Here is a 57671-nt window from a genome sequence, read left to right as displayed (position 1 = left end):
ATACGTATGCTTTTTTGGCCTTCTCATCATATCAGGTGAGAAGGCCTTTTGTTATTCTTCCATAGCGACTGTAGAAAATAAGGAGGAGTAATAATGAACGTCACTACTGATGTACAACAAATAACAGAGGAGACGAAAGCGAAAAGATATAAAACATTATTTGGTTCTGCGCTAGGATATGCAGCAGAAGGTTTAGATATGTTGCTATTATCTTTCGTACTTGTCTATATTTTAAAAGAGTTTCACTTAAGTCCTGTTGAAGGTGGAAACTTAACATTAGCTACCACAATAGGGATGTTAATTGGTTCTTATTTATTTGGATTTATTGCTGATTTATTTGGACGTATTCGTACAATGGCCTTCACAATCTTACTGTTTTCACTAGCAACCGCACTCATTTATTTCGCAACAGACTACTGGCAATTATTAATTCTTCGCTTTTTAGTTGGAATGGGAGTTGGTGGTGAATTCGGAATCGGAATGGCCATTGTAACAGAAACATGGTCTAAAGAAATGCGCGCTAAAGCGACATCTGTTGTTGCACTTGGATGGCAATTTGGTGTACTGGTTGCTTCACTCCTTCCAGCATTTATTGTCCCGCATTTTGGATGGAGAGCCGTTTTCTTATTTGGATTAATTCCAGCTTTACTAGCCGTCTATGTCCGTAAAAGTTTAAGTGAACCGAAAATATGGGAGCAAAAACAACGCTACAAAAAAGAACTATTGCAAAAAGAAGCTGCAGGTAAATTAACACCTACTGAAGCAGAACAACTAAAACATATAAAAAAATTCCCACTTCGAAAGTTATTTGCCAATAAAAAAGTAACAATCACAACAATCGGTCTTATTATTATGTCATTTATCCAGAACTTCGGATATTACGGAATCTTCACATGGATGCCAACTATTTTAGCAAATAAATATAACTATACATTAGCAAAAGCAAGTGGCTGGATGTTCATTTCTACCATCGGTATGCTAATTGGAATTGCAACCTTTGGTATTCTAGCTGATAAAATTGGTCGTCGTAAAACTTTTGCAATTTATTATATTGGCGGTACAGTATACTGTCTCATTTACTTCTTCTTATTCACAGATTCAACATTATTATTATGGGGAAGTGCATTGCTTGGATTCTTTGCAAATGGAATGATGGGAGGATTTGGGGCAATTTTAGCTGAAAACTATCCTGCTGAAGCTCGCTCTACCGCAGAAAACTTTATTTTCGGTACAGGGCGTGGATTAGCTGGATTTGGGCCTGTTATTATCGGCTTACTCGCTACAGGTGGCAACCTACTTGGAGCATTGTCCCTGATTTTTATCATCTACCCAATCGGGTTAATTACAATGCTACTATGTGTACCAGAAACAAAGGGAAAAGTATTAGATTAAACGTAAAAGAGGAAGCATCTCATTTAAGATGCTTCCTCTTTTACGTTTTTATTTATTTTGATTTACTAGCCTTCTGAAATAAGAATGCAGTTTTATCTTCTTCTTTTACAATACCTTGTTTTAATGCTAATTCTCCCGCAACTTTAGGCGCTAACCATAGCATCGGGAATAACAAAATTGATACCGGAACTGCCGTCACTACGATAAACGATTGTAGCGCATTAATACTTCCTTCACCCATATATAAAAGAATTGCTGCAACTGCTCCCATAATAAGCGACCAAAAAATTCGCAAACTAATTCTAGGATCTCCGTCTCCAGTCACTGCCATTGAAATGGAATACGCCATTGAATCTCCTGTTGTCACTACAAATAAAATTGTTAATAAAAGAAATGCTGGTCCAATAATATTAGAAAGTGGCAATTGTCCTGTAATTGCAATCATAGCTGCCGGCATACCAGATTCACTTAATGCGTCCGAGATAGAACCAGGATTCATTAACTCATAAAACACACCTGATCCACCTAATATAGTAAACCAAAACGTTGTAATAATAGGTGCGATAATTCCAATTGCAACGATGATTTCTCGAATCGTTCTCCCTCTTGAAATTCGACTCACTAAAATTGCCATCATTGGTCCGTATCCAATAAACCATCCCCAGAAAAAGATTGTCCAAGATCCTAACCAACTTGTATCACCACGGTATGTGCTCATCGGTATAAACTCACTTACATAAAATCCAAACGAAGAAACAAACGAATCAATAATAAATCCACCTGGCCCAAATAGTAATATGAATGCCATTAACAAAATTGCTAATCTAACATTTAAATTACTTATAATTTGAATCCCTTTATCAATACCTGTTACTGCCGATATGGTAGACACGGCCACTACGCAAACAATAATTGCCAATTGAGTAGTGAATACATCAGAAATTCCAAATAATTCTTGTAACCCATAACTTGCTTGTAAACCTAAAAATCCAATTGGGCCAATTGTACCTGCAGCTACTGCAATAATTGCAGCTGCATCAATTATCGTTCCAAGCAGGCTCTTTCTTAATTTTTCCCCAAAAATAGGATATAAAAGCGTTCGAGGTTTTAGCGGCATACCTTTATGATAATGTCCATACATCATAACTACCGCACTAATTGTACCTAAAATCGTCCATGCTAAAAATCCCCAATGCATATAACTTTGTGCTAAAGCAGGCATAACTGCTTCTTTCGTTCCAGCAGATATACCATCATGTATTGGTGGCACCGTCATCAAATGGTACATTGGCTCTGCTGCTGCCCAAAAAACGCCACCTCCGGCAAGTAATGTAGACATAATAATAGCAAGCCATTTTGCCGTACTAATCTCAGGTTTTTCTAATCCCCCAAGTTTAACTCTCCCATATTTGGAGAACGCCATACACATCGCAACAATAAATGTACCTAATAATAAAACTTGCCAGAAGGCACCAAAATATTTAATTGAAAAAGCGAAACTGTTATTAATCGCACTCTCTACATAATCCTTGTTCAAAAAAACTGCAATTACAAATAATAAAAGTGAACCACCGCTAATAATAAATACAGGCCAATCAGTTTTTCGACTCTTCATCCTCATTTACACTTCCTCCTTCCTCAGCAATCTAAAAAAACAACTCTATTATGTTTTATTGTTTAAACCCAAAACACAATAATTATATATGCATAACATTTTATCGACTTCCCACATACTTATGTCGTCCCTAAAAATATGCCAAATCCCTTATTAAAAAGAAAAAAATCTCTTTCTCTTACATAAAAAAGCAAAACAAAAGACCTTATATTTCTATAAGGTCTTCGAAACAGAAATTTGATTATAACATAAGGAACTCCTTGGTTCAAAAATCCTCTTCCAAAAATAACCGAGAGTAAAGGCTTCCATTTGCTACATAACAGTAATTAAAAAAAATATATTTTGCAGAAAAAAACTGCACTAAATATTATTTATGAAAGAAATTTGGCTTCAAAATTTCATTCGGATACGGTTTATGATAAATATGAGTGGTAGCTGGAGATAATGGTGGAATAAGCCACACCCAATTACCTGTTACAACACGACCACAAGCAGCTTCTTGCTTCTCAAATTGCTGAAATTGTTGTGCAGCAGTATGATGATCAACAATACTAACTCCTTGTTTTTTAAAAGAGTGTAGTACGGCAATATTCAACTCAATTAGCGCCTTATCCTTCCATAACGTACCGTTTCTCGATGTATCTAAATCCATCATCTCCGCAACAGCCGGAAGTAAATTATAACGATCATGATCCGCTAAGTTGCGCGCCCCAATTTCTGTTCCCATATACCATCCATTGAACGGAGCGGCTGTATAAGAAATACCGCCAATTTCTAAGCGCATATCTGAAATCATTGGAACCCCATACCATTTTGCTCCAAGTGATGAAATAGGGTATTCTGGGTGTTCAATTGGCACTTCTTTTACTTCTTTCCTCGGAATTTCTTTATATGTAGGCGCCTTCCCGTTTATAGAAAATACAAGTGGCAATACATCGAAATTCGTACCTTCTCCTTGCCAGCCAAGCTCCTGACAAAAGTCCGTAAATGTAGCGGAATGCGAGTCACCGATCACTCCCATTTCTGTTTTATATCCTGCATATCGAATCAATTGGTGATTATAAATTCGTATATTATTTTCCTCACCTTGATATTGCTTAAAAATCGTAATGGTTGGTTTAACTTTTCCATCGTTCGTTGCATATTTAATATGATGAATTAATGCATTATATACACCCTCTTCATCATTTACTTCGCGCGCATCTAATATGTGCATCTTACTCCAAAATAGTCTTCCAATACATCTATTACTGTTACGCCATGCCATTCGTGAACCATGAACAAGTTCTTCAAATGTATGCTCATATGTCCCTGTCTTCTCTATCTCAATTTGAATTTCTTTTATACGTTCTTCTATCAATTGTTCTTTATGAAGCTCCTTATAACAAATCGTAATAAAATTACTTGCTTCCTCTATTAATTGTTTCGTTTTACTCATAAACAATCTCCTTCTATTTCAACAAAACCTTGCTACTTTACAGTATAAGCAAAAAGGATAGGAGTCACAAATGAAATTGAGAGTGTTACTTTTATTGTAATATTTTTCAGAAAATTAACAGACTTACTATTGACTTATATGGAAAATGGGTGTATTTTTGACTCAGGTAAAGTATTTTTACCTAGGCCAACTTTTTTAAATAGAAAGGAGGTAATGTTATGTCTTCATTTCAATTGCCAAAGCTTTCATATGACTATGATGAACTAGAGCCACATATCGATAGCAATACACTTTCCATTCATCATGGAAAGCACCATGCGACATACGTAAACAATTTAAATGCTACTTTAGAAAATTATACTGAATTACATAATAAATCTTTAGAAGAATTGCTATGTAATTTAGATGCTTTACCGAAGGAAATTGTTACAGCTGTAAGAAATAACGGTGGTGGTCACTATTGTCATAGTCTTTTTTGGGAAGTGATGAGCCCACGAGGTGGCGGTGAGCCTAATGGAGACGTTGCAAAAGTAATTGATTATTATTTCAATACCTTTGACAACTTAAAAGATCAACTTTCCAAAGCAGCTATTAGTCGTTTTGGAAGTGGCTATGGATGGCTTGTTCTTGATGGTGAGGAACTCTCTGTTATGAGTACACCAAATCAAGATACGCCTTTGCAAGAAGGGAAAATCCCCTTACTCGTAATTGATGTATGGGAACATGCTTATTATTTAAAGTATCAAAATCGGCGCCCAGAGTTTGTTACCAATTGGTGGCATACAGTAAACTGGGACCAAGTAAACGAGAAGTATTTACAAGCAATTCAATCACAAAAACATTAGTCGTATGTATAAGGTAAATTTGGTAATGTAAAATCAGTATTGTCGAAATCCTCCAGAATCCCCCGGATTGCCACCGGGGGATTTATGATTACTTCATTGTATTTATATAATGTTTTAAAACATTTTTTATTTCTAGTTTCAGCTCTCGGAACAAAAATCCAAATTTACGAGCCTTTCCATTATGTAACGTACAGTTAGTTACCTCATTATAAGGAGCTATATTTTCTCCAGCTTCCTGGATGAGTGCTTTTATTCCCGTCTTCTCTTCTATGAAATGAATAATTTCTTCCGTAGAAACTACCCCGTTACTACAGGCGTTAATTGGTCCTTTCACATTTTCCATTCCGCACCAAGCTAGAAACTCTCCTGCCTCTTTTTCATGTATAAATGACAAAGTTCCATCTACATGATCCACAACGATAGGTTTTTGGTTCACAACACATTCAACGTAAAATTGTAACCTTTTCGTATAGTCATTTTCTCCAATAACAACTGGAAAACGCACTGCAACGACTGGGAATGTTGCATATTGAAATAAAACCGCTTCGGCTAATCGCTTTCCTTCACTATAATTAAAATCATTTCTATTTCCATATGTAATTGCATATTCGTATGGATTAAAGTCCTCTTCTAACAAACTTAATGCAGGTTCATAGACAGCCATTGAAGATGTCATAATATACTTCTTCGTTTTTCCTTTCAAAAATTCACATACCATTTTCGCTGCATTTGAACTATAGCATAAATTATCGTATACAATATCATAACTTTTTCCTTCTAGACGCTCTTCTAGTAGCTTTCTATCTTCTCTATCGACAATTATTCTTTTTACTGCGCTACCAAAAGAATCTTCAGTAACTCCCCTTGTGGCAATTGTTACATCGTGTCCAGCTTGCAAAAGGTACTCTACTAAATGTTTACCAAAAAACCTTGTTCCTCCTAACACCAACACTTTCTTCAATTTCATCATCCCCATTTTCATGATTTATGAGATACCACCTCTTTTATTATAAAACGCTAATATATATAAAAGCATGAAATCAGTTTAACGATTCCATGCTTTTATGCAGATCATATATTAACGTACTCGATATTTATAAATACAATAACAGAAGTACAAAATAGAAATTACTGATACATAAACCCATAGTTCATATACGAATCCCTCTCCCCATACTCCCATAAAATAAAATAGTGAAGGTAAAGTCAATGTTACCCATGATTGTACGAAGGCAATCCTTCCAAGATATTGATTGATGTTCTTCTTTTGTGTATTTAATACAAAGAATAAATACCAAAGTAATGCCCACATAAACCACGTTAATGCATTAACAACATCATGGAATTGAACAAATGAAACAACCATATAGAATAAAGCAATAATTGCTACCCAAATACAAAACCATCCTAGACCACTACTATCCATTCCTTTTATAAAAGTAACACCTACATATAAATAAGTTAATCCAAATAAGAAAGTAGCCGCATATGAATACACTGTCCAATTGCTTTGGTCAGAAATCATGATCAAATAAAACGGAATAATAATTTGTAGTGCACCCACAAATAAATTAAAAACACCCGCACTTTTCATCTCTGCTTTCCCTAATATAACAAGACTATTTAAAAATAAAGCTGCCCCTGAAAGTAATAATCCTATATAACCCATATATATTCGTGTGAAAATCTTTACCTTTCACACTTTTAACCTCCCCACACTATAAAGTGATACTGATATTATTTTTCTTCCCATTTAAAACTACATACATAATTTTTCATCTGAATAAGTCAGACCTCCTACCTCAAAAAAGAGGAAACTTAAAACGCTTTCAATAATAAATAATCCTATCAAAATATGAAATAGGATTCCTTGATTATAAACGGACTCTAGCAATGATACAAGTGTTGGAATACTTTTCAATAATACGCTTTCAATTTCTATAAAAAATTAATAAAATAATAAAATAATACATTCCTCTATCTCATTCTACTATCTTCTAGCATAAGATATTGTAAAATCATATCATTTAAAACAGCAAACGTTCTTTTCTAGATTCGCTAATAAACTTAATAAAAAATGACCTCTTGCTTTTATGCAAAGGTCATTTTTTTATTCATCATTAAACTTCTAAATAGCCATTTTTATTATTTGATTGCCATTTCCAAGAATCTGCACACATCTCTTCTAATCCGCGTGTTGCCTCCCAGCCTAATTCACGCTTCGCTTTAGATGCATCAGCAAAACACACTGCCACGTCACCTGGGCGACGCTCTGTAATTTTATAAGGAACTTTCTTGCCCGAAACTTTTTCAAACGCTTTAACCATCTCTAGTACACTATAGCCCATGCCTGTGCCTAGGTTATAAGCATCTACTCCTGTTGTATTCAGTACTTTCTCAAGCGCCTTTACGTGACCATTTGCTAAGTCCACAACATGAATGTAATCACGGACTCCCGTTCCATCTTTCGTTGGATAGTCATTTCCGAATACACTTAATTCTTTTAACTTACCTACTGCTACTTGTGTTACATATGGCATTAAGTTATTTGGAATTCCATTTGGATCTTCTCCAATACGCCCACTCTCGTGTGCACCAAATGGATTGAAATAACGAAGTAACGCGATACTCCATTCTGCATCTGCAAATGCTACATCACGCATAATTTGCTCAATCATTAATTTCGTTTGACCATATGGATTTGTTGCACTTAATGGAAACTCCTCCGTAATCGGTGACGTTTCCGGGATACCATATACAGTTGCAGATGAACTAAAGATCATCTTCTTAACATTATGTTTCTGCATTACTTCACATAGCACTAACGTGCTTGTAATGTTGTTATGATAATATGTTAATGGAATCGCTACTGACTCCCCTACAGCTTTAAATCCTGCAAAGTGAATAACTGCGTCAATTGCATTTTCTTCAAAAATTGCGTCAAGCACTTCATGATTTAAAACATCTTCTTTATAAAACTTAAATTGTTTTCCTGTTATTTCTTTCACTCGATTTATAGATTCTACCGAGCTATTCGAAAGGTTATCCACTACTATAACTTCGTAACCGCTATTTAGTAATTCTACGCATGTATGACTACCAATATATCCTGCTCCACCTGTTACAAGTATTGCCATAATTATAGTCCTCCATATTTCATTCATTATAAACTTCTCAAAGTATATCACATATTTCTTATCCTATGTTTAACATGCGAACACAGAAACTTACATTTTATCCCATAATGATTTTATAACATATACGATTCTAATCAGGTAATAAAAAAACGCCACATAATTTTTATTATGTGGCGTTTTTTTATTAAATTACGTAACAATATACACTTAGAAAATGCGCAAGACTACCTAATAATACAAAAACATGAAAAATTTCATGATGCCCCATATGTTTAAACTCTAACCATTTTGGCTTTGTTCCATAAATAAATCCACCAATTGTATAAAGAATGCCTCCAAGTACTAGAAGCACGATACCTCCTGCACTTAAGTTAGCAGCTAACGGTGCAAAGAACAGAACAATTAACCAGCCCATTGTAATATAAATTGCTGTTGATAACCATCTCGGGCAACTAAACCAAAACATTTTAAAAACAATACCACAAATGGCCGTTGCATAAACTAAACAAAATAATAATAAACCGTTTGCGGAATGTAATGTAATTAAACAAAATGGTGCATATGTACCTGCAATTAATATAAAAATCATAGAGTGATCAAGCTTTCGAAAGAAATAAATAACTCGTTCACTGGCTACCACACTATGATATACAGCTGATGCTGTATACAGAACCATCATTCCGATGCCAAACAAAATAACAGCTGTAATTGCCGCAAAAGATGGCATCTTAATAGAAACTTTTACAAGCATAGCTAATAATGCAATAAATGATAATACAGCTCCCCCCAAGTGGGTAAAAGCATTAACCGGTTCCCTTATATAAGCATTCATATAAACACCCCTCATATAATTACATGTAGTTTCGATAACTACATGTAATTATATATGCATTATTATTAGAGGTCAACATTTACAATTCATTTGTTTCGTAATACCATATTTAGAGATAAATTTAACTTTATGCTCCACTAAGTTATAAAAGTGAGGGGTTCTACGTGAAAAATATAAATAAATTGCTTGAAACATTACATTTAGAAAAAAATATTACGCTTGAGGATATTCCAAATGTCGACTTGTATGTAGACCAGGTTGTCCAACTATTTGAAAATACTTATGCGGATACAACAAGAAACGATGATGAAAAAGTATTAACAAAAACAATGATTAACAATTATGCAAAAGGGAAACTGTTTATTCCAATCAAAAATAAAAAATACTCAAAAGAGCATATGATTTTAATTAGCCTAATTTATCAATTAAAAGGGGCCCTTTCCATTAATGACATAAAAAGCTCCTTAGAAAATATAAATGAATCCTTATTAGGCGATGATTCCTTCGAATTAAATACGCTATATAAAGATTATCTTACCCTTACCGAAAACAACGTTGAAAACTTTACACAAGACGTAAATAACCGTGTTTCAGAAGTAAGTGAGATTTCTTCCTTAGAAAATCCGAACCTAGAGAAATTTTTATTACTAACATCATTTGTGTCGATGAGTAATATGTACAGACGCTTAGCTGAGAAGTTGATTGATGATTTAAAAGAGTCCTAATAACTATCCGAATGATTGTAGTATTTTAGAAATTATATTTTCTAAGTATCCTCTCATGTTTATTTTTCTATTGGAATTTTACTCTTTCAAACTAAAAAAGTACATTTTGCATACTGGCAAAATGTACTTCTCTCTAAAATTATAATTTTTACTGTTTCTTTATTAGTAATTCAAAGCGATCACAATACTCTTTTACTAATAATTTACACATAGCATAGAAAATAAAAACATTAATAGTAACGATAAACATTCCCATATTCGTATTAGAGCCTGCATACAGAACCATTACTAGATTTAAAAAGATTGTTAACGTTAATCCTAAAGCTATTCCTGTCCACTTCATTTCATATAGCAATAAAAAGATGACAAATACTAATGCTGGGAAAGCATATCTCTCATGCATTTGCGTAGGTAACATAAAGAATGCAAAACTTATAAAAGTCGCTGCTTTTAATAGAACTGCCGTATTCATATGGCGATGGAAAAAGACATATAAACAAGTTAATGCCGCTGCAATAGACAAGAGTATTAATCCAACTGTTTTCAATGTAATATGTGGTAAAACTTGAATAGTATCTACCGTATTAGGATCCGTACCAATCGCGTAATACCAAATATTCATAGCAAATACAGTTACCGTTGGGAAAGTACCCACCGCATTTAAATATGCTTGTGTCAACATAGTAATAAATGTTCCATGTGCTGCGAAATAAAGGCCGAATATTAATAACGGGATACAGAACCCTATTATAAATTTAATTAATTGCTTACCTTCTCTTTTTTCAAAAATGATTTTTAGGAAATACATAGCAAATACAGGCGCAATTACGATTGATTGAAATTTAGCTAGTAACGCTATAGCGTAAATAGCACCAGACCAAGTTGGCTTATACATTAGCAATAAAATAGAACTAACCATCAATATACTATGTAACATGTCTACTTGACCCCAAATAGTCCCATCCACTATAACTGCTGGACTAAATGCAAAAAATGTCACTAATGCTGCTCTCACAATCGAATTTTCTATCCTTTTAGAAGCTATAGCAAAAATAATTATAGCCACTACTTCAAATGCAATTGATGGGACTCGAATTAAAACACCAGCAGCATCCACGGATATATTAAAAAATGACAATATCACTCCATAAATACCTAAAAGAGCTAAGAAAAACGGAGGGTAGTTTACTAAATCCCCATGTGCATACACATCACCTAATCCATATTTACCTACCGTGTTCATCCAATCCACGAAAAATAGTTGATCTCGTTCATATCCTTCTAAATGAAATGCTAAATATATTCGTAATAAAAGAGATGCAACAACTACTACCATCAAATAAAAATGAAGCCATTTAAAACTCCACCTATCTTGAGTAAAATTCATTTCATAAACACCGTCCTTATTTTTTATAGCTTACAACAATTAAAATAAAATTGATTTACTTATATAAAAATATACTCCTAAATGAATTACCAATTTTCCTATTAAACGGTAGAAAAAACCAATTAAAAATACTAACATACAAAAAAACAATCGTCAATCACGTATTGATTAAAGTCCATTCACATTATCCACTCTATAAGTAAGCCCCAAAAAAATATCCACCTTTAAAGTGGATATTTTCATTTATTTAATTGCCTCATGAACTTTTAATTGTTTACCTTTTATCGTTGTATTTCTCATAACCTTTAAAACCAGTGGTCCTTTTCCATTTAATATTTCAACGTAAGAAACGTTATCTTGTATCGTAATAATGCCTATATCTTCTGCTGTAACACCTTTAATTTTAGCAATTGTCCCGACGAAATCTACCGCTCTAATTTTCTTTTTCTTCCCGCCATTAAAGTACAGCTTCATAATGCCTTTGTTTATGTCCGCATTTTTATCTTTCTTTATAATTGGTTTAGCATATATCTTTTCTTCAAATGCAGCTTTCTCTTTCATAACTTCTTCTTTTGAAGGTCCAATTGCCTTTGGAATTTCAAAACCAATATACTCCTCAATCTCTTCTAAAAATCTATTTTCATATGGTGTTATAAATGTAATAGCTTTTCCACTATTTCCAGCTCGTCCCGTTCTTCCAGTACGATGTACATAGCTTTCTTTTTCAAGTGGAATATCATAATTAATAACATGTGTAATATTATCAATATCAATTCCTCTCGCAGCCACGTCTGTTGCTACTAAATAACGGAATTTCCCTTTTCTAAAATCATCCATGACTTCAAAACGATCTTCTTGTACCATACCACCATGTATTTTGTCGCAAGGATAGTTAGCTCGTTTTAACTGTCTATATACATGATCTACATTTTCTTGTGTACGGCAGAAAATAATACAACTATCAGGATTCTCAATCGTTGTTACATCTTTAAGTAGTGAAAGCTTCTCGTCTTCTATTACCTCAAAAAGAGTATGTTCAATTTTATCCGTTGTAATCCCAGCTGCTTTAATTTCGATATGAGTTGGTGAATTCATATATGTACGAGACAATTTTTCAACATCTTCTGGAAGTGTTGCTGAGAATAGCATTGTCATTCTTTTTATAGGTAATTCATCAATAATTGCCTCTACTTGATCGATAAAGCCCATATTTAGCATCTCATCTGCTTCATCAATAACTAAATACTTCAAACACTCTAAAGAAAGGGTACCCTTTTCAATATGATCCAACACACGACCAGGGGTCCCAACTACAATATGTGTCTTTTGCTTTAATTCTAATTTTTGACGTGCAAATGGAGATTTCCCATAAACTGCCGCAGCCTTAATCCTTTTGAATCGACCTATATTTGTAATATCTTCTTTTACCTGTACCGCAAGCTCTCTCGTTGGTGTTAAAACTAATGCTTGTGGTTTATTCTCTTCCCACTCCACCATTTCGCAAAGCGGAATACCAAATGAAGCTGTTTTTCCACTTCCAGTCTGGGACTTCACAACAAGATCCTTCTTTTGTAATGCGACTGGAATAACCTCACCTTGTACTTCTGTTGGATGATCATATCCTAACCCAGTAAGCGCCCTTACAATTTCCTTACTTAATTTATAATCAGAAAAACTTTTTTTACTCATATATTAACCTCATTTTATTCTGTATTATTTTCTTTTTTATCTTTTGTATACGTTACTATCACCCTACTTATTATACTTGAAACCTCACATAAAAAGGTGGATCATATCAGATTCATCTTTTTATATAGAAATAAACCTTATCATTTCATATATTGTTCAACTAATTGATAACATCTTTTGCTCGTATTGTTAGCATTAACCCTTTCATAGTACCCTCACCCTACCAAAAAATAAAAAGAATACATACAACCTTGTATAATTATCTCAATTTTTCAACCTTTTTTCATAAACGAACAATACAATTGAAAAAACGTTTTAAATTCGTTTTTAACGTTTTTTTTCAGATATAAAATCTACTTTTTAAAAAAATGTTAAGAAATCCTTTGACTTCTTAATAAAAATAATGTAAATTATCCTATGGACGAACATTTTTGATTAATAAAAATAAAATATTCGTATTTTAGGGGTGTAAATGATGGAAAACGTATTCGACTATGAAGATATTCAATTAATTCCTGCAAAATGTATTGTAAATAGCCGCTCTGAATGTGATACAACTGTCACTTTAGGAAAACATAAATTTAAATTACCTGTCGTGCCTGCAAATATGCAAACGATTATTGATGAAAGAATCGCAACTTATTTAGCTGAAAACAATTACTTCTATATCATGCATCGTTTCCAACCAGAGAAACGAATCTCATTCATTAGAGATATGCAATCACGTGGATTAATCGCTTCTATCAGCGTTGGTGTAAAAGAGGACGAATATGAATTCGTACAACAATTAGCTGCTGAGCAACTTACACCTGAATATATCACGATTGATATCGCACACGGTCATTCTAATGCTGTGATTAACATGATTCAACATATTAAAAAACATTTACCAGAGAGCTTCGTTATCGCTGGAAACGTTGGAACTCCCGAAGCGGTAAGAGAATTAGAAAATGCTGGTGCCGATGCAACAAAAGTTGGTATTGGACCTGGTAAAGTTTGTATTACTAAAATTAAAACAGGCTTCGGAACTGGTGGTTGGCAGCTAGCTGCACTTCGTTGGTGTGCAAAAGCTGCAAGTAAGCCAATTATCGCTGATGGTGGTATTCGTACACACGGCGACGTAGCTAAATCTATTCGATTTGGGGCAACTATGGTCATGATCGGTTCTCTATTCGCTGGTCACGAAGAGTCTCCAGGGGAAACAATTGAAAGAGATGGCAAACTTTATAAAGAATACTTCGGTTCTGCTTCTGAATTCCAAAAGGGTGAGAAGAAAAACGTTGAAGGTAAGAAAATGTTCGTTGAGCATAAAGGTTCTTTAGAAGATACGTTAATCGAAATGGAACAAGATCTTCAATCTTCTATCTCTTACGCTGGTGGAACAAAACTAGATGCTATTCGTACTGTAGATTATGTTGTCGTGAAAAACTCAATTTTTAATGGTGACAAAGTATATTAATTCTTAAAATTAAAAAGAAGGAGAAGCATAGAATTGCTTCTCCTTCTTTTTCATATATAAAAATGTTAAATATTTTTATTTTACTGAATTTTCTAGTATCATATTTTTAGATGCTTTTAATAAGGAGGATATAAGACATGAAAACTATAATTGAGAATCGTCTTGTTCGTGCGGAAGTACCTAACGAACTAAAATGGGATTTGTCTGATTTGTATAAGTCCAATGATGAGTGGCATACCGCATTAAACATATTAGAAAATGATATACAGAAACTTGATGCATTTAAAGGACGTTTACATACTAACTCCACAACTTTATTAAATTGCCTACTTTTAGAAGAAGAGCTTTTAATGAAGTTAACAAAACTGTACTCATATGCAAATTTAAAAGAATCTACTGATCGTACAAATCCAGTTATTCAAGCGAACTCTTCCAAAATTTCTGCTTTATGGACGAAAGTACATACTGCACTATCCTTTATTCATAATGAAATCCTCTCATTCGACGAAGGAACAATTGAAAAATATTTAACTGAAGAAACAAAACTCGAACCTTTCCGTAAGTCGTTACTAGAAATACTCAAAAAAAGGCAGCACACACTCTCTCCTGAAACAGAAGAAGCACTTGCTGCACTTGGCGAAGTTCATAGTTCTCCATACAAAATTTACGGCATGACTAAATTGGCAGATATGGATTTCACTTCTATACAAGACGAACAAGGAAACGAACTCCCTGTTTCTTTCGCATTATTTGAAAGCAAATATGAATTTTCTCCAAGCGCATACATACGTAGAAAAGCATACTCATCATTTGTTTCCACCTTGAAACGATATAAAAATACAGTTGCGACAACATATGCTACCGAAGTAAAAAAACAAGTAACACTTTCTCGTTTACGTAAATATGAATCCGTTACCCATATGCTATTAGAACCACAAAAGGTTCCACTTGAAATGTATAACAACCAACTTGATATTATTTATAAAGAATTAGCACCTCATATGCGCCGTTTTGCAGATTTAAAAAAGAAAGCATTAGGACTCGATCAAATGCTTTTCTGCGACTTACATGCACCTTTAGATCCCGAATTTAATCCGACGATTACTTATGAAGAAGCAGCCACGCTCATTCAAGATTCTTTAAAAGTATTAGGCGATGAATATAGTTCCATAATCGAAAAAGGATTCAAAGAAAGATGGGTAGATCTTGCAGATAACGTAGGCAAATCAACAGGGGCATTTTGCTCAAGTCCATACGGCTCTCATCCCTATATTTTAATTACATGGCAAAATACGATGCGTGGATGCTTCACATTAGCACATGAATTTGGACATGCTGGTCATTTCTATTTAGCAAATAAAAACCAACGTATCATGAACGTACGCCCATCTATGTACTTTGTTGAAGCACCATCAACTATGAATGAATTACTATTAGCTCAGCATTTACTAGCGACTACTGACGATAAGAGGATGCACAGATGGGTCATTCTACAACTACTCGGCACATATTATCACAACTTTGTTACCCATTTACTTGAGGGTGAATACCAACGTAGAGTATATGCTCTAGCAGAAGGAGGACAGGCCCTTACAGCTACAACTTTAACTGAAATTAAAACAAATGTCCTTTCGACATTCTGGGGAGATTCTGTAGAAATCGATGAAGGTGCGGGCTTAACTTGGATGCGTCAGCCTCATTATTATATGGGTCTATATTCTTACACATATTCCGCAGGCCTCACTGCATCTACTGCAGTAGCTCAAATGATTAAAGATGAAGGACAACCTGCTATTGATCGCTGGTTAGATGTGCTTCGCGCTGGTGGTACAATGAAACCACTTGAACTAATGAAACATGCCGGAATAGATATGTCAAAACCAGATGCAATCCGTCAAGCTGTTTCTTACGTTGGTTCATTAATTGATGAATTAGAGCATTCTTATCAAGAATAAAAAATAAGCCCTCGCTTTATGAGGGCTTATTTCATATTTACTTCCCAAACCTTTTACGATATCCACATTTCCTACAAAGCTCTTCAACCGCAACTCTTTTGGAAAATCCATCGACAATGTTTGTTGCTCTTTCACCTTCTATAATGTTAGAAAATGAATCATTATTAATATTTCCAAGGTTAATAATCCCTTCACCATCTAAACAACAAGGAATAACCGTCCCATTCGCTAAAATCCCTGCTTGATTACGAAGTCCATGACAGAATCCTTTCCCATCATCCTCTTCTTCATGTAATGCTGGCCACTGGAATTCATAGTCTTGATTAATAAAGACACGTTCTGCAATTTTTATACCTTTTCCTGGTGTAAGCTTCTCTTCAATCTGATAAGATAGATCAAATTCATTTTCAATTATGGATAATAACTCCCTATTTTTCTGAATTTCAGCATTTGTTTTATTATCCTGAGTTAAATTCCATAACCTTAACGATACAATTAAATCTGATTGACTTGTCGCTTCCCTAATGAAGGAAAGTATACTCCTTACATAGCCCTCTTTATCTTGCGAACCTGGGTGTCCATCAAAACTATGCAGTGAAAAATTCATTTGTCTTAACGCGGGCTTATTTAACAGCCTATGCCTTCTCTTATTAATTAACGTTCCGTTCGTTGTAATATTAACTTTAAACCCTTTTTCATGACTTAAGTCTAATAGTTGATCTATTTTCGGATGGAGCAACGGCTCACCCTTCACGTGCAAATAAATGTAGTCTGTGTGAGGTTTAATTTGGTCTAATCTTTTAGCAAAATCCTCTACAGAAATGAATTGCTTCTGCCTTTCCGTCGGCGGACAAAAGCTACACGCAAGATTACATACACTCGTAATCTCCAAGTAAAACTTCTTAAACTTCTTCACCTTTAATTCCTCACTTCTCTAACTACTTATACTTTTTCCTCTTCATATTACAGCATATTTTTATGGAAATAGAAACATACTTATTTTAGGAAATCTACATACCATCTAATAATATTTAAAAGACCATCGGTAATTTTTGTCCAATGGTCTTTTTATCCTTTTTATATGCAAAGAATAAATTTATTTATGATACGGTTCATCATAACTATTCTAAATAAGCTTATTTTTTATTATTTTCATAATTAAATTTAACAAAAAAGGTAGTGCCTTCCGATCCTGTTTGAATTTCTATTTTTGCATTATGGCGGGCAGCAATGGCATAACATACACCTAATCCCAATCCAGTTCCATTATGTTTGGTCGTGTAAAATGGCGTACCCAGTTTCTCTAATACTTCAGGCCTGATACCTTTTCCTTGATCCTGCACTGCAAGCACCACACAATTTTGACCTTCCTTGTAGGTGCTAATGGTTAGAACTTTCCCTGTACTCATCGCTTCTAAGCCATTACGATATAGATTCATTAATAATTGCCGTATCTCATTACGATTTAAAAGTAATTTCGGAATGTCATTTGTATCGAATTGAATATATTTATTTTGATTATACGTATCAATCTTTATTAAAGGAATAATATCGCGGATAAGTGAATTTAAATCTAACATCTGCAAATCCAATTTCCTTGTATTACCCATTGAGAGAAATTCAGTAATAATAGAATTGGCACGGTTAAGTTCTTCAATCATTAAATGAAAGTACTTATTATGTTTCTCATAGGTATTCTCTTCTTTTAATAACTGCAAAAATCCTAGTACCGTTGTCATTGGATTTCTAATTTCATGGCTGATACCTGCTGCCATTTGCCCTATTAAATCAATGTTAGATAATCTTTTCAATTCCTGTTCATATTTCTTTTTTTCCGTTATGTTTTTAAAAATACAACAAATACCATCATCATACGGGTATGCAATAACTTCGTGCCAATATTCATCTGCAGTAGAAAGAAATTCGAAATGAACTGTAGTTCGTTCTGACATCGCACGATGAAATTCCTTATACATAACTGTGTCGATATCACTCGGGAAAACATCCCATATATTCTTTCCTAATACATCTTTTGCTGTTTTTCTTTGCGGAAAATATTGGTGCTTATTTACGTACGTAAATTCCCATTTATTATTTAAAGTAAAGAATCCATCCGTAATACATTCAATCACACTTGTAACTTTTTCATTAGCAGCAGCTAGCTCCCCCGTTCGCTCTTCCACTATACTTTCTAGTTTATCCATATATAACAAATTTGAAAACGTAGGGGCTGTGGCATCAACGATAGATTTTGCTAGTTGAATTTGAGAATTATCGTAATTGTGAGCTTTTCCTTCTTTCCCAACGACGATTACCCCTAATACTTCTCCCATTGAAATCAATGGGATCATCAATAAATCCTTACTATCTATATTTTTTGTTTGAATAACTTCTTGGATCTTGGCTTCATAGCTTTTCTCTGTCCAATCAGCTTCTGTCCAATCACAGCCCTTACTTAATTTCGTTGTTTTAATCGTTGTTTTGTCTAGCGGATCTAGAAGATGGGCAGTCATATTTTTACTCTCTAAAATCTGTTCTAAGTAAAAAAAGCATTTATCAAAACTCTCCTGTATCGAGGAACACATTGATAAATCACGGGTAACATTTAATAACAGCTGCTTCTCAGCAATAAGGTCTTCCTTTTGTGTTAAATTATTTGCGTTTTGAATTGCGACCGCGGCCATATTTACATAAGCTTCAACACTTTGAATTTCTGAATCTGTTAAGTTCATCGGAATCCCATAATCAAATAAAAAAACCAGACCAAATAACTCTTGCCTAAATGAGATAGGCAGAGCTAATAAGGACTTAATTTTAAACGCATCAACTGGTCTCGGATCTGGTCGATGATCCTTTGAGGTATCAGGAATATAGATGGTTTTTTTCGTTTCAATAACTTCTTTTGCCAGTAAGTCTATTTCAGGATCCACTACCTGAGTATCGAGTGTTACGCCATTTATGGTCTCTGGTTTTCCTGCAAACCCTCTAAATGTTCCATCTTCCTGGGGTAAATAAATTCCAACAGCATCGCACCTAACAATCTCCTCTGATATCGCCATTGTCACACGCTGCAATACTTCACGTAGTTCTAATTTCGTATTTATTATTTTTGTTATATTCGCGAGCCTAGAATATCTCGTCTGATCACTTACCATTCACATAGCCTCCAGTTATAGGCATAATAAAATAAATATGATAATATCAGCGTCTTACCTTTGTTTTACATAGAATATTTTACTTATGATACGGTTCCCCACGATTAATCCGAAACGCTCTATACACTTGCTCAAGCAACACTAATCGCATTAATTGGTGTGGTAACGTCATCTTTGAAAAAGAAAGTGATTCGTTTGAACGCTTCATTACTTCTGAACTTAGTCCGAGTGATCCACCAATTACAAATGCGACTTTACTCTTTCCATATGTAGCAAGGCGATCTAGACTGACCGCAAATTCTTCTGATGACTTTTGCTTTCCTTCTATAGCTAATGCAATCACATGCGTGTCATCAGAAATCTTATCCAGTATACGTATACCTTCTTTTTCCTTTACAATTAACATTTCTGCTTCACTTAAATTTTCTGGTGCCTTTTCATCTGGCAATTCAATTACTTCTACTTTTGCGTATGCTGATAATCGTTTTAAGTATTCTGCTATACCTTGTTTCAAATATTTTTCTTTTAATTTCCCAATTGAAATAATCGAGATATTCACACGTATCCTCCACCTTACAAACATGTTATCCACAAAACTTATCCACATATCCACAAACACTACCCACATATTGTGTGAGAATCTGTGTTCGATACAACATATGTCGCCTCATTTTGACAAAATTCACATGTTTTTTTCTCTTTTTCTGAGTTATCCACACTGTTGATAACCGGTGCAACTTCACACTCATCCACAATAATATCTAACGCTAATTCAACATGTTCTAAACAACAAGGTAAATTCATTTTCTTCACCTCACTTTTCTACAATAGAAAACAGGAGGTAGGCCCTCCTGTTTTTAATACTTTTGAATGCCTAATTTCACTGTTGTTGTTACTCTTTTTGTACCACGATAAAACGTAAGAGTCATTTTATCATTAATTTCCTTATCATATAAGGCCGTGCGGAATCCAATAATATCGCGAATCGGTTTTCCATCTACTGCCACAATAACATCATGTTCTCTTAAACCAGCATCCGCGCCTGGCGAAGGACTTTTCACATCCAAAATACAAACTCCTTCTGTTACAGTACCTGGTAAATGTAATGTTTTTGACCAATAATAGTTTGGAATTTCATTTAATGACCTAAGTTCAATCCCAACATACGGTCTTCTTACTTTTCCATACTTCTCAAGTTCATTCATAATCGGAACAGCCCTAGTCACTGGAATAGCCAGTCCGATTCCTTCTACTTCTTTTGCAGCAATTTTCATTGAATTAATACCAATTAATTGTCCTGCTGCATTTACAAGCGCACCGCCACTATTCCCTGGGTTAATCGCCGCATCTGTTTGTAACACTTCTACTTGCCAATCATAATGTCCATCTTGATCTAAATCTACAGGGACAATACGTTCATTAGCTGAAATAATACCTTGCGTAACAGTTCCAGAGAATTGCAGTCCAAGTGGATTTCCAATCGCAATAACTGGCTCTCCTCTGCGAACAGTATTAGAATCGCCAATTTCAATTATTTTTTTCACATGCTTTGCATCTATTTCTAATACAGCTAAATCTGTGACTACATCGGTTCCTAATACTTTTCCAGGAACCTTTTTACCGTCACTTAGACTTACTTCAATACGATTCGCTCCAGCTACAACATGATTATTCGTTACAATATAAGCTTGACCATCTGTCTTTTTATAAATTACTCCTGATCCTGTACCAGCCTCTGAATCTGCCTCTGAAAAGTTATCTCGTTGAATGTTAATAACACCCACAACAGCTTCAGATGCACGATCAACAGCATCTACAAAGCTAATCTGTTTAATTCCTTGAGCTTCGGCCATATTACTTCCGCTTGCTTCAGCTTGCGGAAGCGTATCAGCAGAATTTGAAAATAAAGGAGCTCCAAACGCAAATAAAGAAGCTCCTACAATTGTTCCCGCTATACTAGAAAGAACTATACCTTTATGCTTCTTTTTCCCTGCACGTTTCATACGATAATTTTCTTCATCAATAAAGGACATATTTGTTCACCCATCTTCCTGAAAACAACTATATTCACCTTTATTGTTTACTAAAATGAAGAATTATACGTATTGAATTTTTGTAGGCATTTTTGGATCTGTATCGTGAATTTCAAAGGATTCACCCACTCCAAATCCTTTTTCCTCTAGTACTTGTGATACTGACATACGAGCTAGTTCTTTCATGTTATTATCTAAGCTTAAATGGGCTAAATAAATATGCTTTGTCTCATCTGTAATTACATCTGCCATCGCTAATGCAGCATCCTCATTACAAACATGCCCAACGTCGCTTAAAATGCGTCGTTTAATGCTCCATGGGTAACGTCCCATACGAAGCATTTCCACATCATGATTACTTTCAAACACGAAAGCATTAGCTCCCTTAATAACGCCCTTCATACGGTCGCTTACGTATCCCGTATCTGTAATAAGCGCTAATTTCCTATTATTGTTATGGAAAGCATAAAACATCGGTTCTGCCGCATCATGAGAAACTCCAAATGATTCGACTTCAATATCACCAAATGTTTTCACATCCCCAACTGAGAAAATGAATTTTTGCTCAGTTGGGATATTTCCTATTAAATGTTCCATTGCATTCCATGTTTTCTCATTCGCATAAACGGGTAAATCATATTTTCGCGCCAATACACCTAATCCTTTAATATGATCACTATGCTCATGTGTTACAAGAATACCTGATACATCATTTATATTCAGTTCTGCTTGTTTAAATAAAGCCTCTGTCGCTTTACCACTTAAACCTGCATCGACTAGTATTTTTTTTTCATCGGTTCCTACGTATAGCATATTTCCTGTACTTCCACTTGCAAGTACGCTAAAATGCAACCCCATTATTTCTCACTCCAGTATGTTCATCAACCACTTGATTTTCCTTTTCCCCTAATTCCATAACTTGTCCTTCAATTGCATTCACAAAGAAGTCCTGCTTTTGCTCCGTTTTTAAATTCCACGTTGGAGCAAGTACTTGGTTATTAGAAGTAGATGCGGTAAGAGTGGCATAACCAATTTGCGCTTCTTTAACATGTGTATTTCCATGAATTTTATTTTTTAAATACAAATTTTCTAAAGCTGTTTGAGCCGTAATAATTTCTTGCTCTTTCGTTTTTTCACCTTCGCCCATTTCTTTTAAATCAGTTAGCATTGTCTGCGTATATGAAACAAGTTCATTTTTTTCATTTAATTCCACAACAATCATCGCCTGATTATTATAGAAAATAGGCTTATCTTTATATTTTTGGAAGAAATAAATTTTAGAGTCTTTCACCGCTCCAAATTCATACTTTTGTCCATCCAATACATAGTTCTTCAAAAATTCATTATACTTATCTTTTGATAATGATTTCGTATTTAAAAAAGGCTCTTTTAACTTACTTTCTATCGTGTACATATTTTGTATATGCGCCGTTTGATTTTTCAAAGACTGTATATCATCTTCTTTAAAGGCTTTATTTTCCGCTCTAATAAATGACTCTTTCTTCGGTTCCTTAGGGATATTCCCTATAGTAATTTTATTTGCTTTTAATTCTTGATCTATCTTTGTTTCTGCAATAAGCTCCAATTGATTACTATCTTGCTTTTGAATGAATTGAAAAATGAGAAAGAGGTCCAAAACAAAAAAGGTCACAATAAATATGGTTTTAATTCGATCCCAATCCATTTAGTCCTCCCTCACTCCACTCATAGATTTGCTGTTTACCCGTTTCACCTTCAACAAGCTTTACATACCAAATTGGTTGTAGTCGAACTACTTGCCCATCTAGTGATAACTTGTATCCAATACCAATATCCTTAATTACTTGTTTCTTTATCTCTGGATTATTTTCTAGGGATGCTATTACAACATGCCCTGACGGAAGAGTAACTTTCTGTTCTATGCCTTTAGTATTTAAAGACAGCAACGGTCTTTCATATTCCATTACTTCTTCTGATCCCCATTTTTGTCTCAATTCAGCTAATCCATCTGTATTGAATACGGAATATCCATCTTCATGTAAGCGAAATACTGTCTCTCCTTTATTCATATAGTCCAAACGATATGAATCCAAACTTCCACTGTGACCACTTACAAATTCAAAGCTTTTTTGTAACAGCATTAAATTATCTATCGTTTTCTCAGTTAAGACAGAAGAGTTTTTATACTTTAGCATGTGACGATCGTTTTCAATTTCCATGGATCTAATACCATCTGTAAATGTTTCTTTCGATATCTCAGTAATCGGACTTAAATAACGAGGATCACTAAACAGAGCATTCTTAAACGTATCAACTGCTAAATTAGATGAAATATATGTTATATTGTTTAACTCTGTCGTGCCATCTGGTAAAAATAACTTTTTCATATCATTGATTTGATAATCAAAATAGGGCTTTGCTGATACTATAAATTGATTTTGAGCATTTACAATATCTTTTAAATACACACCACTTAATTTTGCCTCATATATTTTAAAGTTATCACCATCAGAAACAAAGTTAATTTTAATTTCTTGATCCTTACTCCTAGAAGGATCAAGGAGAATACGATTAAAATGTTTAGGCTTATCTGTACTTTTCTCTTTCATGTTAAACATAGATTTAACTGCATCAAATGGGATATCAGTAGGGAAAACAAGTTCAATTTTCCCTTCACCATGCACATAGGATAGGAAATCACCCTTAGTGATTGATATCTCTCTAAACTCATGTAGTTCCCCTACTTCCAAAGGCTTATAGATTGATTCTATATCTGCCTCTCTTCTGCTCCCATAATGATTTTTATCTTTATGCACGATGATAGAAGTAGGACGGACAACATCGGAAATTTTAGTTTGATTCGTTCCTTCATTGCCCTGTACAAATTTTGCATTTTGCATGGATGTAGAATCTGGCACATACGTCCATAGGTTAAAAGTAAGAAACAGGCTAATTACAACTAGGTTAATTAAAACTATTGTTTTAAAGTTTTCCATACTCATTCCCAATCGTCCTCTTCATCTGCTGCCATTGGTAACGTGAAATAAATAGTTGTCCCTTTTCCTTCTTCACTCTTCGCCCAAATAGAGCCACCATGTGCCTCGATCATTTCTTTTGCAATTGCTAATCCAAGTCCCGTACCACCCATTTGTCTTGAACGAGCTTTATCTACGCGATAAAAACGTTCAAAGATTTTATCAACGTTTTCTTTTGGAATACCCATTCCTTGGTCACTTACGCTAATTTCTAATAAATCACCGCGATCACGTAAGCGATATGTTACTGTTCCACCTTCTGGTGAATACTTTAATGCGTTAGAAATAATGTTATACAGCACTTGAGTAATTTTGTCAGTATCCATATCAATAAACCTAGACTTCTTAGAGAAAGATCGTTTGAAACTTACATTTTGTTCTTTAGACATTTCAAAGCGATCAATAATATTATTAAAGAAATCAGTAAAGTCGACCCATTCTTTCATTAAACGGTGCTCTGTACTATCAAGTTTAGATAGCTGTAACAACGCATTTACAAGTCTAATCATTCTTTCTGTTTCTTCTTGTGTAACCGTTAAAAATTGTGGCGCAATATTCGGATCCTGCCATGCTCCATCTGTAAGTGCCTCTAAATAACTGCGCATCGTCGTTAATGGCGTCCTTAATTCATGAGAGACATTCGCTACAAACTCACGGCGTTCCCTTTCTATACGCTCCTGCTCTGTTACATCATATAATACAGCAATTAAACCATTTGCCTTCCCTGTTTCTTTTTGAATAACAGAGAAACTAGCACGTAAAATATATGGTTCATTTCTCGTACTAAAATCTAATAAAACAGAATCTGGCTCTTCATATAAATGATCGAGCGTAAATTCTTCCTGTATCCCTAATACCTCTAAAACAGATTGATCAAGCGCTGTTTCACGAGAAACATTTAACATTTTTTCCGCAGGGTCATTTAGTAAAATAATATCCCCTTTTCGGTCAGTAGCAATTACTCCATCTGTCATATGAGATAAAACAGATGATAGTTTACGCCTTTCACTTTCTGTAGAAGAACGAGCTTGTTGTAATTTTTTTGATAAATTATTGAAGGATAATGCCAGTTGTCCAATTTCATCATGGCTATGCACCTTTACTTTTCTCGAATAATTTCCTTTTGCCATTTCGATTGCTTGTCTCCGCATATCTGAAATTGGTCTTGTAATTGTTTGAGCCAATAAAATCCCAAGTACGGCCGTTACTAATAAGGCAATTACTGTTCCCGTAGCAAAAATTTGATTTATATCCTTCATTTGTTTATATACATCTTCCATAGATGCAACGATGTATATAACACCAAGCGCATCCTTGCCATTATCATCGAGAATCGGAGTAAGCATAACTTGAACACGATGGCCTGTACTACCATCCTTCTCAATTTTCACTTCTGGCTTTTTTTGCACCAACACTCGCTGAACAGCTATATCAGTTGATGTTCTATTCACCTTATTCTGCTTTGATTCATCTGAAATAGCCAGTAACTTTCTATGCGAATCAAATACACTTACCTCTTGTATAACTTTTTTTTGATCAGAGGCAAACTTTCGAATAGAAGTTTTAATCGTTTCATCTGTTGACTCTGTTTCTGCTTTTGTATAACTTTTTTTAAATTCTTGTTTCAAGTTATATGATAATAAGTTTGTTTGCTGCGTTAAAGAATCCCTAAAACCTTGTACTAGGCTCTTCTCTAATTCCCTTACAAAATATACCCCAATAACTTGCATCGCTATTAATATTAATAGCATATATATAAGCACAAATTTTAAATGAATAGATTGAAAAAAACCAACTTTCTTCATATACTATTCCTGCTCTGGGTCACGCAAGTAATACCCTACTCCACGTCTAGTTACAATTAAAGTAGGATGGCTTGGATTATCTTCAATTTTTTCACGCAAACGACGTACTGTTACGTCTACTGTGCGCACATCTCCAAAATAGTCATAACCCCAAACTGTTTGTAATAAATGTTCGCGTGTCATAACTTGTCCTAAGTGTTTCGCTAAATAATGTAGCAACTCAAATTCACGATGTGTAAGCTCGATATTTTCCTCGCGCTTCGTTACACTATATGCATTTGGATTAATAACAATTGGTCCAATAACCATTTCTGTATTTTCTTCTTTTTCTGCAGCACCACCTTGTTGGTGACGGCGTAAATTCGCCTTCACACGAGCAAGTAATTCTCTCGTGCTAAATGGCTTCGTTACATAATCATCTGCCCCAAGCTCAAGCCCTAATACTTTATCAATCTCAGAGTCCTTTGCTGTAAGCATAATAATCGGCATTTCTGAACTTTTACGTATTTCACGACAAACCTCTAAGCCATCTTTACCTGGTAGCATAATATCTAATAAAACCATATCTGGTTGTTCTTCATTAGCTTTTTCAATTGCTTCATCACCATCATGCGCCATTACTATTTCAAAACCTTCTTTTTCTAGGTTAAACTTCAAAATATCTGCAATCGGCTTTTCATCATCAACTACTAAAATTTTCTTTCCCATCATCGTCTATTTCCTCCTTATAAAAATATGGTCAATAATCCCTAAACATATTGATGTTTACATAGTATGTCCTATATGACCGCATCCTTTGTTTAAGTATTTTCTCCTCTATTCTCATAGACTCATGTATGATCCACTTTTACACGGAATCCTATACGATCTATAGAAAAACCTCTAGCTTCAACTGCTAGAGGCTCCTCGTTCTATTTTAAAATAACTACTCAGTTTTGTAAAATTACATAAATAAAAAGGATATTAAGTGGGCCCACTTAATATCCTGAGAGTGGCTCGGGACGGAATCGAACCGCCGACACGAGGATTTTCAGTCCTCTGCTCTACCGACTGAGCTACCGAGCCAAAACTATATATAAAACCACTAATGGTGGTATAAACAAAAGTGGCGGTCCCGACCGGGGTCGAACCGGCGATCTCCTGCGTGACAGGCAGGCATGTTAACCACTACACCACGGGACCAAAAATAAGCATAAAAAAAACATGACCCGTACGGGATTCGAACCCGTGTTACCGCCGTGAAAGGGCGGTGTCTTAACCACTTGACCAACGGGCCACGAAAAATAAAATGGTGAGCCATGAAGGATTCGAACCTTCGACCCTCTGATTAAAAGTCAGATGCTCTACCAACTGAGCTAATGGCTCATACTCACCAACGTCATATTTTCGTGACGACAAGATGTATCATAACATGTATTCTGTATTCTTCGCAATACTTTTTTTCATTTTTTTATAAAAGATAAGAAAAAACTCATGCGGACATGAGTTTTTTCTTAAAATATCAATTAAGCTTCGTATACATTACGAACAATATTCGTTTGGTTACGATCTGGTCCAACTGAGAACATAGATAATTGAATTCCTGTTAACTCAGAAACACGTTCTACGTATTTTCGTGCATTTTCAGGAAGCTCGTCTAATGATTTTACACCAGTAATATCTTCTGTCCAACCTGGAAGCTCTTCATATACAGGCTCACATTTCGCTAAAATGTTTAAGTTTGCTGGAACTTCATCGATAACTTCGCCATTGTATTTGTAAGCAACACAAATTTTAAGAGTTGGAATATCTGTTAAAACGTCGATAGAATTTAATGATAGATCCGTTAAACCACTAACACGACGCGCATGTCTTACAACAACGCTATCGAACCAACCTACGCGGCGCGGACGACCAGTTGTTGTTCCGTACTCACGACCAACTTCACGAATTTGATGACCAATTTCATCATTAAGTTCAGTAGGGAATGGACCGTCACCAACACGGCTTGTATATGCTTTACATACACCTACAACGCGAGTAACTTTCGCAGGACCAACTCCAGTTCCAACTGTTACACCACCCGCAATCGGGTTAGAAGATGTAACGAATGGGTACGTACCGTGGTCAATATCAAGCATAACACCTTGTGCACCTTCAAATAATACACGGTGATTGTTATCTAGTGCATCATTTAATACAACAGATGTGTCGCATACATATTGTGCGATTTGTTGTCCATATTCGAAGTACTCTTCAAAGATTTCTTCTACACTGAAACCTTCTGTATCGTACATTTTTTCAAACAAACGATTTTTCTCTACTAAATTGCGCTCAAGCTTCTCTTTAAATGCTTCACGATCTAAAAGATCAGCCATACGGATACCAATACGTGCAGCTTTATCCATATATGCAGGACCGATACCTTTTTTCGTTGTACCGATTTTGTTATCACCTTTACTAGCCTCTTCTAACTCATCTTGTTTTAAGTGATAAGGTAAAATAACGTGTGCACGGTTACTTACACGTAAATTATCAGTACTTACACCACGGTCGTGTAAGTATTTTAACTCTTCAAGTAATGCTTTCGGATCTACTACTAAGCCATTTCCGATTACACAAATTTTCTCTTTATAGAAAATACCAGATGGAATTAAGTGTAACTTATATTTAACTCCGCCGAAAACAATTGTATGTCCCGCGTTATTTCCACCTTGATATCTTGCAACTACTTCCGCATGCTCAGAAAGAAAATCAGTGATTTTACCTTTTCCTTCGTCGCCCCATTGTGTTCCTACAACTACTACTGAAGACATTATTAAAGCACCTCCGCAATTTTCAAACGATCTATTCAAACAATATAATTGTACCAAAACCGAAAAAGAAGTCAACCAAAAAGCGAACATTTTTTTATTAAAAATCATTTTCGTTCGTAAGAATTATGTTTTCACCTTATGAAAGCCTTATCTTTACACCATAAAAAAAGAAACACATCTTATTATAAGAAATGTGTTTCTTTTTTATACTGCCTTTATGCCCCATCCTCAAAGCGTCGTTCTAAGTTAACGAACTTATTGAACTCTTTGACGAATGCAAGTTCCACTGAACCTACTGGACCGTTACGTTGCTTTGCAATGATAATTTCAATCGTATTTTTATTTTCCGTTTCACGGTCATAGTAATCTTCACGATATAGGAAAGCTACAATATCAGCATCCTGCTCAATACTTCCAGATTCACGAATATCAGACATCATCGGGCGTTTATCCTGACGAGATTCTACACCACGAGATAACTGTGATAAGGCAATAACAGGCACTTGCAATTCACGTGCAATCCCTTTTAAAGTACGAGAAATCTCAGATACTTCCTGCTGACGGTTCTCACCTGATTTCCCACTTCCTTGAATAAGCTGTAAGTAGTCAATTAAAACCATTCCAAGACCTTGTTCTTGCTTTAGTCTACGACATTTTGCTCGAATCTCATTTACCTTAATTCCCGGTGTATCATCAATATATATACCGGCATTTGAAAGACTCCCCATCGCCATTGTTAATTTCGCCCAATCATCAGAAGTTAGTGACCCGGTACGAAGTCTTTGCGCATCGATATTTCCTTCTGCACAAAGCATACGCATAACAAGCTGATCGGAGCCCATCTCCAAGCTAAAAATCGCTACATTTTCATCCGTTTTCGTCGCTACGTTTTGTGCGATATTTAATGAAAATGCAGTTTTCCCTACTGACGGACGTGCTGCTACAATGATTAAATCATTTCGCTGGAAACCTGCCGTCATCTTATCTAATTCAGTAAATCCAGTTGGTATCCCAGTAACTTCACCTTTTTGATTATGCAAAAGTTCAATTTTATCATAAGCATCCACAAGAACATCTTTAATATTTTGAAATGCTTTTGCATTCGTTTGATGGGATACTTCTAATATTTTTTTCTCGGCCTCATTTAAAAGGCCGTCCACGTCATCTTCTCTCTCGTATCCATCCGACACTATATGAGTCGCTGTTCGAATTAAACGGCGTAAAAGTGCCTTTTCAGCAATGATACGTGCATAATATTCAACGTTAGCAGCTGTTGGAACAACTTCTGCTAACTCTGCTAGATAAGACACTCCACCAACTTCTTCTAGTAATCCTTGATCAGCCATCGCTGATGTCATTATTACTAAGTCGATCGGTTCTCCTTTATCAGATAATCCAAGCATGACCTCAAAAATCTTTTGATGTTTCGTTCGATAGAATGAATCAGGTACCAATAACTCCGATGCTGACGTTAACGCATCTTGATCAATTAATATGGCACCTAAAACCGCCTGCTCGGCCTCTATATTATGCGGAGGGGTACGATCAGCAAGTACATCACTCATACGCAATCCTCCTTGCTTAATTTATTTTTATTGTTCACTAACATGAACTTTTACTGTCGCTGTTACTTGCGGATGCAATTTCACTGTTACATTTGTGTAGCCTAATGCACGAATTGCATCATCCATTTCAAATTTACGTTTATCAAGTTTAATTTTATGTGATTTTTGCATCGCATCTACGATTTGTTTGCTCGTAATAGAACCGAATAAACGGCCACCTTCTCCAGATTTCGCCTTTAATTCTACAGTTAATTTCTCTAAAGTCTCTTTTAACTCTTTTGCATTTTCAAGCTCTGCTGCTGCATCTTTTTCTTCTTTACGCTTTTGAGCTTCTAAAGTTTTCATACTGCTATTTGTTGCTTCAGCAGCTAATCCTTGTTTTAGTAAGAAGTTATTTGCATAGCCATCCGGTACGTTTTTTATTTCTCCTTTTTTACCTTTACCTTTTACGTCTTTTAGAAAAATTACTTTCATGATTGTGTGCCTCCCTGTAAATAGTCATCAATAACAAATCGAAGCTTCTCCTCAGCTTCATCTACTGTAACATTTTTCATTTGTGTGGCTGCATTAGTCAAATGCCCGCCACCGCCTAAGTTTTCCATAATTAGCTGCACATTCACTTCACCTAAAGACCTGCTGCTAATTCCAATGAGATTCTCACCACGTTTCGCAACAACAAATGATGCAATAATCCCTGTCATCGTTAATAACGTGTCTGCCGATTGCGCAATAAGCACTTGATCGTAGTAATCATCACTATCAACTTTAGCAATCGCAATTCCATTTTTATAAATGTACGCATTTTTTATAGCTTTTGCAACCCGTAAATACTGATCCATATCTTCCTTTAAAAGTTCTTGTACAAGTACAGTATCTGCACCATGTGAGCGTAAATAAGAAGCAGCATCAAATGTACGAGCCCCTGTCCGGAATGTGAAACTTTTCGTGTCGACAATAATACCTGCTAACAATGCCGTCGCTTCTAGCATTGTCATCTTTAAATTTTTAGGTTGATACTCAAGTAATTCTGTAACCAATTCTGCCGTTGAAGAAGCATATGGTTCCATATAAACTAGCAATGGATCTTCAATAAAATCTTCCCCACGACGATGATGATCAATAACTACTACATTTTCAATTTTATGTAACAGTTTTTGCTCCATCACCATAGAAGGTTTATGCGTATCAACAACAACAAGTAACGACTCATCATTTGCAAATTCCATCGCTTGCTCTGGAGTAATAAAATGAGACCATAACTCCTCATTTTGTTTCACTTTGTCCATCAAGCGTTTAATTCCCTTATCAGAATCATTTTCATCTAATACAATATATCCTTTACGCTCGTTTAATTGAGCCACTTTTAAAATACCAATCGCAGCACCAATTGCGTCCATATCAGGAGCCCTATGCCCCATGATAATGACATTACTACTTTCTAACACTAAATCCTTTAACGCATGCGAAATGACCCTAGCACGTACACGGGTACGCTTTTCAACCGGATTTGTCTTACCTCCATAGAACTTAACTTTACCTGTCGCTTGTTTAATAGCTACTTGGTCTCCCCCGCGCCCAAGCGCAAGGTCTAAACCAGATTGAGCCATTGCCCCAAGCTCTGACAAAGGTAGATCACCTGATCCGACACCTACACTTAATGTAAGTGGTATATTCCTTTTAGATGTTTCTTCACGCACCTGATCTAAAATACTAAATTTCCCTTTCTCCATCTGCGTCAGAATACTTTCATTTAGCACAACGAAGAATCTTTCTGAAGATGCACGTTTTAAATACGCACCATACTTAAGTGCCCATTCATTTAGTCGCGATGTCACAAGACTTGTTATATTCGTACGTAATTGATCATCTAATCCTTGTGTAACTTCATCATAATTATCCAAATAAATTACAGCTAAAACAGTGCGTTGATCTTCATACATCTTTTCGATTTCCGTTTGTTCCGTTACATCAAAGAAATAAATTAACTTTTCTTCTTTCCTTACAAAAACGCGAAACTTTCGATTATTTAAAGAGACTATATCATCAGAAGTTTCTCCTTTAATGAAAAGAAGTAATGTTTCTGATACATCGTAAAGGTGCCATCCAGCTAACGCATGCTGTCCCAGGCATGAAGATAAATAAGGATTTGCCCAATCAATCCCGTAATCCTTATTGTATAACAAAATACCAATCGGCATTTGGTTAAATGCTTCATTACTGACTTTCTTTACCCTCGTAATCATATCTGTCGTATGCTTTTCGAAATTCCTTTGAAAATTAAGTTCAAATCGTATAACGATAAAGAACACGATACAAAAAATGATAAAAGCAGCTATCCCCATAATTAAATGAAAATAACAGAGAATTGAAATGAGCACAAACACAAAAAATGCCAATACATAAACAGGATATAAAAACCACTGTTTCTTATCAAATTCAGGCATGTATACAACTCCTATAAAGTAAAACTAACTCACCTTCCAGTTAGTTAAACAGATTAAAATAGTATAAGGAATATTATTTTATTCCCCTATTTTAGAACGCAACGAAATCCCTAAGTCAATTATACCTAAGATTGTCACAAGAGGAAACAGCATCGGAATAAACATGCATACAATAAAACTAATAATAGGAACCCCTTTAGTAAAACCTTTTCTATACGCTAAAAAGGAAATGAATGTAAGACCTTGCAGTACAAGCAATAGTGCAAATATGACATATAGGTTAGAAAATACCATATGTAAATATGATGTTGGATCTACTTTTATAAAAGTTGCTAACAAAATAAATATAACGTAATACCAAACAATACTCTTTGGTAATTGTAGATCTTTAAATTTAGGCCAAGGTATAATGTCATGTTTTAACTTTTTCAAAACACTACCTGATATTATCACTGTAATCCAAGAAAAACATACTGAAACTAGAACAAGTATACTTGGAAATAACGATTGTAATATATCATTCATTTGTGTAAGTAACTCTTTTTGTTCCTTACTAATCGGCATACCTATAGCACTTACTATCTTTTCACTTTGCACCATACTTTCACTAAACACACTTTGCATTTGCTTCATTATATCTATGTTGAAAAACTTTATACTCGCAACATAAATAAGTACAAAACCAATTAAGTATGCAAGCGTCCCCGCTATTAAGATTTCCACTGGCTTTTTTCTTGTTTTATACATATACCCTAAAACAATCCCTATCAATCCAAACATAATTGTCTTCACTAAATTCATAGGTTGACTCACAATAATAGTAACAAAAAGTGCTGCTACAAAAATCACAAGCACATTAGATAGTTTATGTCTTATCGTTAATAGTATAAATGGTAACGGCAACGCAAAAGTTACAACAGTACCTAAAATCGGAACATACATAGATATAAGCAATAAAATTGCATATATGGCTAATAACGCTGCGCCTTCTGTAATAAACTTTGTTTGTTTCACATTTTAACCTCTCTTTCAAAAAAGAAAAGCATAGCAAAATGCACAGTAGAGTCCGACTCTACTGTGCATTTCATACGCTATTATTCACCAACATATGGTAAAAGTGCCATTTGACGAGCACGTTTAATTGCAACTGTAAGTTTGCGTTGGTATTTTGCGCTTGTCCCTGTTACACGACGAGGTAAAATTTTACCACGCTCAGAAACGAAACGTTTTAATAAATCAACATCTTTATAGTCAATGCGAGTGATGCCGTTAGCTGTGAAGAAACACACCTTACGACGTTTCGCACGTCCACCTTTGCGTCCTGCCATGTCTATTTCCCTCCATTCTTTGTTAAAACTAACAAATTTACTGTATTAGAACGGTAAATCGTCGTCGGAAATGTCGATCGGTTGACCTACATTTGAAAATGGATCGTCATTCTTCGTAAATCCAGAGTTCCCTTGATTACCTTGGTTACCTGAATTACTAGATTGACCAAATGGGTTAGAGCCTTGGTTACCGAAACCAGCTCCTGATGGTTGCTGATTGAATGAACCACGTTGCTCCCCACCGCCATTACGCGGCTCTAAAAATTGTACGCTTTCCGCAAGAACTTCTGTTACATATACACGTTTACCGTCTTGTCCATCGTAATTACGAGTTTGAAGACGTCCATCTACGCCTGCTAAGCTTCCTTTTTTCAAATAATTTGCTACGTTTTCTGCTTGTTTACGCCATATTACACAATTAATAAAGTCAGCTTCACGCTCACCTTGTTGATTCGCAAATGCGCGATTCACAGCTAACGTAAAAGTAGCTACTGCAACACCATTGGGCGTGTAACGTAAGTCAGGGTCCTTAGTTAAACGACCAACGAGGATAACACGATTCATCAATCGAACCACTCTCCCTTATATATCAATTATTTTTCTTCTTCTTTAACAACGATATGACGAAGGATGTCTTCGTTGATCTTAGCTAAACGGTCGAATTCGTTAATCGCTTCTGCGTTAGAGTTCACGTTTAAGATCATGTAGAAACCTTCACGTAAGTCGTTGATTTCGTAAGCTAAACGACGCTTACCCCACTCTTTCGTGTTAATGATTTCTGCACCATTGTTTGTTAAAACACCTGCAAAACGTTCAACTAAAGCTTTTTGAGCTTCTTCTTCAACGCCAGGACGAATGATGTACATAATTTCGTACTTTCTCATTACACTTTCACCTCCTTTTGGTCTAAACGGCCCATAATGGGCAAGGAGCAATTAATTTATAGTAATTACTCACGAGTTTAGATTATATCATAGTAAGTTATATGAATCAACTCACCAATACATAAAAAACTTGGCAAACATATAATATATTCGCCAAGCTCATATCTTTATTTTTCCTAGGAAATATTAGATTAAACGTTAAAACGGAAGTGCATAACATCTCCGTCTTTTACGATATACTCTTTTCCTTCTAAACGTACTTTTCCAGCTTCTTTTGCAGCTGTCATAGAACCGTTTGTCATTAAGTCATCGTAAGAAACTGTTTCTGCACGAATAAATCCACGCTCAAAGTCTGTATGAATAACACCAGCACATTGTGGTGCCTTCATACCTTGTTTAAATGTCCAAGCACGTACTTCTTGAACGCCAGCTGTAAAGTAAGTAGCAAGTCCTAATAGGTCATATGCTGCACGAATTAATTGATCTAAACCAGACTCTTCAATACCTAGTTCTTCAAGGAATACTTTTTTCTCTTCCTCGTCTAATTCAGCGATTTCTGATTCGATTTTTGCACATACAACGATTACTTGAGAATTTTCATTTTCTGCAAATTCTTTTACCATTTGTACGTATTTATTTTCCGAAGGATCGATAACATCGTCTTCACTTACGTTCGCTACGTATAACATTTCTTTTGTTGTAAGTAAATGAAGGCCTTTAACAATCTTCATCTGCTCTTCTGTAAATTCAACAGTACGAGCCGGTTTCCCCTCTTCAAAAGCCTCTTTTAAACGAACTAAAATTTCATGCTCATATACAGCTTCTTTATCTTTTTGTCTTGCTAATTTCGCAACACGCTCGATACGCTTATCAACAGACTCTAAGTCCGCTAAAATTAGCTCTAAGTTGATTGTTTCGATATCATCAATTGGATCTACTTTCCCTGAAACGTGCGTAATATTTTCGTCTTCAAAACAACGAACAACTTGGCAAATTGCATCTACTTGACGAATGTGAGATAAGAATTTATTTCCTAAACCTTCACCTTTACTAGCACCTTTTACGATACCTGCAATATCAGTAAACTCAAATACAGTCGGAACAGTCTTTTTCGGTTCTACTAATTCCGTTAATTTATTTAAACGCTCATCTGGTACTTCTACAATCCCTACGTTTGGATCAATTGTACAGAATGGATAGTTTGCAGATTCTGCTCCTGCTTGTGTAATTGCATTAAATAAAGTGGACTTACCTACGTTAGGTAATCCAACAATCCCAGCCGTTAATCCCATATTTTTCACTCCTATGTCTCAATCTTTCATCATTATAGATAGTAACGAAAAAAATGACAAGTTTCCGCCAAACGAAAAAAAGTAACAGTTACCTACTGTAACTGTTACTCTCCCTCTATTCTTCGTGCTTCACAAGTATTTTTTTCACCTTACGATCAAACTCTCTTCGAGTAATCATTACTGAATGGTCACATCCCTCGCACTTAATACGGATATCCATTCCCATACGAATAATTTTCCAACGATTCTCGCCACATGGATGTGCTTTCTTCATTTCCACAACATCGTACAAGTTATATTCCTTTTGCTCCACTCTTCAAACTCCTCTCCATACTAAATTGCTTTTCCACTAACCAATTCTTCACGATTGTATAAAACCATACGTGGATATGGAATTTCAATTCCATGTAAATCAAGACGATTTTTAATCTCTTTACGAAGTGCCCTTGCAATAACTGCATGTTGCATCGGCTCTACTTCAGCGATAACGCGTAATATAACTTCTGATGCAGCTAACGTTTGCACACCTAATAATTGAGGTGTTGTTACCATTTTTTCATACTTTGAAGGTAACTCTACTAATAAATCTTCAATAACCTGTTCTGCTTTCGCAATATCAGCCTCATATGAAATAGATACATCAACAAACGCTACACTATTACTAACTGAGTAGTTAGTAACTTGAATAATACTTCCATTTGGTAAAGTATGAATTTCACCTGTCCAACTCTTTACTTTCGTTGTACGAAGTCCAATTTCTAAAACGACTCCTTCAAATTGACCGATTTTAACATAATCGCCAACTGAAAACTGATCTTCTAGCAAAATAAATAAACCTGTAATAACGTCTTTCACTAAACTTTGAGCACCAAATCCGACTGCTAAACCAATTACCCCAGCACCCGCTAATAAACCTGATGCATTAATATCAAACACACCTAAAATCGCAATTAGCATAATGAACATAACAACATACGCTACAATATTTTCAAGTAATTTCGCCACTGTAACTGTACGACGTTCTGAAATTTGAATTGGAGAACGGCTCCCCATACGAAACGCATTTCGTACAACCGCTCTTGCAATTCGCACAACAACTGCACCAATTATTAAAATAATACATATTTTTAATGTCGCAACTCCAATATGAGCCCAACGATCAGCATCTAATAAATACTGTTTCGTAGAATTAAACCACTTCGTTAATAAATCCATGTACCTCTACCTCTCTAGCTAAAATTTCTTTTTAGTTATCCTTATTATTGTATCAGAAGTCCTCTAATTGCTGAAAAAATTTTATGATTTTAATCCTATTTTATCCCCGCCATTCAGGTATAAAATGGAACGAATATATATATACTAGTACTATTATTTCCGTTTTCATTCACATTTTGCAAAAATTACGCACTTATAGCTTTCCATTTTTCTCACCATATAACATATATTGAAAATTTATTAAAAGGATGGGTGCTTCATGAACATTGGAAGTTTTCGCTTACCATTTTTTGAGAAAGAAACTCAAAACGTTATGCACCAAGATCTAGAAGCCTCTGAGATAATCAGTAATTTCTTACTTACCCATATTCCTATTAAAACTAATATACCACTCATTCTCGTTTGTATCGGAACAGATCGTTCTACAGGTGACGCACTCGGCCCGTTAGTTGGTACAAAACTTGAACAAATAGACATAAAAAACCTCCAAATATTCGGTACACTCGATGAGCCAGTACATGCACTAAATTTAGAAGAAAAAATTCAGAATATACAGAAAGAACATCCTACTGCATTTATAATTGCTGTTGATGCATGTTTAGGAAAGTCCCAAAATATTGGGTCAATCACTACTGGAAAGGGACCTAGTAAACCTGGTGCTGCTATGAATAAGAAATTACCTGCAGTTGGTGATCTGCATATACACGGTATCGTCAATCTAAATGGGTTTATGGAGTTTTTCGTTCTTCAAAATACAAGATTAAGTTTAGTCATGAAAATGGCTGATGTAATCGCACAAAGTATAAAAGAGACGGATCAAAAATTATCCGCATTAAAAAAAGCAAACCATCTATAAATAATAAGATGGTTTGCTTTTTAATTTTTCTGTGCTAATAGTTCTAAAATACGATTTAAATCTTCTTTATTAAAAAATTCAATTTCGATTTTACCTTTTTCTTTTTTCGTCTCTTTAATTTTCACATCTGTGCCAAACTTTTCTCTTAAGAACGTTTCACGTTCTACGAAAAATATATTTCGCTCTTTTTTCACTTTTTTTGTTTCACGTGAAACGTGTTGATTAATCTCTTGGACGATTTTCTCTAATTGACGAACATTTAATCCTTCTTTTTCAATGCGTTTCAATAAGGACTTCAATTGTTCTTCGTCTTTTATCGTAAGTAAAGTTCTCCCATGAGCCATTGAAAGTTGACCATTTGCAATCATATCTTGGACGAACGAAGGGAGGCTTAATAACCGAGTATAATTTGCAATGTAAGGTCTGCTTTTGCCAAGACGTTTCGCTAATTGTTCTTGCGTTACATTTAGCTCATTCATTAACATCTGGTATGCCATTGCCTCTTCCATAGGATTTAAATCTTCTCGTTGTAAGTTTTCTAACAAAGCAAATTCCATCATTTGCTGTTCAGTTAATTGTCTTACAACCGCAGGTACCTTTTCTAAACCAGCCTCTTTTGCAGCACGAAATCGTCTTTCACCTGCAACGATTTCATATCCTTTAATACTCTTTCTAGCAATTAATGGTTGTAGAATACCGTGTTCCTTAATCGAAATTGCTAATTCCTGAATAGCCTCTTTATTAAAGTGTTTACGCGGTTGATATGGATTTGGCCTTAATTCAGTTACAATAATCTCCTGAATTGTTTCCTCTTCTTTCACATCTAAATCAGGAAAAAACACATTAATTCCTCTTCCTAATCCTTTAGCCACCTGCAATCACTTCCTCTGCTAAATCTATATATACTTCTGCTCCTCTTGATTTAGCGTCATACTGCATAATAGGTTTCCCATGACTTGGAGCCTCGCTCAAGCGTACATTACGCGGAATAATCGAGCGATATACTTTATCCCTAAAATACTTTTTCACTTCATCTATAACTTGGATCCCTAAATTTGTACGAGCATCCAACATTGTTAACAATACGCCTTGAATTGCTAAATTTTTATTTAAATGTTTTTGTACAAGTCGAACTGTATTTAATAGCTGACTTAATCCTTCTAGTGCATAATATTCACACTGTACAGGAATAATAACAGAATCTGCTGCTGTTAATGCATTAATCGTTAATAACCCTAAAGACGGGGGACAGTCGATAATAATATAATCATATTCATCACGAACTGGCTGTAATGCTCTTTGCAAACGTACTTCCCGGGAAATAGTCGGTACCAATTCAATTTCAGCACCAGCCAATTGAATTGTAGCGGGTAGAACATCTAAGTTTTCAGTTGCGGTTTTCTGTATAACCCCTTGAACATCTGCATCTTCCACAAGAACGTTGTAAATACATTGATCTAATTCAGATTTTTCAATTCCCACACCAGTCGTTGCATTTCCTTGAGCATCAATATCTACAAGAAGGACTTTTTTACCTACTTGCGCCAATCCAGCCCCTAAATTAACAGATGTTGTGGTTTTTCCAACACCGCCTTTTTGATTAGCAATAGCAATGATTTTTCCCATGATGTCACCTACTTTCAACCTTTCTATCTTATTCTAGTAACAATTACGTTTATTGTAACATGAAATAAAACTTTTTCTTTTACGTCCTTTATTAAACTTCAAAATTTATTTCTAAACTCCTTCTTCATTTAACAAGAAAATATAGTAAAAGAGACCTCTCCAATAGGATAAGGTCTCTAACACGTCATTATTATTTTTTCTTTGGAATTTTAATTGTAATTTGATAGTACTCATCAAATTCTTCTTCCTCAGAATTAACATTTAAACCACTTTCAGTAACCATTTGTAAAGATTGTCTAATTGTATTCATAGCAATCCTCGTATCTCGACTTACTGCTTTTTGCTTTGCCTTACGCTTCGGTTTTGCTTCCTCTAGTAACTTCGCAATTCGTTCTTCTGTTTGCTTTACATTCAGTTGTTTCTCCACAATTTCCTGTAAAACCTTCAGTTGTAATTCCTCATTTTTTAAAGGAATGAGAGCGCGGGCATGACGTTCTGTAATGCTTTTTTCTAATAATGCACTTTTTATTTCTTCAGGCAACTTTAACAATCGCAACTTATTTGCGATTGTAGATTGTCCTTTTCCAAGTCGTTGTGCCAATGCTTCTTGTGTTAAATTATGTAACTCAATCAGCTTTTGATATGCCACAGCTTCCTCGATTGCCGTTAGTTCCTCACGTTGCAAGTTTTCAATTAAAGCTACAGAAGCTGTCTCTGTATCATTTAAGTTCTTTATAATTGCAGGAACCTTTTCCCAACCTAACTTTGTTGCCGCGCGAAAACGTCTTTCTCCAGCAATAATCTCATACTTATCGTCCTCATATTGCCTTACAACAATCGGCTGAATAAGTCCATGTGTACGAATCGTTAATGCTAGCTCATCAATACGCGCATCATCAAAAACTGTTCTTGGTTGATAACGGTTAGGGGTAATATTTACTATCGGAATTTCTTGTATTTCCTCATATACCTTTTTATCTATCTCTTCATGGCTTTCGTCTTGTAATTCGAATTCGCTCTCTTTATCTCCAAAGCCAAATAAACGAGAAAACGTATTTTTCATACATATTCCACCACCTTTTAGGCCTATTGACTATTCTCCATAAAATGTTTCCTATGAAACATTTACGTTTTCATTTATATAATTTAATCTTACGTCTAATAAGATTTATTTTTCAATAGGTAATTTATTGGGTGTTCCCGGTTTGCGTGGATATTTCTTTGGTGTCTTGCGCTTTTTCTCGATTAATAAAATATTACGTTCACTCTCTTCAAACGGTAATTGGAACGTAGACATCTCTTTTAACTCTCCGCCTAGAACCTCTAAAGCATACTTGCCATTTTCGATTTCTTCGTTTGCTGCTGCACCTTTCATTGCAATGAATGTTCCTCCAACTTTTACAAGTGGTAAACATAGCTCACTTAATACAGAAAGACGCGCAACTGCACGTGCCATTACAATATCGTATGATTCACGTACACCTTCTTTTTTCCCAAATGTTTCAGCACGATCATGACAAAATGCAACATCACTTAATTCTAACTTTTGTGCTAAGTGATTTAAGAAATTAATACGTTTTTGCAATGAATCTACAATTGTTACTTTTAAGTGCGGGAAACAGATTTTTAAAGGAATACTTGGGAATCCAGCCCCTGCACCAACATCACAAATTGAGAATGGTTTTGAAAAATCATAATAAAAAGCAGCTGTAATGGAATCAAAAAAGTGTTTTAAGTATACTTCTTCTTTTTCTGTAATAGCCGTTAAGTTCATTTTTTCATTCCACTCTACTAATGTTTCAAAGTAGATTTTGAACTGCTCTAATTGTCTAGAAGAGAGGGTGATTCCCTTCTCTTCTAGCATAGATTGAAATTGTTCTATGTTCATCTAGCAATATCTCCTTACTATGTTATTGGTTCGATACGCGCGCAATTTTTCCTTGTTCTATATACACAAGTAAAATGGAAATATCCGCTGGATTTACGCCAGAAATACGTGAAGCCTGCCCCATTGAAAGTGGACGAACATCTTTCAATTTCTGTCTAGCTTCTGAAGCAAGGCTAGAAATCGCGTCATAATCAATATCTACAGGGATTTTTTTACTCTCCATTTTCTTCATTCGCTCTACTTGCTGTAAAGATTTTTCAATATATCCTTCGTACTTAATCTGAATTTCAACTTGTTCTGTAACTTCATCACTTAATTCTACTTCACTTGGTACTAAAAGATGAATATGCTCATATGTCATCTCTGGACGACGTAATAAGTCACTTGCACGTATTCCATCTTTCAATTCACTTCCGCCAATATTGCGAATTAATTCTTGAACTTCAGGACGTGGTTTAATAATAATGCTGCTTAAACGTTCCTTTTCCTGTTCAATTTGTAATTTTTTATTTGTAAATCGCTCATATCGCTCTTCTTTAATTAATCCAATTTCACGACCAACTTCAGTTAAACGAAGATCAGCATTATCGTGGCGTAATAATAGACGGTATTCTGCACGAGACGTTAATAAACGATATGGTTCATTTGTACCTTTCGTTACAAGATCATCAATTAAGACACCAATATAAGCATCCTCGCGGCCTAAAACAACTTCTTTTTTACCTAAAGAACGGCATGCTGCATTAATCCCAGCCATAAGCCCTTGTCCTGCCGCCTCTTCGTAACCAGAAGTTCCATTAATTTGTCCTGCTGTATATAAATTTTTAATCTTTTTCGTTTCAAGTGTTGGCCATAATTGTGTTGGCACAATTGCATCATATTCAATCGCATAACCTGTGCGCATCATTTCAACATTTTCTAGGCCTGGAATTGTTCTAAGCATGTCACGTTGTACATCTTCTGGTAGGCTTGTGGATAAACCTTGTACATATACTTCTTGTGTATTACGCCCTTCTGGCTCTAAGAAAATTTGATGACGTGGTTTGTCATTAAATCTTACTACTTTGTCTTCAATAGAAGGACAGTACCTAGGACCTGTTCCTTTAATCATACCAGAATACATAGCTGAACGATGTAAATTTTCATCTATTAAACGGTGTGTTTCTGTACTTGTATATGTCAACCAACATGGAATTTGATCCATAATAAATTTCGTTGTTTCAAAAGAGAACGAACGCGGCTTATCATCACCTGGTTGAATTTCTGTTTTACTGTAGTCAATTGTATTACTGTTTACACGCGGAGGTGTCCCTGTTTTAAATCTAACAAGATCAAATCCGAGCTCCTCTAAATGCTCAGATAATGTAATAGACGGTTGTTGATTATTTGGACCGCTTGAATATTTTAAATCGCCCATGATAATCTCGCCACGTAAAAATGTTCCAGTCGTAATTACAACGGTTTTCGCTGTATATTCTGCACCAGCTTGTGTAACTACCCCTTTACATATACCTTCTTCAACGATTAAACGCTCTACCATTCCTTGGAACAACGTTAAGTTTGGTGTTTCTTCAATTGTTTTCTTCAATTCATGTTGGTAAGAGAATTTATCAGCTTGCGCTCGAAGTGCACGTACAGCTGGACCCTTACCTGTATTTAGCATACGCATTTGAATATGAGTTTTATCAATATTACGTCCCATTTCTCCGCCTAATGCATCAATTTCACGAACAACAATCCCTTTTGCTGGTCCACCAACAGAAGGGTTACATGGCATGAATGCTACCATATCTAAGTTAATTGTTAACATTAATGTTTTTGAGCCCATTCGTGCTGCCGCAAGACCAGCTTCACATCCTGCATGACCTGCACCGATTACTATGACATCGTATGAACCGGCATTGTATCCCATTGTTTATTCCTCCTAATAATCTCTATCTTTCTAAAACATCACTATATTATTTTCCTAAACAAAATTGAGAGAACAACTGGTCAATTAGGCTTTCATGGACTGTGTCACCAGTAATTTCACCAAGTATTTCCCACGTTCTTGTTAAATCAATTTGCACCATATCAATTGGTACACCATTTTCTATTGCCTCAATTGCATCACCGATTGTTTGTCCCGCTTGTGTTAATAATCCAATATGTCTCGCATTAGAAACATATGTCATATCTGTAGAATCGATTGTTCCTTCAAAGAATAAATCAGCTATTGCCTTTTCGAGTTCATCTATTCCTTGTTCCTCAATTAAGGATGTTGTAATAACACGATTTCCCTCGGCTAACTCTGTAACACGTTCCATATCAATCGCTTGCGGTAAATCAGTCTTATTCACAATAACAATAAAGTCTTTTCCTTGTACCGCATGGAATAGATCTTCATCCTCATTTGTTAAAGCCTCGCTATAGTTGACAACAACTAATACTAAATCTGCTTGGCTCATCATTTCTTTTGAACGCTCCACACCAATTCGTTCAACAACATCTTCTGTCTCACGAATACCGGCTGTATCTATAAGTTTAAGAGGTACGCCACGCACATTAACGTACTCTTCAATAACATCACGAGTTGTTCCTGCAATATCAGTTACAATTGCTTTTTTCTCCTGAACAAGGCTATTTAATAACGATGATTTCCCAACATTAGGCCTACCGATAATTGCTGTAGCAATACCTTCACGTAAGATTTTCCCTTGTTTTGATGTTTCTAATATTTTTTCGATTTCCGAACGAACATGCGTTGCTTTCTCAATTAAAATATTATGTGTCATCTCTTCTACATCATCGTATTCTGGATAATCTATATTTACCTCAACATGAGCTAATGTTTCTAATATTTCTTGACGTAAGCGACCAATTAATTTAGATAATCGCCCTTCCATTTGATTAATTGCTACATTCATCGCACGATCTGTTTTTGCTCGAATCAAATCCATAACAGCTTCTGCTTGTGATAAATCGATACGTCCATTTAAAAAAGCACGTTTTGTAAATTCGCCCGGTTCTGCCAATCGTACTCCTTGCGCTAGAATAAGTTGCAATACTTTATTTACTGAAACAAGTCCGCCATGACAGTTAATTTCCACTATATTTTCACGTGTAAAAGTCCTCGGTGCGCGCATAATAGACACCATAACTTCTTCAATAACTTGATTTGTATCTAAATCAACGATATGACCATAATGAATAGTATGAGAAGAAACCTCTGTTAAATCCTTCCCTTTAAAAATACGGTCAACTTTCTCAACCGCATCATCCCCACTTACTCGAACAATGGCAATTGCACCCTCTCCAAGCGCTGTGGAAATCGCAGCAATTGTATCAAATTCCATGTCCTTTCACCTCACTTGCTTATTTATCTCTATTTCAACATGATTATTTCTTTCACTAAATTATTAGGATACCATAACGAACCTATCTACAAAAGAAGAATAACTCATTTTATTATATCCCCATGTAAAAAACACTAAACTTATTCACAGTGGATAAGTTTAGTGTTTTTTAGTTATCCACATCTATTTTTCGCTCAAAAAAACCGGCACTCATTTGAGCAACCGGTCATTTAGGAGATATTACAACATGCCGATGTGGTTCATTTCCTTCAGAAGTTGTTTTGATACCTTGATGATTTGATAATGCCTGATGAATAATTTTTCGTTCAAAAGATGGCATCGGTTCTAAAATAACTCTTTTTTTCGTATTAGATACTTGTTTCGCTAATCGATAAGAAAGTGATTCTAACGTACTTTTTCTTTTACTACGATAATTTTCAGCATCTAGTGTAATACCGATATACTGCTTCGTGTTACGATTTGCGACAAGTTTTGTCAAATACTGTAAAGAGTTCAATGTATTACCTCTTTTTCCAATTAAAACTCCTACATCATCACCAGAAATTGTAAATTCAATCTCGCGTCCTTTTACAATTTTACTAATTTCAACTTCCACACCCATATTGTGAATAACATTTCTTAAATATTCTTCACATTCCTGAATTGGATCTTTCTTCAATACAACTTCTACTACTGCAGGACGATTCCCAAATAAACCTAAGAACCCTCTTTTACCCTCATCGACAATATTTATATCTACTCGATCTTTTGATGTGTTTAATTGCCTTAAAGCATCCTCTACTGCCAGCTCGACTGTTTGTCCTTTAGCAGTAATTATACTCACTTGCTTGAGCCTCCAGCTTTGTTAGCCTTAATCTCTGGCCCTTTGATAAAGTACATTTGAGCAATACCAAAGATATTACCAACAACCCAGTAAAGTGATAATGCAGCTGGGAAGTTAATTGCAAAGATTAAAATCATAATCGGCATAAGCCAAAGCATCATTGCCATTTGCGGATTTTGACCAGCTGTTCCTGCCATTGCAAGCTTTTGCTGAATAAATGTCGTAATTGCCGCAACAACTGGTAAGATATAGAACGGATCTGCCTGTCCTAAATCAAACCATAAAAATGTATGTTCACTAATTGCTGTTGTTCTCATAATCGCATGATAAAACGCGAATAAAATAGGCATCTGAACAAATATCGGTAAACATCCTGCCAATGGATTTACACCATTCTTTTGATATAACTGCATCATTTCTTGTTGTAGTTTTTGCTGCGTTGCTTGATCTTTAGAACTATATTTCTCTTTTAACTTCACCATTTCTGGTTGTAACGCTTGCATTGCCTTTGTACTCTTCGTTTGTTTAATCATTAATGGTAATAATGCAAAACGAATGATAAGAGTTGTAATAACAATTGCTAAACCGTAATTACTGTTAAATAAGTCGGCAAAATACGTGATTAACTGAGAAAGTGGATATACGAAATATTCATTCCAAATCCCAGTACTTTTCGATGTAATCGGCTGACCCGTTTCACTACAACCGGTGGCAATCGCCATTAATGCAACGACCATGGCTAGTAAACCTAATTTCTTTTTCAAAGCCTACTCCTCCTTGTATCGGTATGTATATAGTGTAATTCATTTCCTTACGCTACTTTTTTATTCTTTTCATACCAGAGCGTTTAAAGACATGAATTAAGCTTTTCTTTACTTCTTCATATGTCATCTCTGCACAAGGCTTCCTTGCTATTATAACAAAATCTTTTCCAGAATCTATCTCATCTTTTAACTCTGTAATAGCCTGACGGACCATGCGCTTAATTCGATTACGAACTACTGCATTTCCTATTTTTTTGCTAACAGAAAGGCCGATGCGAAAGTTTGGCTGTTCTTCTTTATCTAATTGGTATACAACAAACTGACGATTCGCATTTGATTTTCCTTTTTGAAAAACCGCCTGGAATTCATCATTCTTCTTTATACGATGTTTTTTCTTCATATCAATTGACACTCCTGTATTTCATCAGCGGAAATTCACTATTATTAGAAAAAAAGACCACTGAACGATCAGTGGTCTACGCAGATAATACTTTTCTTCCTTTACGACGACGAGCTGCTAGCACTTTACGTCCGTTCGCTGTGCTCATACGGCTGCGGAAACCATGTACTTTGCTGCGCTTACGTTTATTTGGTTGGTAAGTTCTTTTCATTATATGACACCTCCCTGAGGAATATCTGTTAAAGACAGTCCTATAAATTATAGTTAATTAACTAGGAAAATGTCAATGGTTCTAGAAATTTTCATCAAATATTCATTTTGAACCTATTCACATACTTTTTCACAGCATCTATATTTCCTTGTGGATAAATGTTTTTTCACGTTTTTTATATCCACAAACTTTTTTCCCACTTTTACACAGTATATCGTGTTGTGGACAAGTTTATTCCACAAGGTATTGATTTTGTGGATAACTTTCTTAAATTCATTGCTATAGCCACTTTTTTTTGATATTATAGTTGTGTTTTCACTTTGAATAAGTTTTCCACACCTTTATCTTATCCACAATTTGTGTATAACATGTGGACAGTTTTAATCACATGTGGGTAAATAGTTGTCCACATTCGCTTTTTTTGTCGAAAACCCTATCTCATATACAAACGACGTTTTTAGGTTTTAAAATACGTTTCGTATAAATATACATTTTATATTTATTAGGTTGTACATTTGTTGCGCAACCTTATTCTTTTACCATCTTAGTAAAGGAGGGACACCTTTGGAAAATATCTCTGATTTATGGAATAGTGCCTTAAAAGAATTAGAAAAAAAGGTAAGCAAGCCTAGTTATGAAACATGGTTAAAATCAACAACGGCTCATAACTTGAAGAAAGACGTATTAACGATTACAGCTCCAAATGAATTTGCTCGTGACTGGCTAGAATCTCATTACTCAGAACTTATTTCGGAAACACTATACGATTTAACAGGGGCAAAATTAGCAATTCGCTTTATTATTCCCCAAAGTCAATCGGAAGAGGACATTGATCTTCCTCCAGTTAAGCGGAATCCAGCACAAGATGATTCAGCTCATTTACCACAGAGCATGTTAAATCCAAAATATACATTTGATACATTTGTTATCGGCTCTGGTAACCGTTTTGCCCATGCAGCTTCATTAGCTGTAGCCGAGGCGCCAGCTAAAGCGTATAATCCACTCTTTATTTATGGGGGAGTTGGGCTTGGAAAGACGCATTTAATGCACGCAATTGGTCATTATGTAATTGAACATAATCCAAATGCAAAAGTTGTATATTTATCATCAGAAAAATTCACGAATGAATTTATTAACTCTATTCGTGATAATAAAGCTGTTGATTTTCGTAATAAATATCGCAACGTAGATGTTTTATTGATAGATGATATTCAATTTCTTGCTGGAAAAGAACAAACTCAAGAAGAGTTTTTCCATACATTTAATGCATTACACGAAGAAAGTAAACAAATTGTAATTTCTAGTGATCGACCACCAAAAGAAATTCCAACTTTAGAAGATCGTCTTCGTTCTCGCTTTGAATGGGGACTTATTACAGATATTACGCCGCCAGATTTAGAGACACGAATTGCAATTTTACGCAAAAAGGCAAAAGCTGAAGGGCTTGATATACCAAATGAAGTTATGCTTTATATCGCAAATCAAATTGATTCAAATATTCGTGAATTAGAAGGTGCACTTATCCGAGTTGTAGCTTATTCATCTTTAATTAATAAAGATATTAATGCTGATTTAGCAGCTGAAGCACTTAAAGATATTATTCCAAATTCTAAGCCGAAAATTATCTCTATTTATGATATTCAAAAAGCTGTCGGAGACGTTTATCAAGTAAAATTAGAAGATTTTAAAGCGAAAAAACGCACAAAATCAGTTGCGTTTCCTCGCCAAATTGCAATGTATTTATCACGCGAACTTACGGATTCCTCTTTACCAAAAATAGGTGAAGAATTTGGTGGACGTGATCATACAACAGTTATCCATGCCCATGAAAAAATTTCTAAACTACTAAAAACCGATACGCAATTACAAAAGCAAGTTGAAGAAATTAATGGTATTTTAAAGTAGTAGCTGAATAGTGTGAATAACTTACCTTGTTTTACGCACAGTCTATCCACATGTAGATAGACTGTTTTTACATCCTTCAAAGGGGTTATCCACATATCCACAGGCCCTATTACTATTACTACTATTTTTTATCTTTATTAATTAAATAAAATCTTATACTTACCGGAGGTTTTTCTTTATGCGTTTTACAATACAAAAAGACTATCTTGTAAGAGGTGTACAAGATGTAATGAAGGCAGTTTCTTCTCGTACAACAATCCCTATCCTTACGGGAATTAAAGTTGTAGCTACTGAAGAAGGGGTTACATTAACAGGAAGCGATGCTGATATTTCTATTGAATCGTTTATTCCAGTCGAAGAAAATGGAAAAGAAATCGTAGAAATAGCTCAATCAGGAAGCATTGTTTTACAAGCAAAATATTTTAGTGAGATTGTAAAAAAACTACCTAAAGATACTGTCGAAATTTCTGTGGAAAATCATTTTATGACAAAAATAAAATCTGGAAAATCAGAATTTAACTTAAATGGTTTAGATTCTGCAGAATATCCGTTATTACCACAGATTGAAGAACATCATGTATTTAAGATACCAACAGATTTACTTAAGCATATGATCAGACAAACTGTATTTGCAGTTTCTACTTCTGAAACAAGACCAATCTTGACAGGTGTAAACTGGAAGGTATATAACAGCGAGTTAACTTGTATTGCAACAGATAGTCATAGACTAGCACTTCGAAAAGCGAAAATCGAAGGACATAATATTGCAGATGAATTTCAAGCTAATGTTGTTATCCCAGGTAAGAGCTTAAATGAATTAAGTAAGATTCTAGATGAGTCTGAAGAAATGGTGGATATCGTTATTACGGAGTATCAAGTATTATTCCGTACAAAACATTTATTATTCTTCTCAAGATTGTTAGAAGGAAATTATCCAGATACAACACGTTTAATTCCAGCAGAGAGTAAAACGGATATTTTTGTAAATACAAAAGAATTCCTACAAGCAATTGATCGTGCTTCACTATTAGCAAGAGATGGCCGCAATAACGTTGTCAAATTATCAACTTTAGAGCAAGAAATGCTAGAGATTTCTTCGAATTCACCAGAAATCGGAAAAGTTGTCGAAGAAGTACAATGTGAAAAAGTGGATGGAGAAGAGTTAAAAATATCTTTTAGTGCAAAATATATGATGGATGCATTGAAAGCCTTGGATAGTACAGAGATTAAAGTTAGTTTTACTGGGGCGATGAGACCGTTCTTAATTCGTACAGTAAATGATGATTCAATTATTCAATTAATTTTACCAGTTCGTACTTACTAGGTAAGGAATAAGGGTTGCTAGTTTAAAGATGCTAGTGGCCCTTATTTGATTTTTGGGTATTACTTTCCTAATGTTAGTTTATTTAGTACAATGAAAGAATGAACACTTTCAGAAAGTGAGCGATTTTATGAAACATATTAAAATTTCAACAGAGTATATTACACTAGGACAATTTTTAAAGTTAGCTGATGTAATTGATACAGGTGGCGCTGTAAAATGGTTTTTACAAGAATATGAAGTGTACGTGAACAACGAACTTGAAAATAGAAGAGGTCGCAAACTATATGCGAATGATGTTATTGAAATTCCAGGAAGCGGAACTTTCCAAGTTCAGGCATAAAGGGGGAGCCCTTTGTTTATTTCAGAAATACAATTAAAAAACTATCGCAATTATGAAAAATTAGAGCTTTCCTTTGAAGATAAGGTAAATGTAATTATCGGCGAAAATGCACAAGGGAAAACAAACTTGATGGAAGCTATTTATGTTTTAGCGATGGCGAAATCTCATAGAACCTCTAATGATCGCGAACTTATCCGCTGGGATGAAGAGTTTGGTCAAATAAAAGGGAAATTACAAAAAAGAAACAGTTCTTTGTCTTTGGAATTAAATATTTCGAAAAAAGGTAAAAAGGCAAAATTAAATCAACTTGAACAACAAAAGTTAAGTCAATATATTGGCGTGATGAACGTTGTCATGTTTGCCCCAGAAGATTTAAATCTTGTAAAAGGAAGCCCTCAAGTAAGAAGACGCTTTTTAGATATGGAATTAGGACAAATAGCTCCTGTATATTTGTATGAATTAAGTCAATATCAAAAGGTGCTCACGCAACGAAATCACTTGTTGAAAAAAATGCAAGGGAATAGTAAGAATGAGGAAACGATGTTGGATGTATTTACCCTTCAATTAATTGAGCATGGTGCAAAAATACTGCAAAAACGTTTTGAATTTTTGCATTTGCTACAGGAATGGGCAGCTCCAATTCATCGCGGTATAAGCCGTGGATTAGAAGAGTTAGAAATTGTCTATAAACCAAGTGTAGATGTATCAGAATCAATGGATTTGTCGAAAATAAAAGAAGTATACTATGAAAGTTTTCAATCTGTGAAACAACGTGAAATTTTCCGTGGTACGACTTTAATTGGTCCTCATCGTGATGATTTACAATTCTTCGTTAATAGTAAAAATGTTCAAGTCTTTGGTTCGCAAGGACAACAACGAACGACCGCACTATCCCTAAAATTAGCTGAAATTGAATTAATTTATTCAGAGGTTAAAGAATATCCAATCCTTTTACTGGATGATGTTTTATCAGAATTAGACGATTATCGTCAATCACATCTGTTAAATACAATTCAAGGAAAGGTGCAAACATTTGTTACAACGACGAGTGTCGACGGAATTGAACACGAAACATTAAAAGATGCGAAAACAATTCATGTAACGAACGGCACGGTAGATTGTGAAATAGATAGGGCATAAACCCCTGTTTAAATGGAAAAGTAGGTGATCTTTGTGTCAATGGAACAAAAACAAATGCAAGAAAATGCATATGATGAAAGTCAGATACAGGTACTTGAAGGACTAGAGGCAGTTCGGAAACGTCCGGGTATGTATATTGGATCTACGAGTGGGAAGGGACTTCACCACCTTGTATGGGAGATTGTCGATAATAGTATCGATGAAGCGTTAGCAGGATATTGCGATGAAATTAACGTTAGTATCGAAGAAGATAATAGTATTCTTGTAACGGATAATGGACGTGGTATTCCAGTTGGTATACAAGAAAAAATGGGTCGTCCTGCAGTAGAGGTTATTATGACTGTCCTCCACGCTGGTGGTAAATTTGGCGGTGGCGGTTATAAAGTTTCTGGTGGTTTGCACGGTGTTGGTGCATCTGTTGTAAATGCCTTATCAACAGAATTAGAAGTATTTGTACATCGTGATGGCAAAATCCATTACCAAAAATACGAAAGAGGTATTCCGGTTGCAGATTTAAAAGTCATCGGTGATACAGATAAGACTGGAACAATAACTCGCTTTAAACCGGATCCAGAAATTTTTAAAGAGACGACAGAATATGAATTCGATACGCTAGCGACTCGTATGCGTGAGTTGGCGTTTTTAAATCGTAATATTAAATTAACAATTGAAGATAAACGTGAACATAAGCAAAAGAAAGAGTTCCACTATGAAGGTGGAATTAAATCATATGTTGAACATTTAAATCGTTCAAAACAACCAATTCATGAAGAGCCTGTATATGTAGAAGGTTCAAAAGATGGTATTCAAGTTGAAGTTGCGCTTCAATATAACGAAGGATATACAAATCATATTTACTCATTTACAAATAATATTCATACGTATGAAGGTGGTACACATGAGGTAGGATTTAAAACTGCCTTAACACGTGTGATTAACGATTATGGTCGTAAAAATAACATTTTAAAAGATGCGGATAGTAATTTGACTGGTGAAGATGTTCGTGAAGGTTTAACAGCAATCGTGTCAATTAAACATCCAAATCCACAATTTGAAGGGCAAACGAAGACGAAACTTGGAAATAGTGAAGCGAGAACGATTACGGAGTCAGTATTCTCTGAGGCTTTTGAAAAATTCTTACTGGAAAATCCCAATGTTGCACGTAAGGTTGTAGATAAAGGGACGATGGCAGCACGTGCGCGTGTAGCAGCTAAAAAGGCTCGTGAGCTAACTCGCCGAAAGAGTGCTTTAGAAGTTTCAAGTTTACCAGGGAAATTGGCAGATTGTTCTTCTAAAGATCCAGCAATTAGTGAAATTTATATCGTAGAGGGTGACTCTGCGGGTGGATCTGCAAAACAAGGACGCGATCGTCATTTTCAAGCAATTTTACCGCTGAAGGGTAAAATTATTAATGTTGAAAAGGCACGCTTAGATAAGATTTTATCAAATGATGAAGTTCGTACAATTATTACGGCGATTGGTACAAATATTGGTGGGGACTTCGATATCGAAAAAGCACGCTATCATAAAGTTATTATTATGACCGATGCTGATGTTGATGGTGCGCATATTCGTACCCTATTATTAACGTTCTTCTATCGTTATATGCGTCAAATAATTGAGTGTGGATATATATATATCGCACAGCCACCTTTGTTTAAAGTGCAACAAGGTAAAAAAATTCAATATGCTTATAATGATAAAGAACTTGAAAAAATATTAGCTGAGTTACCAGCCCAGCCGAAACCAGGAATTCAACGTTATAAAGGTCTTGGAGAGATGAATCCAACTCAGCTATGGGAGACGACAATGGATCCAGAAGTACGTTCGTTACTTCAAGTTTCCCTTCAAGATGCAATAGAAGCAGATGAAACATTTGAAATTTTAATGGGTGATAAAGTGGAACCGCGTCGTAACTTTATCCAAGAGAATGCAAAATACGTGAAAAACCTTGATATTTAAATGAGTAATGACAGGAATCTAAGTATTCCTGTCTTCTACATATAAATCAATGTATGTGTAACGGAAATGTAAGAGGAGGTGCTCGTTGATGTCAGACAATCAACAACAAGCACGAATTCGAGAAATTAATATTAGTCATGAAATGCGTACCTCATTTTTAGATTACGCAATGAGTGTTATCGTATCTCGTGCATTACCAGATGTTCGTGATGGATTAAAACCTGTGCATCGTAGGGTTTTATATGCGATGAATGATTTAGGAATTACAGCTGATAAAGCGTATAAGAAATCAGCACGTATTGTCGGTGAAGTAATCGGTAAGTATCACCCTCATGGAGATTCAGCCGTTTATGAAACAATGGTACGTATGGCGCAAGATTTCAGTCAACGTTATATGCTTGTAGATGGGCATGGTAACTTCGGTTCTGTAGATGGAGATTCAGCAGCGGCAATGCGTTATACAGAGGCAAGAATGTCTAAGATTTCTATGGAATTAATACGTGATATTTCAAAAAATACAATTGATTACCAAGATAACTACGATGGTTCGGAAAGAGAGCCGATTGTATTACCAGCGCGTTTCCCTAATTTATTAGTAAACGGTACGACAGGTATTGCAGTTGGTATGGCAACAAATATTCCGCCGCATCAACTTGGCGAAGTAATTGATGGTGTGTTGGCATTAAGCCATAATCCAGATATCACTATCGCGGAATTAATGGAATATATTCCTGGTCCAGACTTCCCGACATCAGGTTTAATCTTAGGGCGAAGTGGCATCCGTAGAGCTTATGAAACAGGACGAGGTTCTATTATGCTTCGTGCCAAAGTTGAAATTGAAGAGAAATCAAATGGTAAACAATCTATTATCGTAACGGAACTACCTTATCAAGTTAATAAGGCACGATTAATTGAAAAAATCGCAGAATTAGTTCGCGATAAGAAAATTGAAGGTATTACAGATTTACGTGATGAATCAGACCGAAATGGTATGCGTATTGTCATGGAAGTACGTCGTGACGCTAATGCAAACGTACTATTAAACAATCTATATAAACATACAGCACTTCAAACAAGTTTCGGTATTAATATGTTGTCCCTTGTAAATGGAGAGCCTCAAGTACTAAACTTAAAACAAAACTTATATCATTATTTGGAGCACCAGAAGGTAGTAATCCGTAGACGTACTGCTTATGAATTAGAAAAAGCAGAGGCGCGTGCCCATATTTTAGAAGGATTACGAATTGCTTTAGATCATCTTGATGAAGTTATTACGTTAATTCGTAGTTCAAAAACGGCTGATATTGCAAAGCAAGGATTAATGGAACGTTTCGGTTTAAGTGAGAAACAAGCGCAAGCGATTTTAGATATGCGTCTGCAACGCTTAACTGGATTAGAACGTGAAAAAATCGAGCAAGAATATCAAGACTTAATGAAATTAATTGCTGAATTAAAAGCGATTTTAGCAGATGAAGAGAAAGTTCTTGAGATTATTCGTGAAGAATTAACAGAAGTAAAAGAGCGTTTCAATGATAAGAGACGAACAGAAATTACAATTGGCGGTATGGAATTTATTGAAGATGAAGATTTAATTCCTGAGCAAAACATTGCGATTACGTTAACTCATAACGGTTATATTAAGAGGTTACCAGCTTCTACGTACAAAACACAGAACCGTGGGGGACGTGGTGTACAAGGAATGGGTACGAATGATGATGACTTTGTTGAACACTTATTAACAACGTCTACTCATGATCATATTTTATTCTTTACAAACAAGGGTAAAGTATACCGTACGAAAGGATATGAAATCCCAGAGTATAGTCGTACTGCAAAAGGGCTACCAATTATTAACCTATTAGGGGTAGATAAGGGTGAGTGGATCAATGCCATTATTCCAATTCGTGAATTTGGTGACGACCAGTTCTTATTCTTTACAACGAAACAAGGTATTTCTAAGAGAACGCCACTTTCATCATTTGCAAATATACGTACAAACGGTTTAATTGCAATTTCGCTTCGTGAAGAAGATGAAGTGATTTCTGTACGTTTAACATCTGGCGATAAAGATATTATCGTAGGGACAAGCAACGGTATGTTAATTCGCTTCAATGAACAAGATGTACGTTCTATGGGCCGTAATGCAGCTGGTGTAAAAGCTATTACATTAGGCGAAGAGGACCAAGTAGTAGGTATGGAAATTGTTGAAGAAGATACGAATGTTTTAATTGTAACGAAAAACGGGTATGGTAAGCGTACTCCAGTTGAAGAGTATCGACTACAAAGTCGTGGTGGTAAAGGTCTTAAGACTTGTAACATTACAGATAAAAACGGTAAGTTAGTAGCGGTTAAGTCTGTAACAGGTGAAGAAGACATCATGCTAATTACAGCCGCAGGCGTTATTATTCGTATGCCAGTTGATCAAATCTCTCAAATGGGACGTAATACACAAGGTGTTCGTCTAATTCGTTTAGAGGATGAGCAAGAGGTAGCGACAGTAGCAAAAGCACAGAAAGATGAAGAAGAAGAATCTAATGAAGAGGTTTCTTCTGAAGAATAAGAGGGGGGGATTTTCCCCCTCTTATTTTTTTATAATAATACTTGCATAGTAATAGAAAAGTCTATATAATAGGCAAAGTCAGCAAATGAGAGATACAAATTATCTTGAAAAACTTGTTGACGAAAATAATATACTATGATATATTATAAAAGTCGCTGAAACGCGATATTGAACTTTGAAAACTAAACGAAACAAACAACGTGAAACGTCAATTTTTATTTTTAGATGCTAGACAAACTAACTTTATTGGAGAGTTTGATCCTGGCTCAGGATGAACGCTGGCGGCGTGCCTAATACATGCAAGTCGAGCGAATGGATTGAGAGCTTGCTCTCAAGAAGTTAGCGGCGGACGGGTGAGTAACACGTGGGTAACCTGCCCATAAGACTGGGATAACTCCGGGAAACCGGGGCTAATACCGGATAACATTTTGAACTGCATGGTTCGAAATTGAAAGGCGGCTTCGGCTGTCACTTATGGATGGACCCGCGTCGCATTAGCTAGTTGGTGAGGT

At 35.3% G+C, this 57671-nt stretch carries 51 protein-coding genes, 4 tRNA genes and 1 rRNA gene; 13 read left to right on the top strand and 43 right to left on the bottom strand.

From position 1 onward, the window contains the following. The first annotated feature begins 93 nt into the window (after positions 1 to 93). A complete protein-coding gene (locus tag MRP26_RS12165) occupies positions 94 to 1392 on the top strand; it encodes an MFS transporter (RefSeq protein WP_071731548.1) in 1299 nt (432 codons plus the stop codon). 52 nt (positions 1393 to 1444) lie between these two features. On the opposite strand, the gene MRP26_RS12160 is transcribed toward MRP26_RS12165, so the two are convergent. Next, positions 1445 to 3013, bottom strand: coding sequence for a BCCT family transporter (locus MRP26_RS12160; RefSeq protein ID WP_001242450.1), 1569 nt, complete (start codon positions 3011 to 3013; stop codon positions 1445 to 1447). A gap of 361 nt (positions 3014 to 3374) precedes the next feature. Then, positions 3375 to 4445: a nitric oxide synthase oxygenase gene (locus tag MRP26_RS12155; RefSeq protein WP_000047620.1), complete on the bottom strand. Its 1071-nt coding sequence runs from the start codon at positions 4443 to 4445 to the stop codon at positions 3375 to 3377. Between the two features lie 218 nt (positions 4446 to 4663). Between MRP26_RS12155 and sodA the strand changes: the two genes are divergently transcribed. Continuing rightward, positions 4664 to 5290 (top strand): superoxide dismutase [Mn], encoded by a 627-nt coding sequence (gene sodA / locus MRP26_RS12150; RefSeq protein ID WP_000094037.1) that lies wholly within the window; start codon positions 4664 to 4666, stop codon positions 5288 to 5290. An 88-nt stretch (positions 5291 to 5378) separates the two neighbouring features. On the opposite strand, the gene MRP26_RS12145 is transcribed toward sodA, so the two are convergent. The 4 genes from MRP26_RS12145 to trhA form a co-directional block, all read right to left on the bottom strand. After that, positions 5379 to 6272 (bottom strand): NAD-dependent epimerase/dehydratase family protein, encoded by an 894-nt coding sequence (locus MRP26_RS12145; RefSeq protein ID WP_141240957.1) that lies wholly within the window; start codon positions 6270 to 6272, stop codon positions 5379 to 5381. Positions 6273 to 6368: 96 nt separating this feature from the next. Next, positions 6369 to 6959 (bottom strand): AmiS/UreI family transporter, encoded by a 591-nt coding sequence (locus MRP26_RS12140; RefSeq protein ID WP_000540540.1) that lies wholly within the window; start codon positions 6957 to 6959, stop codon positions 6369 to 6371. A gap of 451 nt (positions 6960 to 7410) precedes the next feature. After that, positions 7411 to 8427 carry a UDP-glucose 4-epimerase GalE gene (galE, locus tag MRP26_RS12135; RefSeq protein ID WP_053563268.1) on the bottom strand — a complete coding sequence of 339 codons (1017 nt, stop codon included), beginning with the start codon at positions 8425 to 8427 and terminating at the stop codon, positions 7411 to 7413. A 184-nt stretch (positions 8428 to 8611) separates the two neighbouring features. Further along, positions 8612 to 9259 (bottom strand): PAQR family membrane homeostasis protein TrhA, encoded by a 648-nt coding sequence (trhA, locus tag MRP26_RS12130; RefSeq protein ID WP_088022545.1) that lies wholly within the window; start codon positions 9257 to 9259, stop codon positions 8612 to 8614. A gap of 164 nt (positions 9260 to 9423) precedes the next feature. Here trhA and MRP26_RS12125 point away from each other — a divergent pair, with 164 nt between their 5' ends. Beyond that, positions 9424 to 9984, top strand: coding sequence for a DUF1836 domain-containing protein (locus tag MRP26_RS12125; RefSeq protein WP_088022546.1), 561 nt, complete (start codon positions 9424 to 9426; stop codon positions 9982 to 9984). A 148-nt stretch (positions 9985 to 10132) separates the two neighbouring features. On the opposite strand, the gene MRP26_RS12120 is transcribed toward MRP26_RS12125, so the two are convergent. Both MRP26_RS12120 and dbpA read right to left on the bottom strand, forming a co-directional pair. After that, on the bottom strand, positions 10133 to 11371 hold the full coding sequence (locus MRP26_RS12120) for a hypothetical protein (protein WP_053563265.1): 1239 nt from the start codon (positions 11369 to 11371) through the stop codon (positions 10133 to 10135). Positions 11372 to 11614: 243 nt separating this feature from the next. Continuing rightward, a complete protein-coding gene (dbpA, locus tag MRP26_RS12115; RefSeq protein WP_053563264.1) occupies positions 11615 to 13060 on the bottom strand; it encodes an ATP-dependent RNA helicase DbpA in 1446 nt (481 codons plus the stop codon). A 475-nt stretch (positions 13061 to 13535) separates the two neighbouring features. Here dbpA and guaC point away from each other — a divergent pair, with 475 nt between their 5' ends. After that, positions 13536 to 14519, top strand: coding sequence for a GMP reductase (gene guaC, locus MRP26_RS12110; protein ID WP_000432447.1), 984 nt, complete (start codon positions 13536 to 13538; stop codon positions 14517 to 14519). Between the two features lie 137 nt (positions 14520 to 14656). Beyond that, positions 14657 to 16474 (top strand): oligoendopeptidase F, encoded by a 1818-nt coding sequence (pepF, locus tag MRP26_RS12105; protein WP_069356593.1) that lies wholly within the window; start codon positions 14657 to 14659, stop codon positions 16472 to 16474. Positions 16475 to 16511: 37 nt separating this feature from the next. Here pepF and MRP26_RS12100 read toward each other — a convergent pair whose 3' ends face one another. The 25 genes from MRP26_RS12100 to MRP26_RS11980 form a co-directional block, all read right to left on the bottom strand. Continuing rightward, positions 16512 to 17390 carry a radical SAM/SPASM domain-containing protein gene (locus tag MRP26_RS12100; protein ID WP_000713633.1) on the bottom strand — a complete coding sequence of 293 codons (879 nt, stop codon included), beginning with the start codon at positions 17388 to 17390 and terminating at the stop codon, positions 16512 to 16514. A 220-nt stretch (positions 17391 to 17610) separates the two neighbouring features. Beyond that, positions 17611 to 19629, bottom strand: a complete 2019-nt coding sequence (locus MRP26_RS12095) for a GAF domain-containing sensor histidine kinase (protein ID WP_197242344.1) — start codon at positions 19627 to 19629, stop codon at positions 17611 to 17613. Between the two features lie 79 nt (positions 19630 to 19708). Then, positions 19709 to 20188, bottom strand: coding sequence for a 23S rRNA (pseudouridine(1915)-N(3))-methyltransferase RlmH (rlmH, locus tag MRP26_RS12090; protein WP_001027003.1), 480 nt, complete (start codon positions 20186 to 20188; stop codon positions 19709 to 19711). 59 nt (positions 20189 to 20247) lie between these two features. Further along, positions 20248 to 20433, bottom strand: coding sequence for a CxxH/CxxC protein (locus MRP26_RS12085; RefSeq protein WP_001052833.1), 186 nt, complete (start codon positions 20431 to 20433; stop codon positions 20248 to 20250). Between the two features lie 53 nt (positions 20434 to 20486). Continuing rightward, positions 20487 to 21662 carry a S1C family serine protease gene (locus MRP26_RS12080; RefSeq protein WP_000008031.1) on the bottom strand — a complete coding sequence of 392 codons (1176 nt, stop codon included), beginning with the start codon at positions 21660 to 21662 and terminating at the stop codon, positions 20487 to 20489. A gap of 63 nt (positions 21663 to 21725) precedes the next feature. Next, positions 21726 to 22520: an MBL fold metallo-hydrolase gene (locus MRP26_RS12075; protein ID WP_079246229.1), complete on the bottom strand. Its 795-nt coding sequence runs from the start codon at positions 22518 to 22520 to the stop codon at positions 21726 to 21728. After that, positions 22504 to 23346, bottom strand: a complete 843-nt coding sequence (locus MRP26_RS12070; protein ID WP_000383720.1) for a two-component system regulatory protein YycI — start codon at positions 23344 to 23346, stop codon at positions 22504 to 22506. The genes MRP26_RS12075 and MRP26_RS12070 overlap by 17 nt, the downstream gene beginning before the upstream one ends. Then, on the bottom strand, positions 23327 to 24643 hold the full coding sequence (locus MRP26_RS12065; RefSeq protein WP_000061569.1) for a YycH family regulatory protein: 1317 nt from the start codon (positions 24641 to 24643) through the stop codon (positions 23327 to 23329). Before MRP26_RS12065 ends, MRP26_RS12070 begins: the two co-directional genes overlap by 20 nt. After that, positions 24640 to 26481: a cell wall metabolism sensor histidine kinase WalK gene (gene walK, locus MRP26_RS12060; RefSeq protein ID WP_000755367.1), complete on the bottom strand. Its 1842-nt coding sequence runs from the start codon at positions 26479 to 26481 to the stop codon at positions 24640 to 24642. Before walK ends, MRP26_RS12065 begins: the two co-directional genes overlap by 4 nt. 3 nt (positions 26482 to 26484) lie before the next feature. Further along, positions 26485 to 27192 (bottom strand): cell wall metabolism DNA-binding response regulator WalR, encoded by a 708-nt coding sequence (gene walR, locus MRP26_RS12055; protein WP_000971865.1) that lies wholly within the window; start codon positions 27190 to 27192, stop codon positions 26485 to 26487. A gap of 281 nt (positions 27193 to 27473) precedes the next feature. After that, positions 27474 to 27546: transfer RNA gene (locus MRP26_RS12050), tRNA-Phe, on the bottom strand. 41 nt (positions 27547 to 27587) lie between these two features. Next, positions 27588 to 27663 (bottom strand) — tRNA-Asp (locus MRP26_RS12045). A gap of 22 nt (positions 27664 to 27685) precedes the next feature. Then, positions 27686 to 27757 (bottom strand) — tRNA-Glu (locus MRP26_RS12040). Positions 27758 to 27770: 13 nt separating this feature from the next. After that, positions 27771 to 27846 (bottom strand) — tRNA-Lys (locus MRP26_RS12035). A 140-nt stretch (positions 27847 to 27986) separates the two neighbouring features. Next, on the bottom strand, positions 27987 to 29276 hold the full coding sequence (locus MRP26_RS12030; protein ID WP_000100230.1) for an adenylosuccinate synthase: 1290 nt from the start codon (positions 29274 to 29276) through the stop codon (positions 27987 to 27989). 215 nt (positions 29277 to 29491) lie between these two features. After that, positions 29492 to 30841 carry a replicative DNA helicase gene (gene dnaB, locus MRP26_RS12025; protein WP_001286147.1) on the bottom strand — a complete coding sequence of 450 codons (1350 nt, stop codon included), beginning with the start codon at positions 30839 to 30841 and terminating at the stop codon, positions 29492 to 29494. Between the two features lie 27 nt (positions 30842 to 30868). Beyond that, the gene (rplI, locus tag MRP26_RS12020) at positions 30869 to 31315 is read right to left on the bottom strand and encodes a 50S ribosomal protein L9 (RefSeq protein WP_000864223.1); all 447 of its coding nucleotides are present in this window, start codon (positions 31313 to 31315) and stop codon (positions 30869 to 30871) included. Next, positions 31312 to 33285, bottom strand: a complete 1974-nt coding sequence (locus tag MRP26_RS12015) for a DHH family phosphoesterase (RefSeq protein WP_001113779.1) — start codon at positions 33283 to 33285, stop codon at positions 31312 to 31314. Before MRP26_RS12015 ends, rplI begins: the two co-directional genes overlap by 4 nt. A 78-nt stretch (positions 33286 to 33363) precedes the next feature. Further along, on the bottom strand, positions 33364 to 34299 hold the full coding sequence (locus MRP26_RS12010; RefSeq protein WP_053563260.1) for a YybS family protein: 936 nt from the start codon (positions 34297 to 34299) through the stop codon (positions 33364 to 33366). Positions 34300 to 34379: 80 nt separating this feature from the next. Further along, positions 34380 to 34613, bottom strand: coding sequence for a 30S ribosomal protein S18 (rpsR, locus tag MRP26_RS12005; RefSeq protein ID WP_000918873.1), 234 nt, complete (start codon positions 34611 to 34613; stop codon positions 34380 to 34382). Positions 34614 to 34658: 45 nt separating this feature from the next. Then, positions 34659 to 35180, bottom strand: coding sequence for a single-stranded DNA-binding protein (gene ssb, locus MRP26_RS12000; RefSeq protein WP_002094213.1), 522 nt, complete (start codon positions 35178 to 35180; stop codon positions 34659 to 34661). 26 nt (positions 35181 to 35206) lie between these two features. Then, positions 35207 to 35497, bottom strand: coding sequence for a 30S ribosomal protein S6 (gene rpsF, locus MRP26_RS11995; RefSeq protein WP_001233781.1), 291 nt, complete (start codon positions 35495 to 35497; stop codon positions 35207 to 35209). 191 nt (positions 35498 to 35688) lie between these two features. After that, a complete protein-coding gene (gene ychF / locus MRP26_RS11990; RefSeq protein WP_000524670.1) occupies positions 35689 to 36789 on the bottom strand; it encodes a redox-regulated ATPase YchF in 1101 nt (366 codons plus the stop codon). 115 nt (positions 36790 to 36904) lie between these two features. Next, positions 36905 to 37102, bottom strand: a complete 198-nt coding sequence (locus MRP26_RS11985) for a DUF951 domain-containing protein (RefSeq protein ID WP_000435486.1) — start codon at positions 37100 to 37102, stop codon at positions 36905 to 36907. Between the two features lie 20 nt (positions 37103 to 37122). Beyond that, entirely contained in the window at positions 37123 to 38004 is an 882-nt protein-coding gene (locus tag MRP26_RS11980) for a mechanosensitive ion channel family protein (protein WP_000365111.1), read from the bottom strand. A 259-nt stretch (positions 38005 to 38263) separates the two neighbouring features. Between MRP26_RS11980 and yyaC the strand changes: the two genes are divergently transcribed. Continuing rightward, entirely contained in the window at positions 38264 to 38860 is a 597-nt protein-coding gene (gene yyaC, locus MRP26_RS11975; RefSeq protein WP_053563259.1) for a spore protease YyaC, read from the top strand. Between the two features lie 20 nt (positions 38861 to 38880). Here yyaC and spo0J read toward each other — a convergent pair whose 3' ends face one another. From spo0J to rpmH, 10 genes are all read right to left on the bottom strand, one after another. Further along, complete coding sequence (spo0J, locus tag MRP26_RS11970) at positions 38881 to 39732, bottom strand: stage 0 sporulation protein Spo0J (RefSeq protein ID WP_078400658.1); 852 nt, start codon at positions 39730 to 39732, stop codon at positions 38881 to 38883. Then, complete coding sequence (soj, locus tag MRP26_RS11965) at positions 39725 to 40486, bottom strand: sporulation initiation inhibitor protein Soj (RefSeq protein WP_000516114.1); 762 nt, start codon at positions 40484 to 40486, stop codon at positions 39725 to 39727. Before soj ends, spo0J begins: the two co-directional genes overlap by 8 nt. A gap of 190 nt (positions 40487 to 40676) precedes the next feature. After that, positions 40677 to 41549, bottom strand: a complete 873-nt coding sequence (noc, locus tag MRP26_RS11960) for a nucleoid occlusion protein (RefSeq protein ID WP_000799016.1) — start codon at positions 41547 to 41549, stop codon at positions 40677 to 40679. Positions 41550 to 41654: 105 nt separating this feature from the next. Next, positions 41655 to 42374 (bottom strand): 16S rRNA (guanine(527)-N(7))-methyltransferase RsmG, encoded by a 720-nt coding sequence (gene rsmG, locus MRP26_RS11955; protein WP_001019628.1) that lies wholly within the window; start codon positions 42372 to 42374, stop codon positions 41655 to 41657. A 22-nt stretch (positions 42375 to 42396) separates the two neighbouring features. After that, entirely contained in the window at positions 42397 to 44286 is a 1890-nt protein-coding gene (gene mnmG / locus MRP26_RS11950) for a tRNA uridine-5-carboxymethylaminomethyl(34) synthesis enzyme MnmG (protein WP_000541052.1), read from the bottom strand. 46 nt (positions 44287 to 44332) lie between these two features. Next, positions 44333 to 45709: a tRNA uridine-5-carboxymethylaminomethyl(34) synthesis GTPase MnmE gene (mnmE, locus tag MRP26_RS11945; protein WP_000393762.1), complete on the bottom strand. Its 1377-nt coding sequence runs from the start codon at positions 45707 to 45709 to the stop codon at positions 44333 to 44335. Between the two features lie 226 nt (positions 45710 to 45935). Then, positions 45936 to 46553 carry an RNA-binding cell elongation regulator Jag/EloR gene (gene jag, locus MRP26_RS11940; protein ID WP_000022795.1) on the bottom strand — a complete coding sequence of 206 codons (618 nt, stop codon included), beginning with the start codon at positions 46551 to 46553 and terminating at the stop codon, positions 45936 to 45938. Continuing rightward, positions 46550 to 47317 (bottom strand): YidC family membrane integrase SpoIIIJ, encoded by a 768-nt coding sequence (gene spoIIIJ, locus MRP26_RS11935; RefSeq protein ID WP_000727740.1) that lies wholly within the window; start codon positions 47315 to 47317, stop codon positions 46550 to 46552. The genes jag and spoIIIJ overlap by 4 nt, the downstream gene beginning before the upstream one ends. Before the next feature lie 52 nt (positions 47318 to 47369). After that, positions 47370 to 47717, bottom strand: a complete 348-nt coding sequence (rnpA, locus tag MRP26_RS11930) for a ribonuclease P protein component (protein WP_000726621.1) — start codon at positions 47715 to 47717, stop codon at positions 47370 to 47372. A gap of 76 nt (positions 47718 to 47793) precedes the next feature. After that, a complete protein-coding gene (gene rpmH / locus MRP26_RS11925) occupies positions 47794 to 47928 on the bottom strand; it encodes a 50S ribosomal protein L34 (protein ID WP_000831901.1) in 135 nt (44 codons plus the stop codon). A 564-nt stretch (positions 47929 to 48492) separates the two neighbouring features. Between rpmH and dnaA the strand changes: the two genes are divergently transcribed. From dnaA to MRP26_RS11890, 7 genes are all read left to right on the top strand, one after another. Then, the gene (dnaA, locus tag MRP26_RS11920) at positions 48493 to 49833 is read left to right on the top strand and encodes a chromosomal replication initiator protein DnaA (protein ID WP_000428028.1); all 1341 of its coding nucleotides are present in this window, start codon (positions 48493 to 48495) and stop codon (positions 49831 to 49833) included. 178 nt (positions 49834 to 50011) lie between these two features. Next, positions 50012 to 51157: a DNA polymerase III subunit beta gene (gene dnaN, locus MRP26_RS11915; protein ID WP_001212886.1), complete on the top strand. Its 1146-nt coding sequence runs from the start codon at positions 50012 to 50014 to the stop codon at positions 51155 to 51157. Positions 51158 to 51284: 127 nt separating this feature from the next. Further along, positions 51285 to 51497, top strand: coding sequence for a S4 domain-containing protein YaaA (yaaA, locus tag MRP26_RS11910; RefSeq protein WP_000680510.1), 213 nt, complete (start codon positions 51285 to 51287; stop codon positions 51495 to 51497). 12 nt (positions 51498 to 51509) lie between these two features. Further along, positions 51510 to 52637, top strand: a complete 1128-nt coding sequence (gene recF, locus MRP26_RS11905) for a DNA replication/repair protein RecF (RefSeq protein WP_000470755.1) — start codon at positions 51510 to 51512, stop codon at positions 52635 to 52637. Between the two features lie 39 nt (positions 52638 to 52676). Then, entirely contained in the window at positions 52677 to 54599 is a 1923-nt protein-coding gene (gene gyrB / locus MRP26_RS11900; protein WP_000435980.1) for a DNA topoisomerase (ATP-hydrolyzing) subunit B, read from the top strand. 88 nt (positions 54600 to 54687) lie between these two features. Next, positions 54688 to 57159, top strand: a complete 2472-nt coding sequence (gyrA, locus tag MRP26_RS11895) for a DNA gyrase subunit A (RefSeq protein ID WP_001282866.1) — start codon at positions 54688 to 54690, stop codon at positions 57157 to 57159. Positions 57160 to 57402: 243 nt separating this feature from the next. After that, positions 57403 to 57671, top strand: a 16S ribosomal RNA gene (locus tag MRP26_RS11890); the annotation flags it as partial.

This window comes from Bacillus sp. CCB-MMP212 (assembly GCF_022748145.1).
In the GTDB taxonomy this organism is placed as follows: domain Bacteria; phylum Bacillota; class Bacilli; order Bacillales; family Bacillaceae_G; genus Bacillus_A; species Bacillus_A cereus.
The sequence above is the reverse complement of the archived record's forward strand: the minus strand, read 5'-3'. Positions and strand labels throughout refer to the sequence as shown.

Excerpts from the sequence above, each read along its gene's own strand:
- MRP26_RS12165 (WP_071731548.1), top strand. The coding sequence starts at position 94 with ATGAACGTCACTACTGATGTACAACAAATAACAGAGGAGACGAAAGCG.
- MRP26_RS12160 (WP_001242450.1), bottom strand. The coding sequence starts at position 3,013 with ATGAGGATGAAGAGTCGAAAAACTGATTGGCCTGTATTTATTATTAGC.
- MRP26_RS12155 (WP_000047620.1), bottom strand. The coding sequence starts at position 4,445 with ATGAGTAAAACGAAACAATTAATAGAGGAAGCAAGTAATTTTATTACG.
- sodA (WP_000094037.1), top strand. The coding sequence starts at position 4,664 with ATGTCTTCATTTCAATTGCCAAAGCTTTCATATGACTATGATGAACTA.
- MRP26_RS12145 (WP_141240957.1), bottom strand. The coding sequence starts at position 6,272 with ATGAAAATGGGGATGATGAAATTGAAGAAAGTGTTGGTGTTAGGAGGA.
- MRP26_RS12140 (WP_000540540.1), bottom strand. The coding sequence starts at position 6,959 with ATGGGTTATATAGGATTATTACTTTCAGGGGCAGCTTTATTTTTAAAT.
- galE (WP_053563268.1), bottom strand. The coding sequence starts at position 8,427 with ATGGCAATACTTGTAACAGGTGGAGCAGGATATATTGGTAGTCATACA.
- trhA (WP_088022545.1), bottom strand. The coding sequence starts at position 9,259 with ATGAATGCTTATATAAGGGAACCGGTTAATGCTTTTACCCACTTGGGG.
- MRP26_RS12120 (WP_053563265.1), bottom strand. The coding sequence starts at position 11,371 with ATGAATTTTACTCAAGATAGGTGGAGTTTTAAATGGCTTCATTTTTAT.
- dbpA (WP_053563264.1), bottom strand. The coding sequence starts at position 13,060 with ATGAGTAAAAAAAGTTTTTCTGATTATAAATTAAGTAAGGAAATTGTA.
- guaC (WP_000432447.1), top strand. The coding sequence starts at position 13,536 with ATGGAAAACGTATTCGACTATGAAGATATTCAATTAATTCCTGCAAAA.
- pepF (WP_069356593.1), top strand. The coding sequence starts at position 14,657 with ATGAAAACTATAATTGAGAATCGTCTTGTTCGTGCGGAAGTACCTAAC.
- MRP26_RS12095 (WP_197242344.1), bottom strand. The coding sequence starts at position 19,629 with ATGGTAAGTGATCAGACGAGATATTCTAGGCTCGCGAATATAACAAAA.
- MRP26_RS12085 (WP_001052833.1), bottom strand. The coding sequence starts at position 20,433 with ATGAATTTACCTTGTTGTTTAGAACATGTTGAATTAGCGTTAGATATT.
- MRP26_RS12080 (WP_000008031.1), bottom strand. The coding sequence starts at position 21,662 with ATGTCCTTTATTGATGAAGAAAATTATCGTATGAAACGTGCAGGGAAA.
- MRP26_RS12075 (WP_079246229.1), bottom strand. The coding sequence starts at position 22,520 with ATGGGGTTGCATTTTAGCGTACTTGCAAGTGGAAGTACAGGAAATATG.
- MRP26_RS12070 (WP_000383720.1), bottom strand. The coding sequence starts at position 23,346 with ATGGATTGGGATCGAATTAAAACCATATTTATTGTGACCTTTTTTGTT.
- MRP26_RS12065 (WP_000061569.1), bottom strand. The coding sequence starts at position 24,643 with ATGAGTATGGAAAACTTTAAAACAATAGTTTTAATTAACCTAGTTGTA.
- walK (WP_000755367.1), bottom strand. The coding sequence starts at position 26,481 with ATGAAGAAAGTTGGTTTTTTTCAATCTATTCATTTAAAATTTGTGCTT.
- walR (WP_000971865.1), bottom strand. The coding sequence starts at position 27,192 with ATGATGGGAAAGAAAATTTTAGTAGTTGATGATGAAAAGCCGATTGCA.
- MRP26_RS12030 (WP_000100230.1), bottom strand. The coding sequence starts at position 29,276 with ATGTCTTCAGTAGTAGTTGTAGGAACACAATGGGGCGACGAAGGAAAA.
- dnaB (WP_001286147.1), bottom strand. The coding sequence starts at position 30,841 with ATGAGTGATGTACTTGCTGATCGTACCCCTCCGCATAATATAGAGGCC.
- rplI (WP_000864223.1), bottom strand. The coding sequence starts at position 31,315 with ATGAAAGTAATTTTTCTAAAAGACGTAAAAGGTAAAGGTAAAAAAGGA.
- MRP26_RS12015 (WP_001113779.1), bottom strand. The coding sequence starts at position 33,285 with ATGCCTGAATTTGATAAGAAACAGTGGTTTTTATATCCTGTTTATGTA.
- rpsR (WP_000918873.1), bottom strand. The coding sequence starts at position 34,613 with ATGGCAGGACGCAAAGGTGGACGTGCGAAACGTCGTAAGGTGTGTTTC.
- rpsF (WP_001233781.1), bottom strand. The coding sequence starts at position 35,497 with ATGAGAAAGTACGAAATTATGTACATCATTCGTCCTGGCGTTGAAGAA.
- ychF (WP_000524670.1), bottom strand. The coding sequence starts at position 36,789 with ATGGGATTAACGGCTGGGATTGTTGGATTACCTAACGTAGGTAAGTCC.
- MRP26_RS11980 (WP_000365111.1), bottom strand. The coding sequence starts at position 38,004 with ATGGATTTATTAACGAAGTGGTTTAATTCTACGAAACAGTATTTATTA.
- yyaC (WP_053563259.1), top strand. The coding sequence starts at position 38,264 with ATGAACATTGGAAGTTTTCGCTTACCATTTTTTGAGAAAGAAACTCAA.
- soj (WP_000516114.1), bottom strand. The coding sequence starts at position 40,486 with ATGGGAAAAATCATTGCTATTGCTAATCAAAAAGGCGGTGTTGGAAAA.
- noc (WP_000799016.1), bottom strand. The coding sequence starts at position 41,549 with ATGAAAAATACGTTTTCTCGTTTATTTGGCTTTGGAGATAAAGAGAGC.
- rsmG (WP_001019628.1), bottom strand. The coding sequence starts at position 42,374 with ATGAACATAGAACAATTTCAATCTATGCTAGAAGAGAAGGGAATCACC.
- mnmG (WP_000541052.1), bottom strand. The coding sequence starts at position 44,286 with ATGGGATACAATGCCGGTTCATACGATGTCATAGTAATCGGTGCAGGT.
- mnmE (WP_000393762.1), bottom strand. The coding sequence starts at position 45,709 with ATGGAATTTGATACAATTGCTGCGATTTCCACAGCGCTTGGAGAGGGT.
- rnpA (WP_000726621.1), bottom strand. The coding sequence starts at position 47,717 with ATGAAGAAAAAACATCGTATAAAGAAGAATGATGAATTCCAGGCGGTT.
- rpmH (WP_000831901.1), bottom strand. The coding sequence starts at position 47,928 with ATGAAAAGAACTTACCAACCAAATAAACGTAAGCGCAGCAAAGTACAT.
- dnaN (WP_001212886.1), top strand. The coding sequence starts at position 50,012 with ATGCGTTTTACAATACAAAAAGACTATCTTGTAAGAGGTGTACAAGAT.
- yaaA (WP_000680510.1), top strand. The coding sequence starts at position 51,285 with ATGAAACATATTAAAATTTCAACAGAGTATATTACACTAGGACAATTT.
- gyrB (WP_000435980.1), top strand. The coding sequence starts at position 52,677 with ATGGAACAAAAACAAATGCAAGAAAATGCATATGATGAAAGTCAGATA.
- gyrA (WP_001282866.1), top strand. The coding sequence starts at position 54,688 with ATGTCAGACAATCAACAACAAGCACGAATTCGAGAAATTAATATTAGT.